Source organism: Pseudomonas sp. Pse79, from assembly GCF_024519615.1.
GTDB classification, from domain to species: domain Bacteria; phylum Pseudomonadota; class Gammaproteobacteria; order Pseudomonadales; family Pseudomonadaceae; genus Aquipseudomonas; species Aquipseudomonas veronii.
Genome location: NZ_JALJRR010000028.1, coordinates 1 through 56,449, shown reverse-complemented (window position 1 = coordinate 56,449; position 56,449 = coordinate 1). Strand labels below are relative to the sequence as shown.

The 56,449-nt window shown below is 62.5% G+C and carries 52 protein-coding genes (1 of these 52 cut by a window edge); 20 read left to right on the top strand and 32 right to left on the bottom strand.

What is annotated here, in order from left to right; genetic code table 11:
- From NR164_RS26020 to NR164_RS25975, 10 genes are all read left to right on the top strand, one after another.
- A protein-coding gene (locus tag NR164_RS26020) for an FtsX-like permease family protein (protein ID WP_256823469.1) crosses the window boundary here: on the top strand, positions 1–1,969 show its 3' portion. 494 nt of this gene lie to the left of the window's left edge; the window shows 1,969 of its 2,463 coding nt (coding positions 495–2,463); its start codon lies off the left edge, out of view; its stop codon occupies positions 1,967–1,969.
- Positions 1,959–3,023, top strand: a complete 1,065-nt coding sequence (locus NR164_RS26015; protein WP_256823468.1) for a lipocalin-like domain-containing protein — start codon at positions 1,959–1,961, stop codon at positions 3,021–3,023. The genes NR164_RS26020 and NR164_RS26015 overlap by 11 nt, the downstream gene beginning before the upstream one ends.
- A gap of 136 nt (positions 3,024–3,159) precedes the next feature.
- On the top strand, positions 3,160–4,155 hold the full coding sequence (locus NR164_RS26010; protein WP_256823467.1) for a hypothetical protein: 996 nt from the start codon (positions 3,160–3,162) through the stop codon (positions 4,153–4,155).
- Between the two features lie 2 nt (positions 4,156–4,157).
- Positions 4,158–4,520, top strand: coding sequence for a hypothetical protein (locus NR164_RS26005; RefSeq protein WP_108525009.1), 363 nt, complete (start codon positions 4,158–4,160; stop codon positions 4,518–4,520).
- Between the two features lie 248 nt (positions 4,521–4,768).
- Positions 4,769–5,146 (top strand): hypothetical protein, encoded by a 378-nt coding sequence (locus NR164_RS26000; protein ID WP_104902814.1) that lies wholly within the window; start codon positions 4,769–4,771, stop codon positions 5,144–5,146.
- Between the two features lie 20 nt (positions 5,147–5,166).
- Entirely contained in the window at positions 5,167–5,523 is a 357-nt protein-coding gene (locus tag NR164_RS25995) for a hypothetical protein (protein ID WP_256823466.1), read from the top strand.
- A 32-nt stretch (positions 5,524–5,555) separates the two neighbouring features.
- Positions 5,556–5,789 carry a hypothetical protein gene (locus tag NR164_RS25990; protein ID WP_256823465.1) on the top strand — a complete coding sequence of 78 codons (234 nt, stop codon included), beginning with the start codon at positions 5,556–5,558 and terminating at the stop codon, positions 5,787–5,789.
- Between the two features lie 2 nt (positions 5,790–5,791).
- The gene (locus NR164_RS25985) at positions 5,792–6,154 is read left to right on the top strand and encodes a hypothetical protein (RefSeq protein WP_017847525.1); all 363 of its coding nucleotides are present in this window, start codon (positions 5,792–5,794) and stop codon (positions 6,152–6,154) included.
- A gap of 288 nt (positions 6,155–6,442) precedes the next feature.
- The gene (locus NR164_RS25980) at positions 6,443–6,778 is read left to right on the top strand and encodes a hypothetical protein (RefSeq protein ID WP_256823464.1); all 336 of its coding nucleotides are present in this window, start codon (positions 6,443–6,445) and stop codon (positions 6,776–6,778) included.
- Positions 6,779–6,894: 116 nt separating this feature from the next.
- Positions 6,895–8,406 (top strand): hypothetical protein, encoded by a 1,512-nt coding sequence (locus NR164_RS25975; RefSeq protein WP_256823463.1) that lies wholly within the window; start codon positions 6,895–6,897, stop codon positions 8,404–8,406.
- A 176-nt stretch (positions 8,407–8,582) separates the two neighbouring features.
- Here NR164_RS25975 and NR164_RS25970 read toward each other — a convergent pair whose 3' ends face one another.
- The 13 genes from NR164_RS25970 to NR164_RS25910 all read right to left on the bottom strand — a co-directional run bounded on the left by NR164_RS25970 (position 8,583) and on the right by NR164_RS25910 (position 24,281).
- Positions 8,583–9,446, bottom strand: a complete 864-nt coding sequence (locus NR164_RS25970; RefSeq protein WP_017847522.1) for a LysR family transcriptional regulator — start codon at positions 9,444–9,446, stop codon at positions 8,583–8,585.
- Between the two features lie 152 nt (positions 9,447–9,598).
- Entirely contained in the window at positions 9,599–11,005 is a 1,407-nt protein-coding gene (locus tag NR164_RS25965; protein ID WP_256823462.1) for an amidase, read from the bottom strand.
- Positions 11,002–12,270: a Zn-dependent hydrolase gene (locus NR164_RS25960; protein WP_177032235.1), complete on the bottom strand. Its 1,269-nt coding sequence runs from the start codon at positions 12,268–12,270 to the stop codon at positions 11,002–11,004. The genes NR164_RS25965 and NR164_RS25960 overlap by 4 nt, the downstream gene beginning before the upstream one ends.
- Before the next feature lie 13 nt (positions 12,271–12,283).
- On the bottom strand, positions 12,284–12,979 hold the full coding sequence (locus tag NR164_RS25955) for an ABC transporter ATP-binding protein (protein ID WP_017847519.1): 696 nt from the start codon (positions 12,977–12,979) through the stop codon (positions 12,284–12,286).
- Complete coding sequence (locus tag NR164_RS25950) at positions 12,979–13,728, bottom strand: ABC transporter ATP-binding protein (protein WP_177032238.1); 750 nt, start codon at positions 13,726–13,728, stop codon at positions 12,979–12,981. The genes NR164_RS25955 and NR164_RS25950 overlap by 1 nt, the downstream gene beginning before the upstream one ends.
- A complete protein-coding gene (locus tag NR164_RS25945; protein WP_046382792.1) occupies positions 13,725–14,735 on the bottom strand; it encodes a branched-chain amino acid ABC transporter permease in 1,011 nt (336 codons plus the stop codon). Before NR164_RS25945 ends, NR164_RS25950 begins: the two co-directional genes overlap by 4 nt.
- A gap of 1 nt (position 14,736) precedes the next feature.
- Positions 14,737–15,597, bottom strand: coding sequence for a branched-chain amino acid ABC transporter permease (locus tag NR164_RS25940; protein ID WP_046382793.1), 861 nt, complete (start codon positions 15,595–15,597; stop codon positions 14,737–14,739).
- 58 nt (positions 15,598–15,655) lie between these two features.
- Positions 15,656–16,858: an ABC transporter substrate-binding protein gene (locus tag NR164_RS25935; RefSeq protein WP_046382794.1), complete on the bottom strand. Its 1,203-nt coding sequence runs from the start codon at positions 16,856–16,858 to the stop codon at positions 15,656–15,658.
- 241 nt (positions 16,859–17,099) lie between these two features.
- Positions 17,100–17,867, bottom strand: coding sequence for a FadR/GntR family transcriptional regulator (locus tag NR164_RS25930; protein ID WP_046382795.1), 768 nt, complete (start codon positions 17,865–17,867; stop codon positions 17,100–17,102).
- A 107-nt stretch (positions 17,868–17,974) separates the two neighbouring features.
- Positions 17,975–19,594 carry an alpha/beta fold hydrolase gene (locus NR164_RS25925; protein ID WP_256823461.1) on the bottom strand — a complete coding sequence of 540 codons (1,620 nt, stop codon included), beginning with the start codon at positions 19,592–19,594 and terminating at the stop codon, positions 17,975–17,977.
- 136 nt (positions 19,595–19,730) lie between these two features.
- Positions 19,731–21,146 (bottom strand): efflux transporter outer membrane subunit, encoded by a 1,416-nt coding sequence (locus tag NR164_RS25920; protein WP_108525017.1) that lies wholly within the window; start codon positions 21,144–21,146, stop codon positions 19,731–19,733.
- Positions 21,139–23,109, bottom strand: a complete 1,971-nt coding sequence (locus tag NR164_RS25915) for a MacB family efflux pump subunit (protein WP_256823460.1) — start codon at positions 23,107–23,109, stop codon at positions 21,139–21,141. The genes NR164_RS25920 and NR164_RS25915 overlap by 8 nt, the downstream gene beginning before the upstream one ends.
- Positions 23,106–24,281: an efflux RND transporter periplasmic adaptor subunit gene (locus NR164_RS25910; protein WP_017847510.1), complete on the bottom strand. Its 1,176-nt coding sequence runs from the start codon at positions 24,279–24,281 to the stop codon at positions 23,106–23,108. The genes NR164_RS25915 and NR164_RS25910 overlap by 4 nt, the downstream gene beginning before the upstream one ends.
- A gap of 255 nt (positions 24,282–24,536) precedes the next feature.
- Here NR164_RS25910 and NR164_RS25905 point away from each other — a divergent pair, with 255 nt between their 5' ends.
- Together NR164_RS25905 and NR164_RS25900 are read left to right on the top strand one after the other, a co-directional pair.
- Positions 24,537–25,019 carry a sigma-70 family RNA polymerase sigma factor gene (locus NR164_RS25905; protein ID WP_017847509.1) on the top strand — a complete coding sequence of 161 codons (483 nt, stop codon included), beginning with the start codon at positions 24,537–24,539 and terminating at the stop codon, positions 25,017–25,019.
- 119 nt (positions 25,020–25,138) lie between these two features.
- Positions 25,139–26,476: a lysine N(6)-hydroxylase/L-ornithine N(5)-oxygenase family protein gene (locus NR164_RS25900; RefSeq protein ID WP_108525021.1), complete on the top strand. Its 1,338-nt coding sequence runs from the start codon at positions 25,139–25,141 to the stop codon at positions 26,474–26,476.
- Between the two features lie 509 nt (positions 26,477–26,985).
- On the opposite strand, the gene NR164_RS25895 is transcribed toward NR164_RS25900, so the two are convergent.
- From NR164_RS25895 to ctlX, 7 genes are all read right to left on the bottom strand, one after another.
- Positions 26,986–27,483 carry an Lrp/AsnC family transcriptional regulator gene (locus tag NR164_RS25895; protein ID WP_029296543.1) on the bottom strand — a complete coding sequence of 166 codons (498 nt, stop codon included), beginning with the start codon at positions 27,481–27,483 and terminating at the stop codon, positions 26,986–26,988.
- Positions 27,484–27,488: 5 nt separating this feature from the next.
- On the bottom strand, positions 27,489–28,328 hold the full coding sequence (locus tag NR164_RS25890; protein WP_218173175.1) for an ABC transporter ATP-binding protein: 840 nt from the start codon (positions 28,326–28,328) through the stop codon (positions 27,489–27,491).
- A 3-nt stretch (positions 28,329–28,331) separates the two neighbouring features.
- Entirely contained in the window at positions 28,332–29,045 is a 714-nt protein-coding gene (locus tag NR164_RS25885) for an ABC transporter permease (RefSeq protein WP_046382798.1), read from the bottom strand.
- Positions 29,042–29,743, bottom strand: a complete 702-nt coding sequence (locus NR164_RS25880; protein WP_057005601.1) for an ABC transporter permease — start codon at positions 29,741–29,743, stop codon at positions 29,042–29,044. Before NR164_RS25880 ends, NR164_RS25885 begins: the two co-directional genes overlap by 4 nt.
- Before the next feature lie 106 nt (positions 29,744–29,849).
- Entirely contained in the window at positions 29,850–30,629 is a 780-nt protein-coding gene (locus tag NR164_RS25875; protein WP_046382800.1) for an ABC transporter substrate-binding protein, read from the bottom strand.
- A gap of 254 nt (positions 30,630–30,883) precedes the next feature.
- On the bottom strand, positions 30,884–31,930 hold the full coding sequence (locus tag NR164_RS25870; protein ID WP_046382801.1) for an ornithine cyclodeaminase: 1,047 nt from the start codon (positions 31,928–31,930) through the stop codon (positions 30,884–30,886).
- Positions 31,931–31,946: 16 nt separating this feature from the next.
- Positions 31,947–32,873 carry a citrulline utilization hydrolase CtlX gene (gene ctlX, locus NR164_RS25865; RefSeq protein WP_193040724.1) on the bottom strand — a complete coding sequence of 309 codons (927 nt, stop codon included), beginning with the start codon at positions 32,871–32,873 and terminating at the stop codon, positions 31,947–31,949.
- Positions 32,874–33,124: 251 nt separating this feature from the next.
- Here ctlX and NR164_RS25860 point away from each other — a divergent pair, with 251 nt between their 5' ends.
- Positions 33,125–34,018 carry a GNAT family acetyltransferase gene (locus NR164_RS25860; protein WP_017847504.1) on the top strand — a complete coding sequence of 298 codons (894 nt, stop codon included), beginning with the start codon at positions 33,125–33,127 and terminating at the stop codon, positions 34,016–34,018.
- Positions 34,019–34,147: 129 nt separating this feature from the next.
- Here NR164_RS25860 and NR164_RS25855 read toward each other — a convergent pair whose 3' ends face one another.
- From NR164_RS25855 to NR164_RS25835, 5 genes are all read right to left on the bottom strand, one after another.
- Positions 34,148–35,167, bottom strand: coding sequence for a branched-chain amino acid aminotransferase (locus NR164_RS25855; protein WP_017847503.1), 1,020 nt, complete (start codon positions 35,165–35,167; stop codon positions 34,148–34,150).
- A gap of 193 nt (positions 35,168–35,360) precedes the next feature.
- On the bottom strand, positions 35,361–36,740 hold the full coding sequence (gene lpdA / locus NR164_RS25850) for a dihydrolipoyl dehydrogenase (RefSeq protein WP_046487274.1): 1,380 nt from the start codon (positions 36,738–36,740) through the stop codon (positions 35,361–35,363).
- A gap of 4 nt (positions 36,741–36,744) precedes the next feature.
- Positions 36,745–38,013 (bottom strand): dihydrolipoamide acetyltransferase family protein, encoded by a 1,269-nt coding sequence (locus NR164_RS25845; RefSeq protein ID WP_046487273.1) that lies wholly within the window; start codon positions 38,011–38,013, stop codon positions 36,745–36,747.
- Positions 38,014–39,072: an alpha-ketoacid dehydrogenase subunit beta gene (locus NR164_RS25840; RefSeq protein WP_017847500.1), complete on the bottom strand. Its 1,059-nt coding sequence runs from the start codon at positions 39,070–39,072 to the stop codon at positions 38,014–38,016.
- A 1-nt stretch (position 39,073) separates the two neighbouring features.
- Positions 39,074–40,309: a 3-methyl-2-oxobutanoate dehydrogenase (2-methylpropanoyl-transferring) subunit alpha gene (locus NR164_RS25835; protein ID WP_256823459.1), complete on the bottom strand. Its 1,236-nt coding sequence runs from the start codon at positions 40,307–40,309 to the stop codon at positions 39,074–39,076.
- Between the two features lie 195 nt (positions 40,310–40,504).
- Between NR164_RS25835 and NR164_RS25830 the strand changes: the two genes are divergently transcribed.
- Positions 40,505–40,987 (top strand): Lrp/AsnC family transcriptional regulator, encoded by a 483-nt coding sequence (locus tag NR164_RS25830; RefSeq protein ID WP_017847498.1) that lies wholly within the window; start codon positions 40,505–40,507, stop codon positions 40,985–40,987.
- 415 nt (positions 40,988–41,402) lie between these two features.
- Positions 41,403–43,028, top strand: a complete 1,626-nt coding sequence (locus NR164_RS25825) for a methyl-accepting chemotaxis protein (RefSeq protein ID WP_256823458.1) — start codon at positions 41,403–41,405, stop codon at positions 43,026–43,028.
- A gap of 31 nt (positions 43,029–43,059) precedes the next feature.
- Here NR164_RS25825 and NR164_RS25820 read toward each other — a convergent pair whose 3' ends face one another.
- Positions 43,060–43,923, bottom strand: a complete 864-nt coding sequence (locus tag NR164_RS25820) for an MBL fold metallo-hydrolase (protein WP_046382806.1) — start codon at positions 43,921–43,923, stop codon at positions 43,060–43,062.
- Between the two features lie 319 nt (positions 43,924–44,242).
- Here NR164_RS25820 and NR164_RS25815 point away from each other — a divergent pair, with 319 nt between their 5' ends.
- From NR164_RS25815 to NR164_RS25805, 3 genes are all read left to right on the top strand, one after another.
- Positions 44,243–45,418 carry a porin gene (locus NR164_RS25815; protein WP_017847495.1) on the top strand — a complete coding sequence of 392 codons (1,176 nt, stop codon included), beginning with the start codon at positions 44,243–44,245 and terminating at the stop codon, positions 45,416–45,418.
- 344 nt (positions 45,419–45,762) lie between these two features.
- On the top strand, positions 45,763–46,920 hold the full coding sequence (nosP, locus tag NR164_RS25810; RefSeq protein ID WP_079444259.1) for a nitric oxide-sensing protein NosP: 1,158 nt from the start codon (positions 45,763–45,765) through the stop codon (positions 46,918–46,920).
- Positions 46,850–48,814, top strand: a complete 1,965-nt coding sequence (locus NR164_RS25805; protein WP_079444258.1) for a PAS domain-containing hybrid sensor histidine kinase/response regulator — start codon at positions 46,850–46,852, stop codon at positions 48,812–48,814. The genes nosP and NR164_RS25805 overlap by 71 nt, the downstream gene beginning before the upstream one ends.
- Before the next feature lie 236 nt (positions 48,815–49,050).
- Here NR164_RS25805 and NR164_RS25800 read toward each other — a convergent pair whose 3' ends face one another.
- The 6 genes from NR164_RS25800 to NR164_RS25775 all read right to left on the bottom strand — a co-directional run bounded on the left by NR164_RS25800 (position 49,051) and on the right by NR164_RS25775 (position 54,092).
- On the bottom strand, positions 49,051–49,716 hold the full coding sequence (locus NR164_RS25800; RefSeq protein WP_017847492.1) for a response regulator transcription factor: 666 nt from the start codon (positions 49,714–49,716) through the stop codon (positions 49,051–49,053).
- 24 nt (positions 49,717–49,740) lie between these two features.
- A complete protein-coding gene (locus NR164_RS25795; protein WP_046382809.1) occupies positions 49,741–50,280 on the bottom strand; it encodes a PQQ-dependent catabolism-associated CXXCW motif protein in 540 nt (179 codons plus the stop codon).
- Between the two features lie 108 nt (positions 50,281–50,388).
- A complete protein-coding gene (locus NR164_RS25790) occupies positions 50,389–51,180 on the bottom strand; it encodes an ABC transporter permease (RefSeq protein ID WP_017847490.1) in 792 nt (263 codons plus the stop codon).
- Positions 51,177–51,917 (bottom strand): ABC transporter ATP-binding protein, encoded by a 741-nt coding sequence (locus NR164_RS25785; protein ID WP_017847489.1) that lies wholly within the window; start codon positions 51,915–51,917, stop codon positions 51,177–51,179. Before NR164_RS25785 ends, NR164_RS25790 begins: the two co-directional genes overlap by 4 nt.
- Positions 51,914–52,873, bottom strand: coding sequence for a YVTN family beta-propeller repeat protein (locus tag NR164_RS25780; RefSeq protein ID WP_017847488.1), 960 nt, complete (start codon positions 52,871–52,873; stop codon positions 51,914–51,916). The genes NR164_RS25785 and NR164_RS25780 overlap by 4 nt, the downstream gene beginning before the upstream one ends.
- A 34-nt stretch (positions 52,874–52,907) precedes the next feature.
- Positions 52,908–54,092, bottom strand: coding sequence for an ABC transporter substrate-binding protein (locus NR164_RS25775; protein WP_079444257.1), 1,185 nt, complete (start codon positions 54,090–54,092; stop codon positions 52,908–52,910).
- A gap of 279 nt (positions 54,093–54,371) precedes the next feature.
- On the opposite strand from NR164_RS25775, the gene NR164_RS25770 reads away from it, so the two are divergent.
- Both NR164_RS25770 and NR164_RS25765 read left to right on the top strand, forming a co-directional pair.
- Entirely contained in the window at positions 54,372–55,634 is a 1,263-nt protein-coding gene (locus NR164_RS25770; protein ID WP_017847485.1) for a histidine kinase, read from the top strand.
- On the top strand, positions 55,631–56,257 hold the full coding sequence (locus tag NR164_RS25765) for a response regulator transcription factor (protein ID WP_017847484.1): 627 nt from the start codon (positions 55,631–55,633) through the stop codon (positions 56,255–56,257). The genes NR164_RS25770 and NR164_RS25765 overlap by 4 nt, the downstream gene beginning before the upstream one ends.
- The last annotated feature ends 192 nt before the right edge of the window (positions 56,258–56,449 follow it).

The window sequence follows — 56,449 nt, the reverse complement described above, 5'->3', positions numbered from 1 at the left end:
GCAAGCCTTGCCGCCGTTGCAGGTTCAAGCGGACATGGCCCCCGGCCTGTTGCTGACCGACATCGGTTTTGCCCAACCGTTGCTGGACATGCCGGGGCGCCTGTCGCGGTTGTTGCTCGACACATCGTTCGCCGCCACCCATCCCACGCCGCCGGCCGGACTGCAACTCAAACAGGCGCAGGACAATAACCTCGCGCGCCTCACCGAAAGCTTTCACCTGAACCTGGATGCGCTGGGTTTTTTATCCTTTGTGGTCGGGCTGTTTATCGTCCATGCCGCCATCGGCCTGGCCCTGGAACAGCGGCGCGGGCTGCTGCGCACCTTGCGTGCTTGCGGGGTCAGCGGGCGGATGTTGCTCCTCGGCCTGGGTATGGAACTGGGCGCCCTGGCCCTGCTTGGCGGTGTGCTCGGTGTCGCCAGCGGCTATGTGCTCGCCAGTGTCTTGCTGCCGGATGTGGCCGCCAGCCTGCGCGGCCTGTACGGTGCTGAAGTGCCGGGGCAGTTGAGCCTCAGCCCGTGGTGGTGGCTCGCCGGGTTGGGCCTGAGCCTGCTCGGGGCGTTGCTCGCCGGGGCCGGCAGTGTGTGGCGCGCGGCGCGCTTGCCGTTGCTGGCGCTGGCCAACCCCCAGGCCTGGCATGAGGCCCATGGGCGCTGGTTGCGGCGTCAGGGCCGGGTGGCGAGTGCGGCGTTGCTGATCGCACTGTTGGCGCTATGGTGGGGCAACAGTCTGGCTGCCGGATTTGTGCTGATGGCGGCCTTGCTGCTCGGTGCCGCGTTGGGGCTGCCGGTGCTGCTCAATGCGCTGTTGAAAGCGCTGCTGGGACGCAGCCGCTCGGTGCTCGGGCAGTGGTTTCTCGCCGACTGCCGCCAACAGTTGCCGGCCTTGAGCCTGGCGCTGATGGCGTTGCTGTTGGCGCTGGCGGCCAACATCGGCGCGGGTTCCATGACCTCGGGTTTTCGCCTGACCTTCAGCAATTGGCTGGAACAACGCCTCACCGCCGAGCTGTACCTCAACCCAAGCACCCCGGCCCAGGCCGACCGGTTGAATACCTGGCTCACGCAACAACCGCTTGTGCAGGCGGTGCTGCCCACCTGGCAGGTCGCCGTGCAATTACAGGGCTGGCCGGCGGATGTGTTTGGCGTGGTCGACGCGCCGACCTATCGCCAGCATTGGCCGTTGCTCGAAGCCGTGAGCGCGCCGTGGGACCAGTTGCTGCGCAGTGACACGCTGATGCTCAGCGAGCAACTGGCGCGGCGCTTGAATGTGCAAGTGGGCGACGCCGTCAACATCCCCACGCCCGACGGTGTGTGGTCGCCCCAGGTGGTGGGGATCTACGCCGACTATGGCAACCCCAAGGGCCACGTGCTGGTCAATGCACAGCACCTGTTGGCGCATTGGCCGACGCTGTCGCCGGCGCGCTTCAACCTGCGCGTACTGCCGCAAAACGTGGCGCCGCTGGTGCATGAGGTGCAGCGCGAGTTCACCCTGGACGACAGCCGTATCGTTGACCAACAGACCCTCAAGGGCTGGTCAAGCCAAGTGTTCGAACGCACCTTTGCCGCCACCGCCGCCTTGAACAGCCTGACGCTGGGCGTGGCGGGCGTGGCGCTGTTCATCAGCCTGCTGACCCAGAGCCAAAGCCGCCTCGGCCAACTCGCCCCGCTGTGGGCATTGGGCGTGACGCGCCGACAATTGATGCTGCTCAACCTGGGGCAGACCTGGCTGCTCGCGGTGCTGACGCTGCTGCTGGCGTTGCCCTTGGGGTTGCTGTTGGCGTGGTGCCTGGATGCGGTGATCAATGTGCAGGCGTTTGGCTGGCGCCTGCCGTTGCATATTTTTCCCTGGCAGCTGGCGCAACTGCTGGGGCTGGCGTTGCTGGCCACGTTGCTGGCGTCGGCGTGGCCGCTGTGGCAGTTGTACCGCAGTCGCCCGGCGGATTTGCTGAGGACGTTTGCCCATGAAGATTAAGGCGCTGCTGTGCCTCGCTCTGGTGCTGGTGAGCGGCTGTGACAAAGCCCCTGCGCCCGAGGAAAGTTTCGCCGGCCTGGGCAGTGATGCGGCGGATTTTGCCCAGGTGGTGCCCGGCAAGGTCTTCGCTTTTCCCGAGGACCACGGCCCTCACGCCGGTTTTCGCATCGAGTGGTGGTACGTCACCGCCAACCTGCAAGACGCCCAGGGCCATGTGTTCGGCGTGCAATGGACCTTGTTTCGCAATGCCCTCAAGGCCGGGCCGACGCAACCGGGCTGGCACGACTCAACGATCTGGCTCGGCCACGCCGCCGTCACCTCGGCCACCCGGCACTACGCCGCCGAGCGCTACGCCCGTGGCGGCGTCGGCCAGGCCGGGGCCCAGGCCGCGCCGTTCAGCGCGTGGATCGATGACTGGAGCTTCGCCACCCGCCCAGGCGCCGCCGGCCCTTTGGCGGACATGCAACTCAAGGCCAGCGGTCCGCAATTCGCCTACGACTTGCAACTGACGTCCAGTCGCCCGTTGGTGCTGCAAGGTGACAACGGCTACAGCCGCAAGTCCGACCAAGGCCAGGCCTCGTACTACTACAGCCAGCCGTTTTTCACCGCCAACGGCAGCGTCAGCCTCGACGGCAAGGTCTACCAAGTCACGGGCCCGGCCTGGCTCGACCGCGAGTGGAGCAGCCAACCCCTGGCCGCCAGCCAGACCGGCTGGGACTGGTTTTCCCTGCACCTGGACCGTGGCGATCAGTTGATGCTGTTTCGCGTAAGGCAAAAGGACGGCACGGGTTATCTCACCGGCACCTGGATCGACCGCGAGGGCCATACCCAAACCCTGCACGATGCCGATATCCAGCTTACGCCACTGGCCAGCACTGACATCGACGGGCGACGTATCCCCACACGCTGGTCGCTGAAAATTCCCGGCAAGCAGCTGGATATCACCACCGATGCCGTCAACCCGAAGGCCTGGATGAACCTGAATATTCCGTACTGGGAAGGACCGGTGCAGTTTGAGGGTGGGGTTGGGTATCTGGAGATGACCGGGTATTAGCACTTTTCTGTAGGTGCTGATCCTCTTCTGCGTAGGCAACTTCCCAAATGTGATTTAGCCCCCTCGGACTTGTGCCGGGGCGGTGTTTGCTTGCTTATATTTCGACGCCAACTTCATCGCATCAAGGATGTAAGGCATGGCGCGGGGATACATCAACGACAAGCCAATCAGCTACAGCAGTTTGAAAACCTGGCTGATGGGCCACGGCATGAGCCGCCAGCACTCTGACCATTTTGATGTGTTGAATCATCACCTGCGCCGCGGGTGGGTGACGCCGGGGCGGATGGTGATTGTTCCAGACACGGAGAGCGTCAGTTGCTCCTGGAACGAATCCTGGTGGGTGCGTTATGCCGAGGAAATTGATCGCAATCTGGCGCTGGATGCTGCGGCTGCACAGACGATGATCGATAACTACGACCTGCTGCAGAGCCTTCTGACGTATGGCTCGATAGGTATCGGCAGTGCGACATCGGCGTGGTCGCGGCACCTGGATGAAGTCGTGAATACGTTGGAGGAAATCGAACGTCTGCATCAACGCCTGAAAGCCGGCGGGTTGGATCGCCAGGCGTTTATCCGCCAGCGCCAAGTGCTGCTGGCGCTGCTGGGCACGCAACTGCGTGGTGCCGCACGATTTGGCACGGGATTGCGCGGCAATCAATCGCTGAAGAGGGTGCTGGGGATTTCAACCAAAAGCTATCTGAATAAGGGCGAGATCGCCGGGTATGCACAGCGCTTGAAGGCGATTTCGCAGACGTCGAAGTGGTTGGGCAAGGGCACTTATGTTGGGCTGGCGCTGGATGTGGGCGCAGCGGGTTTGGAGATCAAGGAGGCGTGTATGGTGGGGCGGGAGGCGCAGTGTCGGCGGGCGAAGTATGTGGAGATGGGGAGGTTGGCGGGTGGGGTGGCAGGAGCATCCTGGCTCACTGCGGCGGGTGCTGTTGCTACGCGTCGCGCCTGTACGATTTTTTTGGGTATTGCAACTAAAGGCCCCGGAGCACTGACGTGTGGAATTATCGGCGGCGCCGGGGGAGGGTATATAGGAGGAAATGCAGGGGGGGATACCGGTGCATTTCTGGGCGGCAAGATTATAGAGATCGATGGTGTTTTTATCTTTCAACCCGAGGGGGCCTGACTATGGATCTTTTTCTCGTCTTTAGTATTTTACTGTTTATAGGCGCTCTGGTTGGCGTGGGACTTATGTTATACGCAGAGTGCAAAAAGCTCGAAGTGTTGGAAAGCTACTTCAGTGAAAACAAGCTGGTTTGCGATAACAAACGTTTTTGGGGAAGAAATATGCGGATCGACAGGTTTCAGCGCATGCTCCTGATCAATCAATTGTTAGGAATGCCCAAACTGCATGTAAAGAGGGGCGATGTGACTGAGGCAGAACTGGCTTCAATCCCGATATCCCTCAAGCGTTGGGCACTTTGGCCGTATCGTCTTTCTTTTATTTGGCTGATCGCATCAGTCGTTTGGGGAATTTGGTACCGATGGTAGCTCACCTGTCCTCACCGCCACCTGGATGAACCTGAGTATTCCGTACTGGAAAGGCCGGTGAGGTTTAAGGGGCTCTGGAGATGACCAGGTATTAGCACTTTTCTGTAGGCGCCGATCTTCTTCTGTGTAGGCAACTTCCTAAATGTGATTGAGCCCCCTAGGGCTTGTGTCCGGACAGTATTCGCTTGCCTATATTTCGACGCCAACTTCATAGGTGATTTGATATTCCAGCCAGAGGGGGCTTAACCATGGATTTTTTTCTCGTTTATTCCATTGTGTTGTTTGTTGGGATGTCTGTCGTCTTGGGACTGCTGCTATTTGCCGAATATACAAAACTCGACGAGTTGGAAAGTTACTTCAGTGAAAACGAAGAAGTTCGCAACAACAAGCGCTTTTGGCGACGAAACCAGTGGATCGACAGACAATATCGCATGATGCTGATTTTTGAATACCTTGCAGACTCTAAACGCCATGTGAAAGCCGGTCTTGTGACCGAAGCCGAACTCGCGTCTATTCCTTTAGCGCTCAAACGTTGGGTGTTGTGGCCCTATTACCTTGCGTTCATTTGGGCTATCGCAACGGTCGTTTGGTCGGTTTGGCGCAGGTGGTGCAACATTCCAATTTGAACGAGGGAGGGAGTTTAACGATGTCGTTTTTTCCTGCTTACACCCTTGTAATGTCTATTGGGACGTTCGTCGTCCTGGGACTGATGCTTTTTGCCAAACGTACAAAACTCGACGAGCTGGAAAGTTACTTCAGTGAAAACGCAGAGGTTCGTAAACGTAAGCAACTCTGGGGGCCAAACCCACGGTTCGGCGGATTTCATCGCATGGGCCTGATGATTGATATCCTGCTAATGTCAAAACACTACGTGAAAGAAGGTCTTGTGACTGAGGAAGAGTTGGCCTGCGTTCCGTTATCACTTAAGCGTTGGGCCGTGTGGCCATATCGCCTTGCGATGATTTTGGCTATTAGCTGGGGCTATTGGTGCACTTGGCTCTAGTGGTCGCTCGTTTTCCTACACCTGAGCAGTTGATGCTGTTTCGCGTAAGGAAAAAGGACAGTACGGGTTACTTCACCGGCACCTGGAACGAGCGCGAAGGTCAACCCAAACCCTGCACAACGCCGCTGTCCATAACTGAAGCTGTCAACTCGAAGGCCTGGATATTCCGTACTGGCAAGGGCCGGTGCAGTTTGAAGGTGGGGTTTCTAGGCGGCAAGATCATAGAGATCGATGGTGATTTGATCTTTCAACCAGAGGGGGCCTGACTATGGATTTTTTTCTTGTCTATACCATTGTGCTGTTTGTTGGGATGTCTATCCTCTTGGGACTGATGCTATTTGCCGAATATAAAAAACTCGATGAGTTGGAAAGCTACTTCAGTGAGAACGAAAAGGTTCGTTACCATAAGCGATTTTGGAAAAGAAATCAGCGGATCGACAGATTTCATCGGATGGGCCTGATGATTGATTTTCTATCAAACCCAAAACCCTTTTTGAAAGCAGGTCTTGTGACCGAGGCCGAGCTGGCGTCTGTTCCTATAGCACTCAAGCGTTGGGCACTTTGGCCGTATCGTCTTTCTTTTATTTGGCTGATCGCATCAGTCGTTTGGGGAATTTGGTACCGATGGTAGCTCACCTATCCTCACCGGTATCCGGATGAACCTGAGTATTCCGTACTGGAAAGGCCGGTGAGGTTTAAGGGACTCTGGAAATGACCAGGTATTAGCACTTTCTGTAGGCGCCGATCTTCTTCTGTGTAGGCAACTTCCTAAATATGATTGAGCCCCCTGGGGCTTGTGTCCGGACAGTATTCGATTGCCTATATTTCGACGCCAACTTCATTGGTGATTTGATATTCCAGCCAGAGGGGGCTTAACCATGGATTTTTTCTCGCCTATACCATTGTTTGGTTTTTTGGAATGTTTGTCATCTTGGGACTTATGCTATTTGCCGAATATACAAAACTCGACGAGTTGGAAAGTTACTTCAGTGAAAACGAAGAAGTTCGCAACAACAAGCGCTTTTGGCGACGAAACCAGTGGATCGACAGACAATATCGCATGATGCTGATTTTTGAATACCTTGCAGACTCTAAACGCCATGTGAAAGCCGGTCTTGTGACCGAAGCCGAACTGGCGTCTATTCCTTTAGCGCTCAAACGTTGGGTGTTGTGGCCCTATTACCTTGCGTTCATTTGGGCCATCGCAACGGTGGTTTGGTCGGTTTGGCGCAGGTGGTGCAACGTCATCATCTGAAAGGCACTGCATTCCTTTCAAAAAATACTGTACATACATACAGTAATATCCTACAGTCCATCCCAGGTGACCGGATGTCACCTGACCTTCAGTTTTTAACTATGGATGGATAAAAAATGAAATCGAAAAAAAACCTTATGCTGGGTGCAGCCATGGCGGCCTCCTGCTTCGTTTCGGCCTTCGCCCTGGCCGAGCAATACCCTCACCTGGCTGCGCAAGCGCTTCAACCCAACGTCAAACAGGCGTTGAAATCCGGTGCAAAAATCGCCGCCAACAAGGCTCCCACTGCGCTGAAACAGCAACTGCGGGCAGGCGCTCAGTCGAAGAAAGCGGTATTCGTCGCGAAGGCCGAGGCCGATTCGGTGGTGGAAGACAACACCGCGCCGGCCCCCGTCACCCAAGTACAGAAAGCCACTGCCAAACAGGCTGCTGCAGTGCAGGCGGCGCTGGTTCAGGGCTGTGAAACCACGCTGGATGTCAACGCGCTCTATACGATCACCGGCGTGCAAACCGGCGACCTGCTGTGCTACCACTTCAACCTGCCGAAGAAGGCCCGGATCAACGCTCTGCTGGTCAGCCAGACGGCGGGCACCGACATGTCGTTGACCTTGTTCCAGGACGACGGCCAGGGCAATCCGCTGCCCTTGGGCACCTCCAATAACCCGGGCACCGCTGATGAGAGCCTTGGCGGCGTGGTGCCGGCCGGTGATTACTATTGGTTCATGGAAGCCAACGCGGCGGTCCAGGGGTCGGGCTTTCAGTTCGGTGTGGCGGTCGATACCAACCTCGACGCCTTCGAACCCAATGACACGCCGGACACCGCCTTCAAACTGCCTGACACGCTGAACTACATCAGTGGCAATGCCGACAGTCTCGATGACGTTGATTACTTCGACTTCACCGCAGTACGTGGCCAGAGCGTGGGGATCGCATTGACTGCCGACGCCGCCAGCGGCAGCGCGCGGGGCAAATGGATACTGGAGCGTTTCGATGGCGCGCAGTGGGTCACCGTGGGCGCGAATGTGCTATCGACCTCGATCCCGAGCCCTGGCGTCGGAGGGGTGGTCAAGGTGCGCGTGCGTCCGAACCAGCACCCGAACGAACCGTGGAGCGCGACGGGCAAATACAACCTGTCGCTGGGTTCCAGCCCGCGGGTGAACAGCCCTGATGTAAAAGGCGAGGCGAACGTGTTGCGCATCCCGTTCTCCGCTTCCAATGTGGGCTATGGCTACATGACCACCCAAGCCTATCGCGACCTGACTTGGACCATGGGCCTGTCGGACAGCACCGGTGCGCCGCTGGTAGGGCTGCATCCGATTGTGTATCTCGATCAGCATATCAACCCGGACACCGGCAATATCGTCTACAAGGCCTACTCGGCAGCCACCGACAGCTCGGGTCAAGCCAGCGGCACGATCAACGTGGGCACGTGCTCCGGTGATTTCCAGACCACTTTTGTCGATTATGCCCAGGGCTACAAAAACACCTGGCGCAGCGACTTTAACTACGGCGCGTGGCGCATGGAAGTACTGGAGTATCCGGGCATCGGTGTCGGTGGTGACAATGTCGAGTACGTCAGCTTCGGCCACTTGTGCAAACAGACGCTGCTCAGCAGCACCAAGAGCTGATGCAGTAAACCGGTAGTACCCAGGGCATACAGGCCGAGCGCCTGTATGCCCTTTTTGCATTATGGCGTCAGCGCCAGTTTCAACGGCACGCGTGCCATGCTCTCGGGCGGTGGCGAATGTGCGAGTTTTTGCTCCAATAGGCGAACCCGCGCTAGGACGGGCTCAGGCGTGAACATTCAAATCAGCGGGTCCCAGCGTTGCGACCAGTCGCTTTCCGCCTTGACCACACCGCGCAGCAACTCCAGCGCCTGCTGCAACACGGCCGAATCCCGCGCCCGTGAGTACACCAGGAACGTCGGGAAGCTGAACTCCGGCGCCTTGGGCGCGCGTTGCATCACGCCGCTGTCGAGGTAGCTTTGCACCACTCGGGTACGGAAATACCCGGCACCGCCGTTCTCCAGAATGTACTGCAGCGCCAAGGGCCCGAGGTTGAAACTCAGCGCGGCGCGGGCCTTGTCGGGCAGCGCGGCGTCATGCTGCTGGCGAAACCCCGGGCCCCAGTCGATATACACATACGGGCCCGGCTTGCTCACCAGTTGCACCAGGATCAGCTTTTCTTCCAGCACCTGCTCCACCTGCAAACCCGGCCAGTACTGCGGCTGGAACACCAGCGCGGCGTCGAGCACACCCAGTTCCAATTGGCGCAGCAGGTATTCGCCCTCACGGATTTCCGTGCGCAGCGCATAGCCTGGGATATGTTCGCGCAAGGCCTGGGCCCAGCCGAGCATCAACGGGTTACACAGGCTGACCTCACCGCCGATATGCAGCACATTGCGATAGCCCTCGGGCAATGGCAGGTCGCGGCGCGCGGCTTCCCAGGTTTGCAGCAACTGGTTGGCGTACACCACAAAGGCCTCACCGTCGGCGGTCAGCCGCGCACCGGCGCGGTTGCGCACAAACAGCGTGCTGTCCAGCTGGCTTTCGAGGTTCTTCACGCGTGCGGTGATGGCGGTCTGGGTGACGTGCAGTTTCTCGGCCGCCGCGGCCAGGCTGCCGCAGCGGGTGATTTCGAGGAAAGTGCGTGCCAGTTCGATGTCCATGAAGCCCCCGGGGATGATTGGGGGCCTATTGTAGTGGAATGCGCTCAAGAACTGTGGGAGGGGGCTTGCTCCCGATGGGGGTGTGCCAGAACCCGATCAGTCAACTGACACACTGCAATCGGGAGCAAGCCCCTCGCACCGTTGGGTTGGATCTACGCTGTTCCGGTGATCGGGGCTGGCAGGGGGGCGGTAGGGAATGCCTTTGCATATGCCTGGCAAACCCGCAACACCGTCTCATCGGCAAACCGCGCCGCCACCACGTGCAACCCCACCGGCAAGCCATTCGCCGCCAACCCGCACGGCACCGACGCTGCCGGTTGCTGGGTCAGGTTGAAGGGGTAGGTGAACGGTGTCCACTCCATCCATTCCTGCATCCCGGAGCCTGGCGGCACGTTGTGTCCGGCCTCGAACGCGGTGATCGGCATCATCGGCGACACCAGCACATCGTAGTGTTCATGGAATGCCGCCATCCGCGCCACCAGGGCTGCCCGTGCTTCCAGGGCCGCGCTGAAATCGTCCAGGCTCAGGCCCTCACCGCGTTGCGCGATACGCAGCAGGCCGGGGTCGAGCAGCTGTTTTTGCGCCGCGCTCATCGGGCCGGTCAGGCGGGCCGCGCCGGCCGCCCACAAGGTGTTGAACACCTCCTGCGGGTCGCTGAAACCCGGGTCGATCTGTTCGACATGGGCGCCCAACTGCACCAGGCCCGCCACAGCCCGGGCGACCACTTTGGCCACCTGCGGGTCGACATCGACGTAGCCGAAGGTGGGGCTGTAGGCAATGCGCAGGCCCTTCAAATCCACGGTCTCCGACAACCAGGGCGTGGTCCGTGGCGCGCCGATCAAGCCGTCTCGCGCATCCGGTTGTGCGACGGTTTGCAGCATCAAGACGCTGTCTTCCACGGTGCGGGTCATCGGCCCCAGGTGCGACAGGATCGTCATCGAACTGGCCGGCCACTGCGGCACATAGCCGAAGGTCGGCTTGATCCCGAAGGTGCCGGTAAACGCACAGGGAATGCGGATCGAGCCGCCGGCATCGCTGCCTTGGTGCAACACCCCCAGGTTCAGCGCAGCCGCCGCGCCCGCGCCGCCGGAGGAACCGCCGGTGGTCATGCGCGTGTCCCACGGGTTGCGGGTGATGCCGTACAGCGGGTTGTCGGTGACGCCTTTCCAGCCGAATTCCGGGGTGGTGGTCTTGCCCAGCAGCACCGCACCGGCCTTGCGCATAAACGCCGGGAAGGGCGCGTCCACGTCCCACGGGCCCTCGGCCGAGGTGGTGCGCGAGCCCTTGCGCGTGGGCATGCCGAGGGTCAGCGTGAGGTCCTTGATCGACGCCGGTACGCCATCCAGTGCGCCGCAGGGTGCGCCTTTCAACCAGCGCGCTTGCGAGGCGCGTGCGGCGTTGAGTGCGCCCTCGGCATCGACATGGCAATAGGCATTGACCAGCGGGTTATAGCGCTCGATGCGCAACAGCGCGTCTTCGGTGACTTCCACCGGCGACAAGCTCTTGTCACGAAAATGCTGCAGCAGTTGCACCGCCGTCAGTTGGCCGATCTCACTCATGGCTGATCCCCCTGTGCCGCATTGACCATGGCGCGCAGCAACACCGCGCAACCTGCCGCCAGATCATCTGGTGCGGCGTTTTCGATTTCGTTGTGGCTGATGCCGCCTTCGCATGGCACAAAAATCATCCCGGCCGGGCCCAGTTCGGCGACGAAAATCGCGTCGTGCCCGGCGCCGCTGACGATGTCCATATGGCTCAGGCCCAAGGCGTCGGCGGCGTCGCGCACGGCATTGACGCAGGCCGGGTGGAAGTCCAGCGGCGGGAAGTCGGCGGTGGCGGTCAACTCGAACGTCAGGCCGTGGCGTGCAGCGCTGGCTTCGATCACGCCGCGCACTTCATCGACCATGGCCTGCAGCTTGTCGGCATGCAGATGGCGCAGGTCGATGGTCATCTGGACCTGGCCCGGAATCACATTGCGCGAGCCGGGGCGCAGGCTCAGGCAGCCGACCGTGCCGCAGGCGTGGGGTTGCTGTTGATGTGCGATGCGGTTGACCGCGCTGACCACCTCGGCGGCGCCGACCAGGGCGTCCTTGCGCAGGTGCATCGGCGTCGGGCCGGCGTGGGCTTCGACGCCGGTGAGGGTCAGGTCGAACCACTTCTGGCCCAGGCAGCCCATCACCACGCCGATGGTGGTGGCGCGGTCTTCCAGCACCGGGCCTTGTTCGATATGCGCCTCGAAATACGCACCGACCGGATGGCCGAGCACCGCACGCGAACCGGCGTAACCGATGCGCCGCAATTCGGCGCCCACCGACAGGCCCTGGTCGTCCTGCTTGTCCAAGGTGTCCTGCAAGTCGAACTTCCCGGCGAACACTCCAGAACCCATCATGCACGGCGGGAAGCGCGAGCCTTCTTCATTGGTCCATACCACCACCTCGATCGGCGCTTCGGTTTCGATCTTCAAATCATTGAGGGTGCGGATCACTTCCAGGCCGGCCATCACCCCGAAGCAACCGTCGAACTTGCCGCCGGTGGGCTGAGTGTCGATGTGGCTGCCGGTCATCACCGGCGGCAGGGCTGGATTGCGCCCTGGGCGCCGGGCAAAAATATTGCCGATGGCGTCGATGCTGACGCTGCACCCGGCCGCCTCGCACCACTGCACGAACAGGTCGCGGGCCTGGCGGTCGAGGTCGGTGAGGGCCAGGCGGCACACGCCGCCTTTGACGGTGGCGCCGAGTCGGGCCAGGTCCATCAGCGATTGCCACAGGCGGTCGCGGTTGATCAGTGGGGCGTTGCTCTGGAGCGGTTGTGCAAAGCTATTCATCTTCGAACTCCGGTCAGGCACTCAGGGCCAGGTAGCGGTTCTTGATCGTCGGGTCGGCGCGGAAGGCTTGCGCGCTGCCCTCGTACACCACGCGGCCCTGTTCGAGCACGTAATGGCGGTCGGCGAGCTTGTCGCAGACCATCAGGTTCTGTTCCACCAGCAGCACCGGCAGGCCGTCGTCCTTGACCTTGCGCAGGATCTTCACCAACTCGTCGACGATCACCGGGGCCAGGCCTTCGGTGGGTTCGTCGAGGATCAGCAGCTTGGGATCGTTGAGCAGGGCGCGGGCGATGGCGAGCATCTGTTGCTCGCCGCCGGAGAGCGCGTGGCCGGCGTTTTTGCGTCGCTCCTTGAGGCGCGGGAACATGCCGTAGACGTCTTCGAGTTGCCAGCGGCTGCTCTTGCGCGCGGCGATGCGCAGGTTTTCCTCGACGGTGAGCAGGCGGAAGATCCCGCGGTTCTCCGGCACCAACGCCAACCCCTGGCGTGCGATTTCAAAGATCTTCTGGCCCACCAGCGCCTGGCCGTTGAAGTGGATCTGGCCCTGGCGCGGGCAGATGATGCCGAGGATGCTGCGCAGCGTGGTGGTCTTGCCGGCGCCGTTGCGGCCGAGCAGGGTCACCAGTTCGCCGGGGTTGACGGTCAGCGACACGCCTTCGAGCACGTGGCTCTTGTCATAGTAGGAATGGATATTCTCGACGATCAGCATCAGGCAGCCTCCCCAAGATAAGCCGTTCGCACACGTTCATCGGCGCGCACGAACTCCGGCGTGCCTTCCACCAGGATCTGGCCGTGGCTCATCACCGTGATGCGCTGGCTGATGGACATGACGATGCTCATGTTGTGTTCGATCAACAGCACCGTGTGGTCGCGGCCCAGGTCGCTGATCAGTTGAGTCATGATCGGGATGTCGTCGATGCCCATGCCCGAGGTGGGCTCGTCGAGCATCAACAGTTTCGGCTTGGAACAGATCGACATGCCCACCTCCAGCACCCGTTGCTGGCCATGGGACAACTCGCCGGCCAGGGTCGCGGCGCGGGCCGTGAGTTGCAGGCGTTCGAGCACCTGGTCGGCCATCTCCAGGTGTTCGCGCTTGCTCTCGACCCGACGCCAGAAATTCAAGGCACGCGCACCGTCGCGACCTTGGGCGGCCAGGCGCAGGTTTTCGCGCACGCTGAGGTTCTGGAACAGGCTGGTGAGCTGGAACGAACGCGCCATACCGAGGCCGACGCGGGCGTGGGCCGGTTTGCGCATCAGTGGCTGGCCGTCGAAATGGATCGCCCCGGCGGTGGCCTGGCGTTCGCCGGTCAGGCAGTGGAACAGGCTGGTCTTGCCCGCGCCGTTGGGGCCGATGATGGTGTGGATGGTGCCGGCCGCGACCTTCAGGTTGACGCCGTTGACCGCTTGGAACGCGCCATAGGCCAGCTCCAGGTTGTTGGTTTCCAACAGGATGCTCATAGCCCTTGCTCCTTGGCGACGACGACGGCCTTGCGGCGGCCGCGCACTTTCTCGAACAGCGACGCCAGGCCGCCCCACAAACCACCGCGCATGAAGATCACCACCAGGATCAGGATCACCCCCAGCAGCATCAGCCAGCGCGGCCACAGGTCGGAGAGGAAATCCCCCAGCAGCACGATGGAACCGGCGCCCAGCAACGAACCGAACAGCGAGCCTGTGCCGCCGACGATGGTCATGATCAGGATGTTCTCGGACATCGCCAGGTCGATATTCGACAGCGGCACAAAGTGCAGCAACATGGCGTACAGCGCCCCGGCAATCCCGGTGACCGCGCCGGACAGCACGAACACCAGGATCTTGAAGTGGCGCGTGTCATAGCCGATGGCCGAGGCACGGGTTTCGTTTTCGCGGATCGCCATCAGCGTGCTGCCGAATGGCGAGGCGATGACGCGGCGTGCGCCGATAAAGATCAGCAGGAACAGCACCGCGACAAAACCGTAGAACGCGCGGGCGTCGGCCAACGACAGCAACACGCTGTCGCCGATGCGGATCTCCGGGCGCGGCACGCTGAGCAGGCCGTTGTCGCCGCCGGTCCAGTCGCTCAGGGTGTAGGCGACGAAATACGCCATCTGGCTGAACGCGAGCGTCAGCATGACGAAGTAGATGCCGGTGCGGCGGATCGCCAGGGCACCCACCAGCAGCGCCAGAAAGCCGCCGGCCACGGCAGCGCCGAGCAGCGCGCTGAACAGACCCAGTTGCAGGTGAATCATCAGCAGCGCCGCGCAGTACGCACCGGCCCCAAAGAAGATGCCTTGGCCGAACGACAACAGCCCGGTGTAGCCGAGCAACAGGTTGCAGGCCAGGGCGGCCATGGCAAAGATCAGGATCTCGCTGGCCAGGGTCGCCGAGGGCAGGACCAGCGGCAGGCCGATCAGCACTGCCAGCACCCACAGCAACATCGCTTTGGATTGGGTCTTGGCGAACGGTAGGGGATTTTTCTCGCTCATGTCAGGCTCTCCCGAACAGGCCGTAGGGGCGGACCAGAATCACCACGGCCATCGCGCCGTAGATCATCAGGCTCGCACCCTGGGGCCAGAGTGTGGTCATCAGGCTTTGCACCACGCCCACCAGCAAACCGCCGACCAGCGCGCCGCTGAACGAGCCCATGCCGCCGATGACGACAACCACGAAGGCGATCCCGAGAATTTCCGGGCCGACAAAGGGCTGGGCACCGCGCAACGGCGCGAACAGTACGCCGGCCATGCCGGCCAGGCCGACGCCGAGGGCAAAAGTCATGGAGAACAGGCGGAAGATATTCGTGCCCAGCAGCGACACGGTTTCGGTGCTCTCGCTGCCGGCGCGCACCAGTGCGCCGAAGCGCGTGCGTTCCAGCAGCAGCCACAGGCCCAGGCCCACCAGCCCGGAAAATACGATGAGGAACAGGCGGTAATAGGGATAGACGAAATCGCCCAGCACCAGCACCCCGCGCAGCAGTTCCGGCACGGCGACGCTTTTGCCCACCGGGCCCCAGATCATCACGCTGGCTTCCTGGATGATCAGCGCGATCCCCAGCGTCACCAGGATCTGGAACATGTGCGGCAAGTGATAAATCCGCTGGATCAGCAAGCGCTCGATCACCCACGCCAGCGCGGCCACCACCAGCGGTGCCAGCAGCAGCGCCAGCCAGAAGCTGCCGGTGAGGCTCACGGCGGTGTAGCAGATGTAGGCGCCCAGCAGGAAGAACGCGCCGTGGGCGAAGTTGACGAAGTTGAGCAGGCCGAAAATGATCGTCAGCCCGACCGCGATCAGGAAGTAGATCATCCCTAGGCCAAGGCCATTGAGTATCTGGAACAGGTAAAGATTGAGCATGCAGGAACCCTCGGCAGGAAGCCGCTCGCGCGGCCCTGCGGTGCAAGTAGTCAGGGGGTCAGCCGAGCGTGCAACCCGTGGCCTCGACCGGCGGGAATGACTGGCCGGCGCTGAGCACCTTGGCCAGATCGTCCTTGTCGGCCATGTCGGCGGCGGCCTTGCCGATCAGCAGGTAGTAATCCTTGATCACCTGGTGGTCGCCGGCACGGATCGACTCCTTGCCGGTGGGGCCCTCGAAACTCAGGCCCTGCATGGCCTTGGCCACGGTCGGCCCGTCGAAGCTGCCGGTGGCGATGATGGTGTCCAGCATGACCTTGGTGCTGATGTAGTCGGCGGCCAGCGGGTAAGTGGGGTTGATGCCGTACTTGGCCTGGGTCAGCTTGACCAGTTCGCGGTTGAGCGGGCTGTCGACCTGGTGCCAGTACTGCGCGCCGAGGTACACGCCTTCGAGCACATCGCTGCCCAGTTCCTGGAACTGGTCGAGGCCGGCAGACCACACCAGCAGCACTTTCATGCGCTCCTTGATGCCGAAGTTGACCGCCTGGCGCAGGGTGTTGGACGACTGGCTGCCGAAGTTGAGCAGCACCAGCACGTCGGGCTTGGTGGCGATGGCGTTGGTCAGGTAGCCGGAGAATTCCTGCTCCTGCAGCGAGTGGTAGCTGTTGCCGACGTGTTCCAGGCCATGTTCCTTGAGCACGTTTTTGGCGCCTTCGAGCAAGGCTTCGCCGAACACGTATTGCGGGGTGATGGTGTACCAGCGCTTGGCGTCCGGCAGCAGCTTGATCAGCGGCACCAGGGTTTCGCGGATCGCGCCGTAGGTCGGCACCGACCAGCGGAAGGTCGCGTGGTTGCAGTCTTTGCCGGTGACTTCATCGGCGCCCACCGGGGTCATGAACACGCCGCCGGCCTTGTCGACTTCCTTGGCCACTGCCAGCGCCGACGACGACAGGGTGCAGCCCTGGAAGAACCGCGCGCCGTCCTGCGCAATCGCTTCCTGTACCTTGCGCACCGCCTTGCCCGCGTTGCCTTCGGTGTCGATGACCTTGTAGTTCAGCGGGCGCCCAAGAATCTCGGGGTGCTGCGCCACCGCCAGGCGCGAACCCATGTCGGCGAACTTGCCATAACTGGCAAAGGCGCCAGACATGGACTTGAGGCCGTAAAAGGTAAAAGGCTCGGCGGCGAATGCCGAGCGCACGCTCAGCGGCAGGCTGAGGGCGGAGGCGAGGGTGAGGCTGGCTTTCAATAACGTACGACGCTGCATGGGGTGACTCCCTGGTTTAGTTATTGGCAGGAGCGGCAAGGGCGATACGGTGGAGCAGGGCCTGTGGGCAGGCATTTTTTTATTGGGGTAACGCAGTGTGCGGGTTGGAATGCAGTCAACTGTGGGAGGGGCGGTGCGACGATTTGACTTGCTCCCGATAGCGGTGTGTCAGTCGATATAACGGTGACTGTGCCGGCCTCATCGGGAGCAAGCTCCCTCCCACATTGGAGCTGGGGTGTTCTTAAGAGTGATCGAACTCCAGTAGAAAATGCGGGCTGACCTGGCCTTCGAGCGCGGTCATATGGTGTTCGGCGTCGCACATGTGTTCATGCATCAGGCTGCGCACCGCGCTTTCATCGCCGGCGCGAAAGGCGCTCAACAGTTGCTTGTGATAGTCGAGGTTGGCCGCGTCGAACTGCTTGCGCTTGGGCTTGTAGGCTTTTTTCAGCACCACCAGGTCGCGCAGCAGGTCGTTGAGAAATTGCGCCGTAAAGCTCAGCAGCGGGTTGGGGCAGGCCTTGGCGAGCAGGTTGTGGAACTCCAGTTCCGCCAGGCGTTGTTCGCGCTGGCCGGCCTCGCTGTCTTCCGGCGCGCTGCAAAAATCCACGTTGGCCTGCAGGGCCTGGTAGTCGTCTTCGCTCAGGCGCCCGAGCACCGACACCGCCAGTTCCACTTCGATGACCTTGCGCAACTGGTATACCTGCTCGCCATCCAGGTGCTGGAAGTGCAGGTAGTTGCGCAGCGCGCGGCTGGCCGGTTCGGTGCCGGCCTGGTTCAGGTAGGCTCCGCCACTCGGGCCGGTGCGCGTGCTGACCAGGCCTTCGACTTCCAGGGCCTTGAGCGCTTCGCGGGCCGAGCCCTTGGAGCACTGGAAGCTTTCCATCAACTCGCGCTCGGTGGGCAGGCGGTCGCCGGGCTTCAAGGCGTCGGTGACGATGGAGCGCTTGACCGACTCGACAATCACGTCGGACAGCTTCTGGCGTTTGCGTCGTAGCGGGCGAGTGAGCATGGGGTCTATTTATCGTATTAATGCGGATAAATAGCACTTAATAACGATTGGGCCGTAGCGTCAACGCAGGGTGTCGTTTCTGGTGTGGAAAGGTCGCAAACGGAGACTCATTGCACAGTGGCATCCGTACACACCGTCGAGCGCGGCGGTTTGTTCCCATGCATCAGATAATCGCCCACCCACTGGTTCACACAGGCACTCACGCCGCTGAACGAAACCCCGTGGGCATAGGCGTTCTTCAGTTGTACGCGGCTCGCCGGGAAGGTGCGCTCGAAGGCCCAGGCGGCGCCGGTGGACGGGGTTTGGTCGTCGAATTCGGCCTGGACCATCAGCAGACTGTCGAGCCGGGCGAGTTCCTTGTACGGCAAGCCCCGGCTGTGTTTTTGCGGCCAGGTGGTGCATTGGCGCGCCTCGAGGGCGCTGCCGGCGACCGGGTACTTGGCGAGCGATTCGGTTTCTTTCTGCTGCCAGAGGTCTTCGTTGGAGTAGGTCGAGTCATTGCACAGGATCGCGGTTTTGACCGAGTCGGCGGCCGACATGCGCAACGGCCCGGGCTTGGGCACGTTGGCCTGCAAGGGTTCGCGCACGCGCTGCAGCAGCAGGCTGAACATCGACTTGGCGCGCTCTTCGATCACCGGGTCGGGGCTGAAGCGGTGTGCGCGGGCACGCATTTCCAGCGCCAGGTCGTCGCCGTCGGGAGTGTCCCGCAGCCAGCGGCTGAGCACGTGGGCGCCCATCAGGCCGGCGGGGTCGCTGTAGAAACGGTTGCTGGAACGCAGCGCGGTACGCACGCTGGGCAGCAGTTCCATGAACACACGGCGCACGGCGGCCGGCGTGTCGCCCAGCTGATACACCCCAGGGTCGAGGGCGGCGGCCTGGGCCACGAAGCGCTCGAAAATCTTCTCCTTTTCGCTGGCGACGATCACGCTGGCGTGCTCGAACGTTGAGGTCCAGTTGATGTTCGAGTCGAGCACCATGCGCCCCACGTTCGCCGGAAACAGGCCGCCGTACCAGGCGCCGAGCCAGGTGCCGTAGGCGTTGCCCAGGTAGTTGAACTGCAACTCGCCCAATTGCTTGCGCACAAATTCCAGGTCGCGGGCGGTTTGCTCGGTGGTGATGTAAGGCGTCAGCGGGTGGCTGGCGCAGGCTTGGGCGATCAACCGCGCATTCTGGCGCGCGGCGGCGAGGTTGGCGGCGCTGCGGTCTTCGCTGACGTCCGCTTGCGGCACGATCCGCGCGTCGGAGCGGCATTCCAGGCGTGAGCCCGGCAGCCGGCCCAGGCCCCGCGGGGTGACTTCGATCACATCATAGGTATCGGCCAACTGGCGGTAAGTGTCGCCCCAGTCGGGTTGTCGGGCGTAGTGCTTCCAGACGGTGGCCAGGTGTACGGCGAAGGCGCCGCCGGCGTCGAGCCCGGGGCCCCCCGGGTTGGCGAATATCGCGCCCTGGCGTGACAGCGGCAGTTTGGCGCCGACGCGGGTGATGTCGAAGCTGATGCGACCACGCTCTGGCGCCCCATGGTCCAGGGGCGCGGTGACGATGCCGCATTGGGTGCGTTCGATGACTTCCGGGTCCAGGCGTTCGAGCGCCGGCTGCGGGCAGTCCAGGAACCATTCGATGCCGAACGGCGAGCGCGGCGTTTCAGCGTAAGCGCCGGTGGGCGCCAGGGCTGCGACCAGCACCAGGCAACGGTAGGTGATTGCGCTTGCAGCTGGAAGGGGGTTCATCAGCGATCCTGGCCTGTCGTGTGAGAAAAAGAAGCCACTGTTGTGGCTGCTCATTCGGGACGACTTTTTTACCAAGGACCGTGGGGGGAAAAATGTAGGAGGACAAAACGGCGAGTGTACGAAAGGCGACTTTCGTTTATCGGATGTCGGATTCCCAGCCGCCGCCCAAGGCTTTGTACAAGGCGATACTGGCTTGCAGGCGCGACAAGCGCAGTTGCACATTCAGGTCCTGGGCCGTGTACAGGGTGCGCTGGCTGTCCAGCACGCTCAGCCAGTCTTCGGCGCCCGCCTGGTAGCGGCTTTCGGCGATGCGCAAGGCGTTCTGCGCCGCCTGCAGCTCTTGCGTTTGCCATTGGCGCTGCTGGTCCAGGCGCGTGATGTTGCTGAGGGCTTTTTCCACATCGGCGAAACCGTTGATGATCGCTCCGCGATAGGTCTGCAGCAGCTCGTCCTGGCGCGCGCGGGCCTTGTCCCGTTCGGCGGTTAAACGGCCGTTGTTGAAGATCGGTGCGACCAGGCCGCCCGTCAGCGTGTAATACGGGCTGCGCAGGATCTCCACGGCTTTGCCGGCGTCGGAGCCGAAGGTCGCGCCGAGCGTCACCGCAGGCAGCATGGCCGCGCGGGCGACGCGAACATCCGCTTGTGCCGCCGCCAGTTCGGCCTCGGCCTTGGCCAGGTCGGGGCGCCGGCTCAGCAGTTGGCTGGGCACGCCCGGGCCGATGCGCGGCCAGGTGAGGGCCTGGAAGGGCTCGGTGCCCAGGTCCAACGCCTGGACCGGCTGGCCGAGGAGGGCGGCGAGGGTGATCCGCGACTCTTGCGCCAGTTGTTGAATCAGCGGCAATTGCCGTTGCTGGCTGGCGACCAGGCTTTGCTGCTGGGCCAGTTCCAGGGCCGTGGCGGAACCGGCGTCGTAGCGGGTCTGCACCAGTTCCAGCACATTGCGTGCATTCGCCAGGTTCAACTCGGCGATCTGCTCGCGCTGGCGTGCGGCGAGGGTTTGCGCGTAGCGGTCGGCGACGTTGCTGAGCAGGGTCAGTTCCACGGTGGCCTGGTCCGACGCGCTGGCCCGCAGGCTGTGCAGGGCGCTGTCTCGCGCGGCCGCGCGGCCGCCCCAGAAATCCACTTCATAACTGGCGCTGAGGTTGGCGCCGAAGCTGTTGACCGTGTCATTGCTTTGCGTCGCGTCCAGGTCCGGCCCGCCCTGGCCGCGCAGTAACTTCTGATGGCTGGTGGACAGGTTGAACTTCACTTCCGGCAACAGCGGTGCGCCGGCGATCACTGCCGTGGCTTGGGCCTGGCGCACCCGTGCGACGGCGGCCGCCACGTCAAAACTGTCACGGCGCGCCTGTTCGATCAGGCGGTTCAGTTGCGGGCTGCCGAATTGCGTCCACCAGCGCTGGTTGTTGAGTTGGGCGGCGTCACGCTCGGCGTACTGCCAGGCGGTCGGTGCTGCCACGCCGCTGTCGACGGCGGGCAGGCTGGCGGCGCAGGCATTGAGCAGCAGGCACAGGCCGAGTACGCACACAGGGGGGGCGGGGGATCGTTTATTCACTGGTCAACGCCTTAACCGGATCGAGCCGGGCAGCTTTACGGGCCGGCATAAAGCCGAATACGACGCCGGTGACCAGTGCGCAGCCAAACGCGCCGAGCACCGCCACCAGGGAAAACTGCACCGCGACCTTGGCCAGCATCAGCACGCCGCCGACCAGCAGCGCCAGGCCGATACCGCACAGGCCGCCAACCACCGAGAGCATCAGCGCCTCGGTCAGGAACTGGCGCAGGATGTCGCGCTGGCGCGCGCCGGTGGCCATGCGGATACCGATTTCGCGGGTGCGTTCGCGCACGGTCATCAACATGATGTTCATCACCCCGATGCCGCCCACCAGCAGCGAAATCGCGGCGATCGAACCGAGCATCAGCGACAGCGTGTTTTGCGTGCGCGCCTCGGCCTGGATCATTGCCGCGTTGTTGGTCAGTTGGTAGTCACGCTTGCCGTTATGCAGGCGCAGCATCAGTTGGTCGATGGCGTGTTCGGCTTCCCGCACCTTGCGCGCATCGGCGGCGGCAATCACCACGTATTCGGGGTTGTACGTGCCGAACAGGCGCACGCTGGCGGCGGTGTAGGGAATGGCCACGCGGTCGTCGCTGTCTTTGTTACCGGAGCTGGAGCCCTTTTCCGCGAGCACGCCGATCACCTGGAAAGGCACGTTTTCGATGAGGATGTATTGGCCGATCGGGCTGACCTGCTTGAACAGTTTCTCGCGGATGCGGTGGCCGATCACCGCGACCGTGGCACCGGCGCGCTCGTCGGCTTCGGTGAAGTAACTGCCCTCGACCACCGGCCAGTTGAAGATCTGCGGAAAGTTGACGTCGTTGCCGCCCACATAGGCCAGGTAATCCAGGTTGCCGTAACGGATGCCGGCGTCGCTGCCGTTGACCGGCATGATCCGCTTGATCTGCGGCAGCGTCGCCAATGCCGCGACATCGTTGAGAGTCACGATGCCCAGCGGCGTGCGCGGGTTGGGCGAAGAGCCGCTGAGGTAGAGGATGTTGGAGCCGAATGCGCCCATCTGTGCCATGACCTGGCGCTTGCTGCCTTCACCCACCGCCAGCATCACCACCACCGAGGCCACGCCGATGATGATCCCGAGCAGGGTCAGGGCGGTGCGGAAGCGGTTGATCCACATCACGCGCCAGGCGGCCTGCACTGCGTCGAGCAGTTCGGCCTTCCACGCGCCGTTGTGCTCGGTGCCTTCGGCCAGGCGCTGGCGCAGGTCGACGGCTTGCAGCGCCGCGCTGTCGGCGCTGGCCGGGCGGTGGCGGGTGCTGTCCGCCGAGTCGCTGATGATCAGGCCGTCGCGAATTTCGATGATGCGGTTGGCCCGCGCCGCCACGTCGCGGTCGTGGGTGATCAGGATCACCACGTGGCCCTGGCTGGCCAGTTCGTCGAGCAGGCGCATCACCTCGGCGCCGCTGTGGCTGTCGAGGGCGCCGGTGGGCTCGTCGGCGAGGATGATATGCCCGCCGTTCATCAGCGCGCGGGCGATGGAGACCCGTTGCTGCTGGCCGCCGGACAGTTGATGCGGACGGTTGCCGGTGCGGTCGGCCAGGCCCAGGCGCGTGAGCAGGGCCCTGGCGCGGGCGTGGCGTTCGGCGGCGCTGATGCCGGCGTAGATCGCCGGCATTTCGACGTTTTCCTGGGCCGACGCCGACGGGATCAAGTGGTAGCCCTGGAACACAAAGCCGAAGGCTTCGCGGCGCAGCCAGGCCAGTGCGTCGCTGTCCAGGTGCGCGACGTTTTCGCCGGCGAACAGGTAGTCGCCGGCGGTGGGGCGGTCGAGGCAGCCGAGGATGTTCATCAGCGTGGATTTGCCGGAACCCGAGGCGCCGACGATGGCGACGAATTCCCCGGCATGGATCGACAGGTCGACGCCGCGCAATACGTCGACCTGCGGGCTGTCGCCGCCGCCGTAGGATTTGCGGATGTGCTTGAGTTCGATCAGGGGCGTGCTCAATTCAACCCCCCGCTGCCGTCGCCCGGCCCGATCAGCAGGTGATCGCCTTCGCTGAGGCCTTCCAACACTTCGACGCGCAGGCGGTCGCTGATGCCCAGGCGCACGACGCGCTCTTCGATGCGGCCGTTTTCCGCGACCACGCGGGCGGTCTGCCGGTCGGCGCTGGTGCTGTCTTGCAGGGCGGCGACCGGCGCGGTGAGCGCATCCTTGACCTGGCCGGCGACGAAAAACACCTGGGTGGTCATTTCGGCCATCAAGGCGTTGTCGCTGTTGTCCACGTCCAGCAGCACGGTGTACAGCACCACGCGGCCGCTGCCGCTCTTGTTCGAACTGCTGGGGCTGCCGCTGCCCTGGGTTTCGTTCAGCGGCTTGGGCGGGATCGGCAGGATCTGCCGCACGCTGCTGGTCCAGCGGCGGTTGCCGCCGCTGAGGGTGGTGAAATAGGCGGTCATACCGGGTTTGACGTGGCCGATATCGGCTTCCGAGACCTCGGCCCACACGGTCATCGGTGACAACTTGGCGATGCGCAGGATCAGCGGCGTTTGCTGCTGGGCATTGAGGGTCTGGCCGACCCGTGCGTCCACCGCCACCACGGTGCCGGTCATCGGCGCATAGATGCGCGTATAGCCCAATTCCGCCTCGTCCCTGCGCAGGCTGGCCTGGGCCTGGAGAATCTGCGCCTGGAACATGTCGACCCGCGCCTGGGTGGCGCTCAGTTCGGACTTGGCGGTTTGCACGTCCTCTTCGCGGGTCGCGTTGCCGGCGGCCAGGCGCTGCTGGCGCTGGTACTTCTGGCGCGCCAGTGCGTGCTGGGCTTTCTGCTCCTGCAATTGGGCCTTGAGGTTTTCGATGGCGTAGCGGCTGGCGTCGAGCTTGGCTTTTTGCGTCGAGGGGTCGATCTCTACCAGCAACTGGCCTTCCTGCACCTGATCGCCGGCTTCGACATGGATCTTGCGGATCTGCCCGGACGCCTGGGCGCCCACATCCACATAGCGTCGCGGTTGCAGAGTGCCCAGGGCGGTGACGCTGTTTTCAATGTTGCCGCGGGTCACGGTAACGGTGGCCAGGCTGTCGCGCCCCGGCGGCTGCAATTGCCAGGCGGCGATGCCGATAACAGGGATCAGGCACGCCACAACCAGCAGGGCGTGTCGGGCAGGTCGAGGGCGTTTCATGGGTTGGTTCCAGCCAGGAAAGTTCGGACCGCAGTTGCGGGGGGCTGACAGTTAAACGAGAGCATGGCCCGAAGATTTAGGCTGTTTCACAAGTAGTTACAGTGCTGGCGAGTAAAAAAATTGCCCGCTGAAGCAAGTCTTCTTTAAAAGTAGATGAGAATTACTATAAATTGCACTTACCCAAACTGCCATCACTCATGGGCTGTCTTTTTAAGCATTCAAGGACCTAATACCGCCGTCAGGTGGTCGGGAGTCATGTTGGAAAACTACTATCGCGAGCTGGTGTGTTTCCTCAACGCCAAGCTGGGCAACCGCCAGGTGGCCGAAGATGTGGTGCATGACGCTTATGTGCGGGTGCTGGAACGCGCCAGTGACACCCCCATCGACCAGCCCCGCGCCTTTTTGTACCGTACCGCGCTGAACCTGGTGATCGACGGCCATCGACGCAACGCCTTGCGTCAGGTCGAGCCGCTGGAGGTGCTGGACGCCGAAGAGCGCTTCGCCAACGCTTCGCCCCACGCTACCCACGATCACACTCAGCGCCTGCAGATGCTCGAACGCGCCTTGGCCGAGTTGCCGGCGGTCTGCCGCGACAGCTTCCTGCTGCGCAAGCTCGACGGCCTGTCCCACGCGCAGATTGCCGAGCGCCTGGGGATTTCCCGCAGCCTGGTGGAAAAACACATCGTCAATGCGATGAAGCACTGCCGGGTGCGGATGCGCGAGTGGGACGCACCCTGAGCGTCAAGTGGTTAAATTTTAATTCATCGTCCTCGTTTCCTATCAACACATGACCTGTTGTGCAGGTCGTGAAGGTATTCCCGCCCCACCGCCAAGGGGCTTATCCAGAGGACACTGGAATGACACAGGCAATTGCTTCGCCCGCGGTTCACGACTTGATCGGTATCGGTTTCGGCCCTTCGAACCTGGCGCTGGCCATCGCCCTGCAGGAGCGCGAAAAGACCCAGGGCAAACTGGACGTGCTGTTTCTCGACAAGCAGGCCGACTACCGTTGGCACGGCAATACCCTGGTGACCCAGAGCGAACTGCAGATTTCGTTCCTCAAGGACTTGGTGACCCTGCGCAACCCCACCAGCCCATATTCCTTCGTCAACTACCTGAAAGCCCACAACCGTCTGGTCGATTTCATCAACCTCGGCACGTTCTATCCGTGCCGCATGGAGTTCAACGACTACCTGCGCTGGGTCGCCGGGCAGTTCCAGGCCCAGAGCCGCTACGGCGAGGAAGTGCTGGCCATCGAACCGATCCTGCATCAGCAGCAGGTTGAAGCACTGCGCGTGATTTCCCGCGATGCGTTGGGTGAACAGCATGTCCGCACCACCCGTTCGGTGGTGGTCAGCGCCGGCGGCACGCCGCGCGTGCCCGACGTGTTCAAGGCGTTCAGGGATGACCCCCGCGTGTTCCACCATTCCCAGTACCTGGCGCGCATGGCCCAGCAGCCTTGCGTGCAGGGCAAGGCGATGCGTATCGCGGTGATCGGCGGCGGCCAGAGCGCGGCCGAAGCGTTCATCGATTTGAACGACGGCTTCCCGGCGGTACAAGTCGATATGATCCTCCGCGGCTCGGCGCTGAAACCGGCGGATGACAGCCCGTTCGTCAACGAAGTGTTTTCGCCGGCCTTTACCGACCTGGTGTTCCAGCAGGTCGGCGCCGAGCGTGAGCGGCTGATCGCCGAGTACCAGAACACCAACTATTCGGTGGTCGACCTGGAGTTGATCGAGCGCATCTATGGCATCTTCTATCGCCAGAAAGTCTCCGGCACCGCGCGCCAGGCCTTCCGCACCATGACCGTGGTCGAGAACGTCAGCGCTGGCCCGTTGGGCATCGAGTTGACCCTGCGCAATAACGCCAACGGCGAAACCAGCGTCAGCCATTACGACGCGGTGATCCTGGCCACCGGCTACGAGCGCCAGATGCACCGCGAGTTGCTGGCGCCGCTGCAGGCCTACATGAGCGACTTCGAAGTCAGCCGCGACTATCGCATCGTGACGGATGAGCGGTGCAAGGCCGGCATCTACATCCAGGGTTTCAGCCAGGCCAGCCATGGGTTGAGCGATACCTTGCTGTCGGTGCTGCCGATCCGGGCGGATGAGATTGCCGCATCGTTGTACGCGCATGATCGCCACCGTGGGCAGGGGCGTTCGGTGCAGGATTTGCTGCTTGCTACGGCGAGCTGATGAACGCTTGTAGCGACTTTTGGAGGCGGGGTAGAAAATGTGGGAGGGGGCTTGCCCCCGATGGCGGTGTATCAGTCAACTAATTTGTAGCTGACAGATTGCAATCGGGGGCAAGCCCCCTCCCACACTCTTGACCGTATTCGACTTCCAGGATGTGGTCGGCTATAAGGCCGCGCCCAAGAGCAGAATGAGCCCTATCTGATCCACGGAGATCCAAATGTGGGAGGGGGCTTGCCCCCGATGGCGGTGTATCAGTCAACTAATTTGTAGCTGACAGATCGCAATCGGGGGCAAGCCCCCTCCCACACTCTCGACCGCGTTCGGCTTCCAGGATGTGGTCGGCTATAAGGCCGCGGCCAAGAGCAGAATGAGCCCTATCTGATCCACGGAGATCCAAATGTGGGAGGGGGCTTGCCCCCGATGGCGGTGTATCAGTCAACTAATTTGTAGCTGACAAATTGCAATCGGGGGCAAGCCCCCTCCCACATTTGATCTTCGGTGTCTGGGGATCAGGCCAGTTCGGTGGCGGTGTTTTTGACTACCGCGAGTTCGGGGTGGGCCACCAATTTGTCGATGTGCAACTCATCGTTGTTCAACCAGGTCTCCGTCAGCACTCGGTAATGTTCCATATCCCGGCAACGCATGCGCAGGCTGTAGTCGAACGGCCCGCTGATCAACTGGCATTCGAACACCTGCGGGCAGGCTTTGACGCAGGCTTCGAAGGCCTTTTGCGCCGAGCGCCCGCTCTGGTTGGACAAGGCCACCAGCACCAGCAGCGACAGCCCCGGTGAGACCATCTGCACGTCGATGATCGCCCCGTACCCGCGGATCACCCCGCGCCGTTCGAGCTTGCGCACCCGTTCCAGACACGGCCTGGGGGTCAGATGCACCAGCGACGAGAGCTTCTCGTAGGTGATACGCCCCTGATGCCGCAGCACGTCGATGATCGCCTCATCGATGCGATCCAGCGCAGGGGAGGAATGGGGTCCGTTGGCCTTGGTATCCATGGGTTTCACTTCAAGCGGTTGGAAAGAAATTGCTGCAAGCGTTCGCTGTTGGGATGGTCGAGAATTTCGGCACCGCCTTGTTCTTCGACGCGGCCCTGGTGCAAAAACAGCACTTGGCTGGACACCTGGCGGGCAAAGCCCATTTCGTGGGTGACCATCAACATGGTACGACCTTCCTCAGCCAACGTCTGTATGACTTTGAGGACTTCTCCTACAAGCTCAGGGTCCAAGGCGGAGGTCGGTTCGTCGAACAGAATGATTTCCGGTTCCATCGCCAAGGCGCGGGCGATGGCGACGCGCTGCTGCTGGCCGCCGGACAGGAACGCCGGGTATTGATCCGCCACCCGGCCCGGCAAGCCGACCTTGTCCAGGTACAGCCGCGCACGTCGTTCCGCCTCGGCCGCACTCACGCCCAACACCCGGCGCGGGGCCATGGTGATGTTTTCCAGCACGGTCATGTGGCTCCACAGGTTGAAATGCTGGAACACCATGGCCAGGCGTGTGCGCAGGTTCTGCAGTTGCGCCTGGTGCGGTGCGCGGGTGCCGGCGCGGCCCTGGCGCATTTCGATGCTGATGCCGTCCAGGGTGATGACCCCGGCGTCCGGCTGTTCGAGAAAGTTGATGCAGCGCAGCATCGTGCTTTTGCCCGAGCCGCTGGCGCCGATCAGGCTGATCACATCGCCGTTGCGTGCGTTGAGGGAAACGCCCTTGAGCACTTCATGTTCGCCGTAGCGTTTGTGGATGCCTTCGACTTGCAGTTTGACCGCCGCCGTCGCCGCCTTGGCGATAGGGGCTGCGAGTGTATCGACGGGATAAGTGGCCAGGGCCTGCGCGGACTGATTCATGGGTTAGCCTCGGGTAGGAACAAGAAAACGCATCCAGCGACGTTCGGCCAGTCGAAACAGGCCTACCAGTGCAAAGGACAGCAGCATGTAGAGCAGCGCGGCGATACCGAAGGCCTGGAACGTCAGGAACGTCTCGGCATTCGCATCGCGGGCCACCTTGAGGATGTCGGCGACGGTGGCGGTAAACGCCAGCGACGTGGCGTGCAGCATCAGGATCATTTCATTGCTGTAGGCCGGCAGCGCACGGCGCAGCGCGGCGGGCACCACCACAAACAGATTCAGTCGCCAGCCGTGCAGGCCATATGCGCGTGCCGCTTCGATTTCGCCATGGGGAATGTTGCGGATCGCCCCGGCGAAGATTTCCACGGTGTAGGCACAGGTGTTGAGGACGAACGCCAGCAGCGTGCAGTTCAACGCGTTGCGAAAGAACTGGTTGAGCAGGGCGTTGTCCTGCACCACCTCCAGGCTGTACAGCCCGGTGTAGCAAATCAACAGTTGGATATACAGCGGCGTGCCGCGAAACAGGTAGGTGTACACCTCCACCGGCCAGCGCAGCCAGGCGTGTTCCGAGACGCGGGCGATCGCCAGGGGGATCGACAGGAAAAAACCGAACAGCACCGAGATGATGAACAACCACAGGGTCATCGCCACCCCGGACACACCCGCGCCGTCGCTGTACAGGTAGGCCAGGCCGTATTGCTGGAACAGTTCGATCATCGCGCCATCCCCTTGATGCCGAGGTTGTAGCGCCGTTCGAGGCGCTTGAAGATGCGGTTGGAGAGGGTGGTGATCACCAGGTACACCAGGCCCGCGAGGATCAGGAAGTACAGCGGCTCGTTGGTGGTCTTGCCGGCGTTCTGTGCGGCTTTGACCAGGTCGGACAGGCCGATGATCGACACCAGCGCCGTGGACTTGAGCAACACCAGCCAGTTATTGCCCAGCCCCGGCAGGGCGAAGCGCATCAACTGCGGGAACAGCACCAGGCGAAAGCGCTGCCAGCGGCTCAGGCCATAGGCGGTCGCGGCTTCCAGTTGACCGGCCGGCACGCTGAGGATCGCGCCGCGAAAGTTTTCGGTGAAATAGGCGCCGTAGATAAACCCCAGGGTGACCACCCCGGCGGTAAACGGGTCGATTTCAAAGTAGTTCCAGCCGAAGGCTTCGGTCAGGTCGTTCAGCCACAGTTGCAGGCTGTAGAAAATCAGCAGGATCAGCACCAGGTCCGGCACGCTGCGAATCAGCGTGGTGTAGAGCGTGGCCGGCACCCGCAGCAGTTTGACGCTGGAGAGTTTGGCGCCAGCGGCGATCAGGCCCAGGCCAAGGCTCAGGGCCAGTGCGAGGAACGCCAGCTTGACCGTCATCCAGGCGCCCTGGGCGAGCATCGGGCCGTAGCCCTGCAGGTTGAGGAATTCGTTCATGGGGAGATCTCTAAAGGGCGCAGACAGACCCCTGGGGGAGCGGGCTTTTGGGGGAGGGGGATTGCCCCCTCCCACACAAGTCTTCTCTCACAGGGGCGGTGTTGGCTTACTCGTTGTAGATGTCTTGATCGCCGAAGTATTTCTTCTGGATCTGGGCGTAGGTGCCATCGGCCTGTACGGCGGCGATGCCCTTGTTGATCAGCGCGCGCAGTTCCTGGTCGTTCTTGCGCAGGCCCATGGCGATGTCCAGGGGCAGCGTCGGGTCCTTGAAGGCCGGGCCGGTCTTGAAGTCGGCGCCTTCGGGCTTGGACAGGAAGTTGAGCTGGGCTTCGAGTTTGTCGGTCAGGGTGGCGTCGAGGCGGCCGTTTTGCAGGTCGGCGTAGTTCTGGTCCTGGGACTGGTACGCCTTGATCTGGGCGCCGAGCTTGGCCAGGTGCGCGCGGGCGTAGGCTTCCTGCAACGAGCCCTGCAGCACGCCGACTTGTTTACCCTTGAGGGATTCCGGCGTGTCGCCGAAGTCGGCGTTCTTGCGGGTGATCACCGAGGTGGGGCTGAGGAACAGGCGGTCGGTGAAGTCGATCTGTTTTTCCCGCGCCGGGGTCACGGCCATGGAGGACATGATCGCGTCGAACTTGCGCGCGCGCAGGGCGGGGATCATGCCGTCGAATTCGTTATGCACCCAGGTGCATTTGACTTCGAGCTTGGCGCAGATCGCGTTGCCCAGCTCAATATCGAAGCCTTGCAGGCTGCCATCGGCGGCGACGGACTCGAAGGGTGGGTATTCGGGGAATACGCCGAAGCGGATTTCTTTCCAGTCTTGGGCGTGGGCGGCGCTGGCGCACAGCGGCAATAGCAACGCAGCGAACAATGAGCGGAGTGGCGTCATGTGGAGTCCCTATATTTTGTAATTGATGTCAGGGCAGTCAAAGGAGCAGCGCGCATTCATTTGCTGACTCTTCGGTCGCGCTCAGAATGCTTCAAGGTGGTGCGTTTTTTGTGTCGTTTACCCCGTGCTCAAAGCGCGAATTGCGCTGTTAAAACAGGCAATGCAGCGGAATCGGCTGCGGCACCCGCTGAATCGGCTTTTGATCGTCGCGGTTCTGGCCTGCCCTCGGCGCAAAGCGGCAGGCCAGAGCGGTTTCAGGCGCGCTTTTTGTGCTGTACGCGCGGAGGTTGGGCCAGGCGTGCGAACAGGTCTTTCGGGTCGGCCAGGTCGGGCACCAGTTCCAGTTCGCTGCCGACGTCCAGCGCCTTGGCCACGTCCAGCACGTAGCGCAGCGCCGAATAGTCTTCGATGGCAAAACCCACCGAGTCGAACAGGGTGACCTGGCGCGCATTCTCGCGGCCGGGCGCCTGGCCGTTGATCACTTGCCACAGTTCGGTGACCGGCGAATCGGCCGGCATGTGCTGGATTTCACCTTCGATGCGGCTCTGCGGTTCGTATTCGACGATCACCCGCGCACGCTCGACGATGCGTCGGTCGAGTTCGGTCTTGCCCGGGCAATCGCCGCCCACGGCGTTGAGGTGCATGCCGGGTTCGATCATCTCGTCGGTGAGGATGGTCGCGTAGGCCTTGTCGGCGGTGACGGTGGTGACGATGTCCGCGCCTTTCACCGCTTCGGCCACGCTGGCGGCCAGGATCACCTTGATTGCCGGGAACGCCTTGAGGTTGGCCGCCAGCTTGGCGGTGGCCCTGGCGTCGATGTCGAACAGGCGGATTTCATTGATGCCCAGCAGGGTGTGGAAGGCCAGGGCCTGGAATTCGCTTTGCGAACCGTTGCCGATCAGCGCCATGCTGCGGCTGTTGTCCCGGGCCAGGTAGCGTGCGACCAGGGCCGAGGTGGCGGCGGTGCGAATCGCGGTGGTCAGGGTCATTTCCGCCAGCAGCAGCGGCCGGCCGGTGTCCACATCGCCCAAGGCGCCGAAGGCCATCACGGTGAGCATGCCGGCCAGGGTGTTTTTCGGGTGGCCGTTGACGTATTTGAAGGCATACAGCGACGCGTCGGACACCGGCATCAGTTCGATCACGCCCTCCGGCGAGTGGTTGGCCAGGCGCGCACATTTCTCGAAGTCCTGCCAGCGCAGGTAGTCGGCGCGGATGTACTCGGCCATCTCGGTGATGCAGGTTTGCAGGCCTTTTTGCGAGACCAGGTAGCTGAGGTCGTTGACGTCGATATAGCGGGTCATGGAGTGGCTCCTGTCGTTATTGGAAGGTGGCGCGGGCGGGCAGATGCACCTCCGCGAGCATGCAGCGGGCACTGCCGCCGCCGATGCGTTCGATGTTGTCGATGTTCACCACCACCGGCCGCGTGTGGCGTTCCACATGCCGGCGCTGCGCGGGTTGCAGGGCGTTCCAGGCGCTGGCGGACATCACCAGCAGCGGCTGGCCGTCGCGGTCGTGGACTTCGAGCATGTTGCCGGCGAAGGCTTCCAACTGGTCGAAATCGAGGGCGAGGATGTCCTTGCCGGTGTCGCGCAGGGAATGCTCCAGGGCCTGGCGTTCGTCGGCGTCCGGCAGGGCTTGCAGGCACACCACCGAGAGGTTGCGGCCGACGCTCATCATCACGTTGCTGTGGTAGATCGGCGCGTGGTGGCGGTCGACGGCGTGGAACACGCAGAGCTGGTAGTCGAGGCGTTCGGCGAACTGGCGCAGGGCGTCGTGGTGGGTGCGCCCGGAGTGGCAGGCGTAGCTGATCCGGTGCTGGCGGTCGAGCACCATGCTGCCGGTACCTTCGAGGAAGATGTTCTGTTGTTCGAGATGGCTGAGGTCAATGGTGTCCTTGATTGCAAAACGCTGTTCGAGGACGTGCAGCACGCCCTTGTTGCGCTCCAATCGGCGGTTCTGGCCTTCCATCGGGTAGAGCACCAGGCTGCCGTCGGCATGGCTGCTCCACCAGTTGTTGGGGAAGATTGAGTCGGGGGTGTGCGGTGCCGGGGTGTCCTGCACGACCAGGACTTCGACGCCATGCCGGCGCAGGGTGTCGACATAGCCGTCGAACTCTTCCAGCGCTTTGTGCTGTGCGTCGATTGGGTCGAGGGGCTGGCGTTGGAAACGGTTGTTGATCGCGGTGTCCGGGTTGAAGGCAAAGCGCGCCGGGCGAATCATCAGGACGGTGTTGGTGGTTTGCATGGGGGCACGAATCCATGGGTTGAGCAGTGGAGCTATTTTGTGCGGGCTGGCGGAGGAATCCCGGCTGAAACCGAGGCGGTGCTCAGCCGGGAAAGCTGAAAAGTGGGGTGTGGCAGCCGAATCGGCTGTAAGGGGTTGGAATGCGATCAAGCGGTGGCGGATAGGTTGGCTGACGGAGCGCTATCGCAGGCAAGCCAGCTCCCACATTAGTATGGGGGTGGTTGTGGTATCCGAGTCAGGAAGGAGAGTGCATGTCTATCGCCGTTCGTATTGCCCAGGCCGCCGATGCAGATGGGATCAGCCGGGTCATCCTCGCCGCCTTGCACAGCAGCAATGCGCGGGATTACCCGGCGGATGTGATCGCCCGGGTGGCGGGCAACTTCACACCCGATGCGGTGCTTGAACTGCTCCGGCGCCGGTCGGTGCTGGTGGCGGTTCAGGACGAAGTGATCGTCGCCACCGCTTCTCTTGACGGTAATGTGGTGCGCTCGGTGTTCGTCAACCCGGCGCTGCAAGGGCAGGGCATCGGTCGGCTGCTGATGATCGAAATCGAATTGCGCGCCCGCGAGGCTGGGGTGACGGTGTTGAACGTGCCGTCTTCGCTGAGCGCCGAGTCGTTCTATACCAAACTGGGCTTTCACACCGTGCGCGACGTCTACCATGGCAACGAGCGCACGTTGGTGATGGAGAAAGCGCTGTCGTCGCGCCACCCTATCGGCGTCTACCGCGACCGTCTGCACCGGGCGCAGGTGGTTACGTTGTGGCAGGACGCTTTTGGTTATGACACCGCGCACAACCTGCCGACCCTGGCGATCGATAAGAAGCTGGCGGTCAATGACGGGCTGTTCTTCGTGGCGACGGATAAGAACGTCGTGATCGGTACTGTTCTGGCGGGGTACGACGGGCATCGTGGTTGGTTGTATTCGGTGGCGGTGCGCGCCGACTATCGCCGGCAAGGGCTGGGTGCGTCGCTGGTGCGGCATGCGGAGCAGGCCTTGAGCGCCTTGGGGTGTATGAAGATCAACCTGCAGATCACCGGCGGCAATGACACGGTGGTGGGGTTCTACGAGGCGTTGGGGTACGGGGTGGAGCCGAGGATCAGCATGGGCAAGAAGATGGTGGAAAATATCCCGACTCAATCCTGAGAATGATCGCAGATCAAATGTGGGAGGGGGCTTGCCCCCGATGACGGTGGGTCAGTCGATACCTCCCGTGACTGACACTCCGCTATCGGGGGCAAGCCCCCTCCTACAGGGTATTGCGGTGTGGCGGGGTTAGACCTTGACGATCCAGCCTTCTGGCGCTTCGACGTCGCCAGATTGCACGCCGGTCAGCTCTTTATAGAGCTTCTGGGTGATCGGGCCGACTTCGGTCTCGCTGTAGAACACGTGCAGTTTGCCCTGGTACTCGATGCCGCCGATCGGCGAGATCACGGCAGCCGTCCCGCAGGCACCGGCTTCCTGGAAGATATCCAGTTGGTCGATGAACACTTCGCCTTCGACCACTTCCAGGCCCAGGCGGGTCTTGGCCAGTTCGATCAGCGACATGCGGGTGATGCCTGGCAGTACCGAAGGCGACTTCGGCGTGATGAACTTGTTGTCTCGGGTGATCCCGAAGAAGTTGGCCGAACCGACTTCCTCGATCTTCGAGTGCGTGGCCGGGTCCAGGTAGATGCTGTCGGCGAAGCCGGCTTTTTTCGCTTCGGAACCTGGCAGCAGGCTGGCGGCGTAGTTGCCACCGACCTTGGCGGCGCCGGTGCCGTGTGGCGCGGCGCGGTCGTAGCCGGAGATCTGGAAGTTGTGCGGCACCAGGCCGCCCTTGAAGTAGGCGCCGACCGGGATCGCGAACACCGAGAAGATGAACTCCGGCGCGGTACGCACGCCGATGTTGTCACCGGTGCCGATCACGAACGGGCGCAGGTACAGCGCGCCGCCGCTGCCATACGGCGGGATGAACCGCTCGTTGGCACGAACCACTTGCTTGCAGGCGTCGATGAAGGCTTCGGTCGGCACTTGCGGCATCAACAGGCGACCGCAACTGCGCTGCATGCGCGCGGCGTTCTGGTCCGGGCGGAACAGGTTGATCGAGCCGTCCTTGCAGCGATAGGCCTTGAGGCCTTCAAAGCACTGTTGGCCGTAGTGCAGGGCGGTGGAGCCCTCGCTGATGTGCAGCACGTTGTCTTCGGTCAGGGTGCCCGCTTGCCACTCGCCGTTTTTCCAGGTCTGGATAAACCGCTTGTCGGTCTTGATGTAGTCAAAACCCAGCTTGTCCCAATTGATGCTTTCGTTACCCATGACACCCTCTATCTCTGGTCAAGTCGGTTTTTTTCTGAATGAGCGCAACAATACTGCATTCTTGCTTCATGTGGGAGCGGGCTTTTGTGGGAGGGGGCTTGCCCCGATGAGGGCGCGCCAGTTGGCACATGCGTTGACTGGCCCACCGCTATCGGGGGCAAGCCCCCTCCCACAAAAGCCCGCGGGGCGTTTTTTACAGGTGGAGGGGGTGACCCAACGCCCTTAGGGCGGCTTCCTGGACGGCTTCGCCTAGGGTCGGGTGGGCGTGGATGGTGCCGGCCACGTCTTCCAGGCGTGCGCCCATTTCCAGGCTCAGCCCAAAGGCGGTGGACAGCTCGGACACGCCGACGCCAACCGCCTGCCAGCCGACAATCAGATGATTGTCACGCCGCGCCACCACCCGCACGAAGCCGCTTTTCGACTCCAGGGTCATGGCCCGGCCATTGGCCGCGAACGGGAAGCTCGACACGATGCAGTCCAGCCCCGCCGCCTTGGCCTCGTCGGGCGACTTGCCGACCACCACCAACTCCGGGTCGGTAAAGCACACGGCCGGGATCGCCGCCGGGTTGAATTCGCGGTGTTGACCGCTGATCAGTTCGGCGACCATTTCGCCCTGGGCCATGGCCCGGTGCGCGAGCATCGGCTCGCCGCTGAGGTCGCCGATGGCCCACACATTGCGCATGCTGGTCTGGCAGCGGTGGTCGATCCTGACCGCCGCGCCGTGCATCTCCAGGTCCAGCGCTTCGAGGTTCCAGCCCCGGGTGTTGGGGGTGCGACCGACGGCGACCAGCACCTGATCGGTCTCCAGCGACACGGTGTCGCCCTTCGGGTCGCGCACTTGCAGGCGGTTGTGCTCAAAGCCGGTGACGCTGTGCTTGAGGTACAGCTTCACACCCAATTGCTTGAGCGACTCGGCCACCGGCTGGGTCAGCTCGGCGTCGTAGGCCGGCAGGATACGCTCCTGCGCTTCGACCACGCTGACTTCGGCGCCCAGCTTGCGGTAGGCAATCCCCAGTTCCAGGCCGATATAACCGCCACCCACCACAATCAGGCGCTTGGGCACGCGGGTCGGCGCCAGGGCTTCGGTGGACGAGATGATCGGCCCGCCGATCGGCAGCATCGGCAGGTTGACGCTTTTCGAGCCGGTGGCCAGCAGCAGGTGTTCGCACTGGATACGCTGGCCGTCGACGTCGACGGTCTTGCCGTCCACCACCTGGGCCCACCCGTGGATGACCTGCACCTTGTGTTTCTTCAGCAGCGCGGCAACCCCGCTGGTCAGGCGGTCGACGATGGCGTCTTTCCAAGCCACGCTTTTGCGGATGTCCAGGGTCGGCACATCCACTTCGATGCCCAGTTGGGAGCCCTGGCTGTGGTGTACGGTCTGCTGGAACTGTTCGGCCACGTGGATCAAGGCCTTGGACGGGATGCAGCCGATATTCAGGCAGGTGCCGCCCAGCGCCTGGCCTTCCACGAGGATGGTCGGGATGCCCAACTGGCCGGCGCGGATCGCCGCCACATAACCGCCAGGGCCGCCGCCGATGATCAGCAGGGTGGTGTGCAATGTCTGAGTCATGCCCTTACTCCAGGAACAGGCTGGCGGGTTGTTCGAGCAGGCCGCGAATGGCCTGGATGAATTGCGCCGCGTCCATGCCGTCGACCACGCGGTGATCGAACGAGCTGGAGAGGTTCATCATCTTGCGGATCACGATCTGGCCCTTGATCACCATCGGCCGCTCGACGATGCGGTTGACGCCGACGATGGCCACTTCCGGCAGGTTCAGCACCGGCGTGCTGACGATGCCGCCCAAGGCGCCGAGGCTGGTCAGGGTGATGGTCGACCCCGACAGTTCGTCGCGGTTGGCCTTGCCAGTGCGCGCGGCGTTGGCCAAACGCGCGATTTCCTCGGCATTGCCCCACAGGCTGCGTGCTTCGGCGTGGCGCACCACCGGCACCATCAGGCCCACATCGCTCTGGGTGGCGACGCCCACATGCACCGCACCGAGGCGGGTGATGACCTGGGCTTCGTCGTCGTAACGCGCATTGATCTGTGGGAAATCGCGCAACGCCACGACCATGGCGCGCACGATGAACGGCAGCAGCGTCAGCTTGCCGCGTGTCGCACCGTGTTTTTCATTGAGGTGTACGCGCAGTTCGTCGAGGGCGGTGACGTCGATCTCTTCCACATAGCTGAAATGCGCGGCGCGCCGGGTGGCGTCCTGCATGCGCTGGGCGATTTTGCGGCGCATGCCGATCACCGGGATCTGTTCTTCGTCGTTGCGTTCGGCGTAGGGGTTGGCGGCCGTAGTTTTTTTCGCCGGACTCTGGAGCAAGTAAGCGTCCAAATCTTCGTGCAGAATCCGGCCCGCCGGACCGGACCCCTGCACCAGGCGCAGGGAAATGCCTGCATCCAGCGCATGCTTGCGCACGGCGGGGGAGGCCAGCGGACGCTCGTTGGCATCGCGGGCCACGGGGGCCTGGGGCGCGACGGACGGTTTGAGTGCCAGTGTGCTTTCTACCGCTGGGGCCGGCTTGCTTTGCGCTACCGGCGCAGGCGCCGCCTTGGCCGGTTCAGCCGTCATCGGCACGTCTTTGGTATTGCCCGCGCCTTCCACTTCGATGCTGATCAGCACACTGCCCACGGCCATGACTTCACCCGGCTCGCCGCCGAGGGCAAGTACCTTGCCGTGGACCGGCGAGGGAATGTCCACCATCGCCTTGTCGGTCATCACATCCGCCAGCACCTGGTCTTCGACGACCAGGTCGCCGACCTTCACATGCCAGGCCGAAAGTTCAACTTCTGCGATGCCTTCGCCAATGTCCGGCATCTTGATAACGTGCGTGCCCATTCAGACCTCCATGACCCGTTTCAACGCCGCGCCCACACGGGACGGCCCTGGGAAATACGCCCATTCCTGCGCGTGCGGGTAGGGGGTGTCCCAACCGGTGACGCGTTCGATCGGCGCTTCCAGGTGGTGGAAGCAATGTTCCTGCACCAGCGCCACCAGCTCGGCGCCAAAGCCGCAGGTGCGGGTGGCTTCATGCACCACCACGCAACGGCCGGTCTTTTTCACCGAGTTGACGATGGTTTCCAGGTCCAGCGGCCACAGGCTGCGCAGGTCGATGACCTCGGCGTCGATACCGGTTTCTTCGGCGGCGACTTGCGACACGTACACGGTGGTGCCGTAGGTCAGCACGGTGACGGCCGAACCCGGACGCACGATCGCGGCCACGTCCAGCGGCACGCTGTAGTAACCGTCCGGCACTTGCGCCTGCGGGTGTTTCGACCACGGCGTTACCGGGCGGTCGTGGTGGCCGTCGAACGGGCCGTTGTACAGGCGCTTGGGTTCGAGGAAGATCACCGGGTCGTCGTTTTCGATCGAGGCGATCAACAGGCCCTTGGCGTCATAGGGGTTGGACGGCATCACCGTGCGCAGGCCGCAGACCTGGGTGAACACCGCTTCGATACTCTGGCTGTGGGTCTGGCCGCCGTAGATGCCGCCGCCGCAGGGCATGCGCAGGGTCAACGGCGCGGTGAACTGGCCGGCCGAGCGATAACGCAGGCGTGCCGCTTCGGAGATGATCTGGTCGCTGGCTGGGTAGACGTAGTCGGCGAACTGGATTTCCGCCACCGGGCGCAGGCCGTAGGCGCCCATGCCCACCGCCACGCCGACGATGCCGCTTTCGGAGATCGGCGCGTCAAACACCCGCGAACTGCCGTACTTGTTCTGCAAGCCTTCGGTGCAACGGAATACGCCGCCGAAATAGCCGACGTCCTGGCCGAACACCACCACGTTGTCGTCACGCTCAAGCATCACGTCCATGGCCGAGCGAAGGGCCTGGATCATGGTCATGGTGGTGGTGGTCATGGCGGTTTCCAATTCGATGCTGTTGTTGTGATCGTTCATGTCAGACCCCCAACTCTTGACGCTGGCGCTTCAAGTGCTCCGGCATCTCTTTGTAGACGTCTTCGAACATGGTCGCGGCGCTTGGAATCTGGCCGCCGGCGAGGGTGCCGTACTGTTCGGCTGCTTTCTGCGCCTTGACCACTTCGGCCTCCAGTTCGGCACTGACCGTCGCGTGTTCCTCTTCGGACCACTGGCCGATCTTGATCAGGTGCTGCTTGAGGCGCGCAATCGGGTCGCCCAGGGGGAAGTGGCTCCAGTCGTCGGCGGGGCGGTACTTGGACGGATCATCCGACGTGGAGTGCGGGCCGGCGCGGTAGGTGACCCATTCGATCAGGGTCGGGCCGAGGTTGCGGCGCGCGCGTTCGGCGGCCCAGGCGGAAGCGGCGTACACCGCGATGAAGTCGTTGCCGTCCACGCGCAGGGAGGCGATGCCGCACCCGACGCCGCGTCCGGCGAAGGTGGTGGCTTCACCGCCGGCGATGGCCTGGAAGGTGGAGATGGCCCACTGGTTGTTGACCACGTTGAGAATCACCGGCGCGCGGTAGACGTGGGCGAAGGTGAGGGCGGTGTGGAAGTCCGATTCGGCAGTGGCGCCGTCGCCGATCCAGGCCGAGGCGATCTTGGTATCGCCCTTGATCGCCGAGGCCATGCCCCAGCCCACGGCTTGTACGAATTGGGTGGCAAGGTTGCCGGAAATGGTGAAGAAGCCAGCGTCTTTCACCGAATACATGATCGGCAGTTGCCGGCCCTTGAGCGGGTCGCGCTCGTTGGACAGCAGTTGGCAGATCAGGTCCACCAGCGGCACGTCGCGGGCCATCAGGATGCTTTGCTGACGATAGGTGGGGAAGCACATGTCGTCGATGTTCAAGGCCAGGGCCTGGGCGCTGCCGATGGCTTCTTCGCCGAGGCTCTGCATATAGAACGACATTTTTTTCTGACGTTGGGCGACCACCATGCGGTTATCGAAGATCCGCGTCTTGAGCATGGCACGCATGCCCCGGCGCAGGATCTCGACAGGCACGTCTTCAGCCCACGGACCGAGGGCCTGGCCCTGGTCGTCGAGCACGCGGATCAGGCCCTTGGCCAAATCGGCGGTGTCGGCGGGTTCTACGTCGATGCTGGGTTTGCGCACCAGGCCGGCGTCGGTCAGACGCAGGTAGGTAAAGTCAGTCTTGCAGCCTGGACGGCCCGAGGGTTCGGGAACGTGCAGGCGCAGTGGTGCATACGGCTGGTTCATGGCTTTCTACGCTCGATCTTGTGAATTTCTTGTAGTGGGCGCGCTAGCTGACCGTCATCCTCCGGGTAGGAGAAATCTTGTCCTACAACAATCATAGGCGGGGCGTAGAAGAATATTTATCTGTGTTTCGTTGCGCTCGGGCTCATTTGCGGATAAAAAAACTGCATAAACATAATAAACAGGTGATTTTGTCTCATGCGCAAACTGGACCGTACCGATATCGGCATTCTCAACGCCCTGCAGGAGAATGCGCGCATCACCAACGCCGACCTCGCCCGCTCGGTCAACCTGTCGCCCACGCCGTGTTTCAATCGGGTCAAGGCGATGGAAGAACTGGGCCTGATTCGCGACCAGGTAACCTTGCTCGATGCCGACCTGCTGGGGCTGCACGTCAACGTGTTTATCCATGTCAGCCTGGAAAAGCAGAACGAACTGGCCTTGCAGCAATTCGAAGGGGCGATTTCCGACCGGCCCGAGGTGATGGAGTGCTACTTGATGGCCGGCGACCCGGACTATTTGATCCGTGTGTTGGTGCCGACGATCCAGTCGCTGGAGCGTTTCATGATGGACTTTCTGACCAAAGTGCCAGGTGTTGCCAATATCCGCTCCAGCTTCGCTCTTAAACAAGTGCGCTATAAGACTGCGTTGCCACTGCCGCCGGATGGATTGATGGTCTGAGACAAGGTTCGCGGCGCAACGCAACTCATGCATTGCTCTTTATTGGCGCGCGCGCTTTTTAGTATTGACACCTGTCAATGTATGTTTTACCTGAGCGCTCTATTGTGTCGGCTACGTTCCCCATTCAAGTGGCCGGACAAGGCATGGAGAATCAGCCGCCAAGGTGCCGTGTACCCTACGACTTTAATCTGACTTCGCATTCTAAATATTGCCGCCTGGGCCGATTGACTTCCAACGCGCTTTGGGCTTCAGGCTGGATGAGTTTTGTTGTTTAGCTAAGTAATTAAAAAGAACGGGGTTTTTTTCTTGCATCATAAAAATTTCCTTGATCGCTCACGAATTTTTCACGCGTTATTAAACAAATTAGTTGCTATAAGCCACCTAACTAACAAGTCCACGTAAAAGGTGAATCGAGATGTCTATGAGATCCCTGAAATTGAATCTACGTACCACCCTTTGTTTCGGAGTGGTTTGCATTCTGCTGTTAATACAAGGGGGCATGACGCTGGTAAAAGTCGATTCCGTCTATTCTTCAACCGTTGAGATTGAAAACAACTGGCTGCCCAGTATTCGCCTGGCCGGAAGAATCGATTCAGCCCTGTTTAAGTTGCGTCTGGAGTTGCGCCGTTTTGCCATGGACAGTGCCCGGCAGGATCAAAGTTCACGGGATAGCCTTCAAAGTATCCGATCGGAGTTGATGAAGATCGCCCAGAGCTACGCTTCCATGGTGTCGAGCCCCGAGGAACAGGCCAAATATGACGAAGTCATGAGCAGTATTGGCACTTACAACCAGAAGATCGACGAGTTTCTGACACTCTCTACCACAGGCTCCTCCGCGCAGATCGCCGCTTATCTGAGCGACGTGCAAGCCCCCGTCGCCCTCAAGGCGCAGGACTCGATCAACGACCTGATCACCCTGAACGGGCGCGGCTCCAATGAGGCGGTGCGGATCGCCTCCAGCGAATACAACGCGACTCGTCTGTTTACCTGGGTGCTGATGGGCGCTTCAGTGCTGTTGACCGTGGTCGTCGCGAGCCTGTTTACCCGCAGTATCATTACCCCAGTGCGTGAGTTGCTGGTGTCGACCTCCAAGATCGCCGACGGTGATCTGCGCGTGGCCATCGCCGTCAACGGCAAGGATGAGCTGACGGAGCTGCAACAATCGACTGCCGCGATGCAGATGAACCTCAAAACCACTTTGCAGCACATCTCCGAAGCCTCCGGGCAGTTGGCCTCGGCTGCCGAAGAGATGAGTTCGATTACCCGTGAGTCCAGCGCCGGTATCGAGCGCCAGAGCATGGAAACCGACCAGGCCGCCACGGCGGTCAATGAGATGACTGCGGCGGTGGAAGAAGTCGCGCGCAATGCCGTCTCGGCCTCCCAGTCGACCCAGGACTCCCAACGCTCGGCCCAAATCGGCCAGGAGCGTGTGACCCAGACCATCGCGTCGATTGAAAAACTCAGCGCCACCGTGCAGCAGACCGGTATGGAAGTCGAAGGCCTGGCCAAGCAGGCCCAGGACATCGCACGGGTGGTGGAAGTGATCCGCTCGATTGCCGAACAGACCAACCTGCTGGCGCTGAACGCCGCCATCGAAGCGGCGCGGGCCGGCGAGCAAGGCCGAGGGTTTGCGGTGGTGGCCGATGAAGTGCGGGCGCTGGCTCACCGGACCCAGACCTCGACCCAGGAAATCGAGCAGATGATCGCGAAGATCCAGGTCTGTTCCAACGAGGCGGTGTCGTCGATGACCATGAACCGCAGCGAAGCGGTGGACTCGCTGAAAATCGCCCACGAAGCAGGCCAGGCCATCACCCAGATCACCGAAGCGATTGCCGACATCAACGACCGGAACCAGTTGATCGCGACGGCCTCCGAAGAACAGGCGCATGTGGCGCGCTCCGTCGACCAGAACCTGATCAGCATTCGCGACCTGTCGATCCAGAGTTCGTCGGCCGCCGGGCAAACGTCGATTGCCAGCCACGAACTGTCGAAGCTGGCGATGGATCTCAAGCAGATTGTGGCTCAGTTCTCCATCGCGTGAACCCGCGACGCAGGTGGCCGGTTGAGCGCGTTCAGAGCTGATTGAGCGGGATCTTCAGGTACACCACCCCATTCTCTTCGGGCGGCGGCAGATTCCCCGCCCGCACATTCACCTGGATCGCCGGCAGCAGCAGTGTCGGCATCCCCAGCCCGGCATCGCGCTGGGTCCGCATCTGCACAAACGCCGCTTCATCCACCCCGTCATGCACATGGATATTGCCCGCGCGCTGCTCGGCCACGGTGGTCTGGCACCGGGCCTCACGGCCTTGTGGCGGGTAGTCGTGGCATACGTACAGTCGCGTCTGCGGCGGGAAGGCCAGGAGCTTGCGCATCGACGCATACAGCTGGTGTGCATCGCCACCGGGGAAGTCGCAGCGGGCGGTGCCGACGTCGGGCATGAACAGGGTGTCGCCGACCAGGATCAGTTGATCGTCGATCAGGTAGGCCATGTCCGCCGGGGTGTGGCCGGGCACGTGCAAGGCCTGGGCCTTCAAGTTGCCGATAGGGAAGATTTCATCCGGGGCGAACAGGTGGTCGAACTGCGAACCGTCGACGCGAAATTCCGGCTCCAGGTTGAACAGGTGCTTGAACACGTGCTGCACCTTGCTGATGGCCTGGCCAATGGCGATCTTGCCGCCCAACGTCCGGCGCAGGTAAGGCGCGGCGGACAAATGGTCGGCATGGGCGTGGGTTTCCAGCAGCCATTGCACCTGCAAGCGATGTTCGCGCACGTAGGCGATCACCTTGTCGGCCTGGCGTGTGTCGGTGCGCCCGGAGGCCGGGTCGTAATTGAGCACCGAGTCGACGATGGCGCAGGGGCCATCGTCGGCCTCATGCACCACATAGGTGTAGGTCGACGATGCCTCGTCCAGAAAAGCCTGAATCAACGCGGGCATGGGCGGCGGTCCTTGGTGGCGGGCTGCGGGTTACATTCGCAATGTGTCCCACATGGACTTGGCAGATTAAGGGAAAAAAACGCTGCGAGGCAAAGGGTCGACCTGTAACAGGACATGATACGGTCTTTCGGCATGTTGTTCAGGGTCGGTCTTACACCCTAAGTGCCGCGTCTGTGAACGGGCCGGTCTTACACCGAATTTGCCGAGCCCCCGCTGCCCGTCCAAAGCACCCTGAAATTGGCGCCAAGGCAGCGTAGGCCGTGGCCTGGCAGCTTTCGATAATCGCCTCCGACATCATGTCCCCGTTGCGGAGCGCACCATGCATAACAATAAGAAACTCCCCCTGCGTCTGTTGCCTGTGTTTCTCGTCGGCCTGGGCCTGAGCCCGTTCGCCAGCGCCGAAATCATGCTGTACGACAAAGACGAAACCACCTTCTCCACCGATGGCTACATCAACGCCTTCTACGTCAACAGCAACGTAGACCGCGCCGGTGACCAATACGACCGCCGCCAGGCCCGGGTGAAGATGGGCTTTTTGCCCAACTACCTGGGCTTCAACATGACCAAGCAGGCCGACGACCTCAAGCTCGGCGCCCGTGCCTCGTTCTGGGTGACCATCAACGACAGCCAGACCAACGGCACCGACACTGCCATCGATGTGCGCCAGTTCTACGGCACAGTGGCCAACCCGGAGTGGGGCGAAGTGCTGATCGGCAAGGACTTCGGCCTGTTCGCCCGCTCCAACATCCTGCTCGACGAATTGCTCGCGGGCTACGGCCAGGTCAGCGACAGCCTCGGCCTGGTCGACGGCGGCGGGGTTTCGTTCGGCAATATCGGCAGCGGCTATCCATACCCGTTCCCGACCTCGCAGATCACCTACCGCACCCCGGTGATGGACGGCCTGCGTGTTGCCGTCGGCATCCTCGACCCGGTCGATACCAACGACAGCAGCCCCCAAGGCAAGGCCTACCAGAAAAACCCGCGTACCGAGAGCGAGATCACCTACCAGTTCGACCTGGGCGGGGCGAAGATCTACAGCTGGCTCAACGGCAGCTACCAGACCTCGGACAACACCGATTCCAACGTCGACAGCGTCACCTCCAAAGGCGTGGGCTACGGCGTGCAGGCGAAAATGGGCGGCCTGTCCCTGACCGGCTCGGGCTTCCAGGCCAAGGGCATCAACCCGTTCTTCACCAACAATGCCGGCGAAGCGACCCTGCGCAATGTCGACAGCAACGGCTACCTGCTGCAAGGCTCCTACAAGCTGGGCAAGAACCGCCTGGCGCTATCGTATGGCAAGACCAAGGACGACGGCAACGGCGTGGTGGGCAGCGGCGCCGACTATGACACCCGTGGCATTGCGCTGTTTCACGACGTGAACGACAACCTGAAGCTGGTCGCTGAATACAACCAGTTCCAGATCAAGGGGCATGACACCAGCGCACAAAATGAAGACACCGACACCTTCGCCGTCGGTGCCGTACTCACCTGGTAAAACCTGAAACGCCATCCAAGTGTGGGAGAGGGCCTGTGGTGTTGTTTACACCCCGAACGGATCCATCAACTTCCTCTGCTTAGTGGCCAATGCATTGAAGACCTGCCCTGGTCTTTAAGTGGTACGCGGTCAAAATGTGGGAGGGGGCTTGCCCCCGATGGCGGTGGTTCAGTTGGCTCATTTGTAGCTGATCCACCGCCATCGGGAGCAAGCTCCCTCCCACATTTGATTACCTGCACCTCGAGCGTCTCATCCCATCGCATCCCCCCACCCAGTACCCAAGTAGCATAGGTTCCGCCCCCCCCAGCCTTCGTACACTCATGCCTCAGAGCGGAGAGTCGACGATGCACAACCATGAAGGCGTAGTCAGTGCCATGTCTCTGGCCACCGATGCCGGGCAGGCCGCCGAAGAATTGGCCGAGCAACTGCTGCATCCGTACCTGGGCTTCGTGCTGTTTTTCTGCTCGGCTTCCTACGACCTGCAGGCGCTCGGCCAAGCCCTGCAACGTTGTTTCGGCAATGTGCGCCTCGTCGGTTGCACCAGCGCCGGCGAGATCACACCCCAAGGCTACGGGCGCAATTGCGTGACGGCGATGGGCTTTAACCACGCGCATTTTTCGATTGCCACCGAACTGATCGACCAGGTGGAACACTTCAGCCTGATCGACGCCCAGCACATGGTCGAACGCCTGGTGGGCGGCTGTCGCAGCAACACCCTGGCGCCGATCAAGGGCAACACCTTCGCCCTGACCTTGCTCGACGGCCTGTCCAGCCGTGAAGAAATGGTGCTCGCGGCCCTCAGCGCGGCGCTCGGCGATATCCCGCATTTCGGCGGCTCGGCCGGCGACGACAATTACCTCACGCACACCCACGTGTATTTCAACGGTGTGTTCCACAGCGGCGCGGCCGTGGTGGTGCTGGTCAATACCTGGCTGGACTTCGAGGTGTTCACCACCCACCACATTCTGCCGCGTGCGGAAAAACTCGTGGTGACCGGCGCCGACAGCCCGTCGCGGCGAGTGTTCGAGCTCAACGCCGAGCCCGCCGCGGAGGAGTACGCGCGGCACATCGGCGTGGCCGTGGCCGATCTCGACCACCGCGTCTTCGCCGCGCACCCGCTGGCGGTACGTATCCACGACCAGTACTACGTCAGGGCGATCCAGCAGGTGCATGACGACCTGAGCCTGAGTTTCTACTGCGCCGTGGAAAACGGCATCGTCCTCACGGTGATGACACCCGGGCCGATCCTGCCGAACCTGGTAACCCTGTTCGACGGCCTGCAATCGCGCCTCGGCGAGCTGCTGCTGACCATTGGCTGCGACTGCTTCCTGCGCCGCCTGGAGCTGGAAGACAGCGGCACCCTGGAGCAGATCGGCGGCTTCCTGCGCGACCAGCGGGTGATGGGGTTCAACACCTACGGAGAACAGTTCAATGGCATGCATATCAACCAGACCTTCACCGGCGTCGCCATTGCCCGAGGGCGAGCCCCAGGATCGCAATGAACTGTTGGCCGAGCTGGCGCGGCTACGCCTGGACAACTACAAGCTGACGCGGATCAACGCGGCGCTGATCGAGCGCATCGAGTCCGGGGTGACCCAGGGCAACGACCCCTACACCACGTTCCAGCACTCGGTGGTGCTCGCCGAACAAGTGCGCGAGCGCACCGACGCGCTGAACCAGGCGATGGCCGAACTGCGCGCCAGCAACCACTTGCTGATCAACGCCCGCCTGCGCGCCGAAACCCTGCGCCGCGAGCAGGCCGCGGCGCAAAAGGCGCAGGAGAGCGAGCGCTGGATTCGCCTGATCACCGACCATGTGCCGGCGCTGATCGGCTACCTGAATGCCGACCTGGTGTATGAGTTCACCAACAAGGTCTATGAAGAATGGTACTGCTGGCCGCGGGGCATGATGCTCGGCCAGAGCCTGCGCGAAGTCCACAGCGAACAACACTGTCAGCGCCTGGATGCCTACGTCTCGCGGGCGCTGGCGGGGGAGAGCGTGACCTTCGAATTCGCCGAAACCAACATCAACAACCAGGAGCGCTACATGCTGCGCTCCTACGTGCCCAACCGCCTGGCCAGTGGCGAAGTGGTGGGGATCTTTGTGCTGATCCGCGACATCACCGAGCGCCGGCGCACCGCCGAAGCCTTGCACCAGGCCTATCAGAACCTGGAGCTGCGCGTCGCCCAGCGCACCTCGGAACTGACCTCGCTGAACGACCAGTTGCTGCGCGAAATCGACGAGCGCCGCCGCGTGGAATCGCGCCTGCGCGAAGCCAAGCTCGAAGCCGAGCAGGCCAACCTGTCGAAAACCAAATTCCTCGCCGCCGTCAGCCACGACCTGTTGCAACCGCTGAACGCCGCGCGGCTGTTCACCGGCGCCTTGCTCGAACGCCGTGAACCCCAGGCCAATGAAACCCTGGTGCGCAACGTGAGCAACTCGTTGGAAGACGTGGAAAACCTGTTGGGCACCCTGGTTGATATTTCCAAGCTGGATGCTGGGGTGATCAAAGCCGATATCGCCCCGTTCGCCCTCAGCGAGCTGCTCGACAACCTCGCCGTCGAATTCACCCAACTGGCGCGCAGCGAAGGCCTGGAGTTGCACTTCGTCGGCTGCTCGGCGCTGGTGCGCAGCGATATCCAGCTGCTGGCGCGGATTCTGCGCAACCTGCTGAGCAATGCGATTCGCTACACCTACTCGGGACGCGTGGTGCTGGGCTGCCGCCGCCAGCACCAGCGCTTGTCGATCCAGGTCTGGGACAGCGGCATGGGCATTGCCGAAGATCGCCTGGAGGAAATTTTCCAGGAGTTCAAACGCGGCGATGTGCAGCGGCGCGACCAGGATCGCGGGTTGGGCCTGGGCCTGGCCATCGTGGAAAAAATCGCCGGCATCCTCGGCCATCGCATCACCGTCAAGTCGTGGCCGGGCAAGGGCTCGATGTTCGCGGTGGACGTGCCCTTGAGCGCCACCGCGCCCAAATCGCTGCCGCAGCCGTCCATGAGCGAACCGATGCTGGAGCGCCTGCAAGGCGCGCGGGTGTGGGTGCTGGATAACGACGCAGCGATCTGCGCCGGAATGCGGACCTTGCTGGAGGGGTGGGGCTGCCGGGTGGTCACCGCGTTATCGGAACAAGACCTGGCGCGGCAGGTGGACAACTATCACGCCGAGGCCGACCTGCTGATCGCCGATTACCACCTGGACGATGAGCAGAACGGCGTCGACGCCGTGGCACGCATCAACGCCCGGCGCGCCAGCCCGATCCCGGCCATGATGATCACCGCCAATTACAGCAACGAACTGAAGCTGCAGATCCGCGAACTGGGGCACACCTTGATGCACAAGCCGGTGCGGCCGATGAAGCTCAAGACCGCGATGAGCCACCTCTTAGGTAAATGACCACCGAACGCTCCTCAAACAGCGATCAAACAGAGGTCCAGAGATCCAGAGATCCAGAGATCCAGAGATCAAATGGAGATCCAATGTGGGAGGGGGCTTGCCCCCGATAGCTGACTGTCAGTCACTGCACCTATAACTGATCCACCGCTATCGGGGGCAAGCCCCCTCCCACACAAGCCCCACACAAGCCCCACACAAACCCCTTCCCACAAGCGTTCTATGCGCTTTCCGAAAGATCAGCGACGCAGATAAGAACCAAAATCAATATCCCCTGCGCTCAAAATCGCCTGCACCCGATTATGCACATTCAACTTGCGCAAAATCGCCGACACATGGGCCTTCACCGTGGTCTCGGCGATCTCCAGGGTGTAGGCAATCTGCTTGTTCGACTCGCCCTTGGTCATCCGCTCCAGCACCAGCAACTGCTTGCGGGTCAACGCCTGCAGCAATTCCGGAGCGAAGCCCGGGTTTTCGTTCAGGCGCCGGTGGGTGCCGGGTTTCTGGGTGCGGATGATATCCGGCGGCAGGTACACATTGCCGTTGAGAATCTGCTGGATCGCCTCGGTCATTTGCTGGCGCGGCGACGACTTGGTGATAAAACCGACGGCGCCATAGGTGATGGCCTGCAGCACGATTTGCTTGTCTTGCTCGGCGGACACGATCACCACCGGGATGGTCGGCGATTCGTTGCGCAGGTTGATCAGGCCATTGAGACCGTGCATGCCGGGCATGTTCAGGTCGAGCAGGATCAGATCGAGGTCGTCGTGTTCCTGGGTCAGCGCCAGGGCGCTGTCCAGGTCGGCGGTCTCCATCACTTCGCTGCCAGGGAAACCATCGCTGATGACGTTATGAATCGCTTCGCGAAACAGTGGGTGATCATCGGCAATCAGGATTTTGTACATGGCCGTTCACCTTTCTTATTGTGGTTATTCAAATGGCTCGGGTTGCGCCACCGACACCGGCAGCTTCGCCGCTTCCCAGGCATCCAGGCCATCGCGATACCAATACACAGAGGTATAGCCCAGGTTGGCGGCACGTTTTACCGCGTTCCAACTCAGCCAGCAATCGGAGCGGCAATAGAAGACCAATGGTCGTGCCAGGTTGCCGCCGCTGTAGGTGTACAGGTGGCGCACGAAATAGCTTTGCCACTCCGGCGTGAGGTCGCCGTCGCCGGTGTTGGCCAGCCAACGGCTGCCGGGCAGGTTGGCGTGGGGCTGGTCTTCGATGAAGCGGCCTTGCAGCCACTGGCGGCGATACGTATCGATCAGCACCGGGGCTGGGGTTTGGGTCAGCAGGGCTTGCAGGGCAGGGGTGTCGATGATCGTCGCGCCCTGCACATGATCGGGCGTGGGGCTGCGATACAGGCTGATGCGATAGCCGTCGGCGGAAAATAATGCGGTATCGGCCTGTACGTTGGCGGCAAACAGGCACAGCAGCGCCAACAAGGGCAGTCGGGCAGGCAGCATGGCAGGGCGATCCTTATCGTTATGCGCCCATTACACGTGAGTCCCGAGCCCTTGGGAATGCGACGATAGACAGGAAAACCAGTACTAAAGTAGTAGTTTTTGCCGCCCTCAGCCTTTTTTGCGCAACGCTGCATGCTGGGGGTTGAAGGTCAACACCGCCAACACCGCGAACAATACGGTCAAGCCCAGGCACACCGCGAGGGCCAGGCCGGCGAAGCGTTCATACAGGGCAAAGCGCACCAGCTCGACGGCGTGGGTGAAGGGGTTGATTGCGCACAGCCAATACAACCACTCGCTGGAGTCGCGCATCTTCCACAACGGGTACAGCGCCGACGATATGAAAAACAGCGGGAAGATCACGAAATTCATCACCCCGGCAAAGTTCTCCAGTTGGCGGATCGCGTTCGACAGCAGCAAACCCAGCGCGCTCAGCATCAAGGCCACCAGCAGCAAGGCCGGCAGGGCGATCAACAGCCCCATGGCCGGCGGTTGCACGCCGTAGACCCAGGCGATCGCCAGGAACCCGTACACCTGCAACAGTGAAATCAGCGCGGTGGCGAGCAACTTGCTGCACAGCAAAAACGTGCGCGGCAGCGGGCTGGTCAGCAGCACGCGCATGCTGCCCATCTCGCGGTCGTAGACCATCGACAGCGAACCCTGCATGCCGTTGAACAGCAGGATCATGCAAGCCAGCCCCGGGATGATGTAGACCTCATAGGGAATGTAGGTGTCGTAGGGTTCGATCACCGAGATACCCAGCGCGGCGCGGAACCCGGCGGCGAACACCAGCAGCCACAACAGCGGGCGCACCAGGGCGCTGAGAAACCGCGTGCGCTGCAATACAAAGCGCAGCCACTCGCGCAGCACGATGCCGCGCAAGCATTGCCAGTAAGCGTTCATGCCGGGGCTCCCGTCGTTGTGGGGCGGGTCAGGCGCGCAAAGACGCTGCCGAGGTCGCCACCCTGTTCGAGGATCAGCGCATCGACCTGCCCGCTGGCCACCAAGCGGCCCTGGTGCAGGATCATCAACGCATCGTCGGGTTGCACTTCATCGAGCAGGTGAGTGGTCCACAGCACACTGATGCCTTGCTCAAGGCACAGGTTGCGCACGTGCTGGTTCAGCGCCAGGCGGCTGGCGGGGTCGAGGCCGACGCTGGCTTCATCCAGCAGCAGCAAGCGCGGTTCATGCAACAACGCCCGGGCGATTTCCACGCGGCGCCGGTGCCCGCCGTTGAGTTCGCGGACTTTTTCGCGGCGCCGCTCGGTGAGGGCCTGGCGCGCCAGCTCGGCGGCGACGCGCACGTCGGTCTGGCGCCGCGACAAACCGTGCAGCGCGGCGTGATAACGCAGGTTCTGTTCGACGCTCAAGTCCAGGTCCAGGGTGCTTTGCTGGAACACCACCCCCAGTTGCGTGAGGGCTGCGCGCGGTGCATCGCGCAGGGAGTGGCCGCCGACGCGGATGTCGCCGCTTTGCAGGTCGTACAAGCGCGTGAGCAGGGCGATCAAGGTCGACTTGCCGGCGCCGTTGGGCCCCAGCAACGCGGCGAACCGCCCCGGTGCCAGGCTGAAACTCACCTCGTGCAAGGCCTGGCGCGCGCCATAGGCGAAGCTCAGGTCGCGCACCTCCAGGGCGTTCATGGCGTGACCACCACGCCCCATGGATAACGCCCGACCTTCACCGACTTGAGCACCTTGAGGCTGTCCACATCGATCACCGACACGTCGCCGCTGACGCCATTGGTGGCCAGCAACTGTTTTTCGTCCGGGGTAAATGCCATCTGCCACACGCGGCGGCCTACCAGCAGGTAGTCGAGGATCTCGAAGGTCTTGGCGTCGATCACTGCCACATGGTTGGCCGGGCCCAGGGCGACAAAGGCGTACTTGCCGTCGGAACTGAGCTTGATCCCCACCGGCTGCACCTTGTCCGGGTGGACGCCCTTGATCTTGAACGTCAGGGTTTTGAGGATCGCGCGGCTGGCCACATCGAGAATGGTCACGGTGCCGCCGATCTCCGCCGAGGCCCACAGCTGCGAGCCATCGTGGTTGAACTCGACGAAGCGCGGGCGCTGGTCCACCAGGGTGCTGTCGACCAGGGTCTGGGTGCTGGTGTCGATCCAGTGCAGCATGTTCGTGGTTTCGCTGGTGTTCACCGCCCACTTGCCGTCCGGGCTCACGGCCATGCCTTCGGGCTCTACGCCGACGTTGATCTGGCCTAGCACCTTGGAGGTCTCGGTGTCGATCACGGTGACCAGTGCATCGTCTTCGTTGGACACATACAGCCAGCGGTCATTGGGGTGCAGGGCGAACTGCTCGGGGTCTTTGCCGGAGGGCAGCTCCTTGATGATCTTGCGCGTGGCCACGTCCATCACCTGCACGCGGTCCGAGTCGCTGGCGCAGATGTACAGCAGCTTTTTGTCATGGGACAGCAGCAGGCCCCGCGGGCGCTGGCCGACCTTGAGCGTGTCGGTGACTTGCAGGGTCTGCATGTCGATCAGGCTGAGGGTGTTGTCTTTCTCGTTGGAGACCCAGGCGGTGCTGGCCACGGCGTGCCCGGCGGCAAGCAGCAGGGCGCATGAGAGCAGGGTGCGGCGCATGGCGGATTCCTTATTATTGTGAGTAGGGGAGCGATCAAGGGAAGCGGCAGGTCACCTCGGGTTTGTCGTAGCCCAGGCTGTCCATTTCGTTGAAAGGATGCAGGAAACCGTCCTGAGGCGAGGTGCTGACCAGGGCGCGGGGTTGCACGATGGGGATCGGTTGGCGCAGTTGGCCGTTCCACGGGCGATAGCTGAGCTTGCGGCCCTTGAAGCCGTCCAGCGGCAGTTGCTCGCTGATCTCCAGTTGGCGGATGGTCATCGGGTCGACCTGGCGCAGCTTGTTCACCGCACTGGCAACGCTGCGCACGGCCATCCAGGCGGCGAAGTCGCGGTCGTTCATCCAGCGCCCGGCCAGGGCCTCGAAGCGTTTTTGCAATTGCGCGGCGCCGTAGGTTTCGACGGTCTTGTGCCAGCCGGTGGGCGTCAGGCCCTGGGTGCCGGCGACGGGGCGCGGGTACCAGGTCTGGTAGGGCACGTACTCGCCGAAGTCGCCGCGCTCGTCCGCCACCAGCACCACGTCGTATTCGGCGGTCTGGGTGAACAGCGGCATGTCTGCCTGGGCGCTGCGGCGTTGGTCGTTATCGAAGCGCCAGGCTTTCTCCGCCACCAGATGCACGCCGAAGCGCTTGGCGGCGCGGCGCAGGGCGGCGGCGTAGGCCTGGTCATCCTCGGTGGGGCCGACGATCAGCAGCGCCTTCTGCCATTTGCGCACCACCAGAAATTGCGCCAAGGCATCGGCGAGCATGGCGCGGCTGGGCAGCGTGTGCAGCACGTTGCCCAGGCAGTCGGTGCTGCGCAGGCTGTCATCGGGGCTGCCGGCGTTGAACAGCAGGCTGTCGGGCAGGGCCGCGCTGAGCTGGCGCAGGCTGGCGGCGGGGGCGTTGACCACGAACAGGCGCAGGCCCTGATCGTGCTGGGCCTGGGCGGCGGCGAGCAGGGCGTCGGGGCTGTCCACCGTGGCGCTGGTCAGGCTGTAGCGTTGGTTGAGAAAGGCGCCGGTGCTGTTGCTGTCGATGATCGCCAGCTCCGCACCGCGTTGCCCGGCGTCGGTGGGCTCGGGGATCACATTCGACAGCAGCGGCCCAGGGTCGGGCCGATAGCCCAGGTAGCCGATCTGCACCGCCAACGGCGCCTCGGCGGCCTGGCTGGCAGTGGCCACCCCGGCGGCGCAGGCAATCGCCAGCAGGTAGAGCACGGCGTAGGGGGCGAGCTGGCGCATAAGGCACTCCATGTCAGGTAGCGCCAGCATAGGAAGCCTTATGTCTGCTGCAAATATGCAGAAAGTACCGCTGAGCCAGTACCAAGGTAGTAGCCCCGCGCAGGTGGCGCGGTCTTAGCATGGGTTACCCCCACCGTGTCCATCCGGGAGATGAACGATCATGCAAATCCTCAAGGCGCTGCTTTTGCCGTTCCTGCTGATCGTGAGCCTGATCGGCGTCGACAAGCTGCACGCACCACGCCCGGCGCTGAGCGTGCCCGCCGGCGTGGCGCACTAGGTATGTCGGCACTGTGGCGCATCAACCTGTGGGTGTGCGGTTTCTTCGCTTTGGTCACCTGCGCCTGCACCGCGCTGTTGCTGCATCAGGCCCTGACGGATGTGGAGCGTGAGCTGCAATCGGCCGAAGCGGTGGTGCATTACCTCAGCGCAACCGCCGAGCGCGACCCGGCCAGCCTGCAACCGCATCTCACCGCCAGCCTGCGCCATGTGCGCGTGCATTGGCTGGCCCCCGACGAGACCTTGCCGGCGCCGCTGCCGTCCGGCCTGGACGCCTGGCTCGGGCGCCTGCTGTTTGCCGAGGCGCGGCGCAGTGCCCAGGTGCTGGACCTGCCGGACGGCCGACGCGTGTCCATCGCCGTCGACCCGCGGGATGAGATCGATGAAGTCTGGGACTCCCTGCAACAACTGTTGAGCCTGTGCGCCCTGGCCCTGGCCCTGAGCCTGCTGACCATCCGCTGGGCGGTGCGCCGTGGCATGGGCGTACTCGACGAACTGCTGCGCGCCTTGCAACAGGTGTGCGCCGGCCAGCTCAATGTGCGCCTGCGCAGCGCAGGATCACCCGAAGCGCGGCAACTGGCGCTGCATTTCAACCGCATGACCGACGCCCTGGAGCAGGCGCACACCGACAATACCCAACTGACCCAGACCCTGATGGCGGTGCAAGAGCAGGAGCGCAACCACCTGGCCCAGACCCTGCACGATGACCTCGGCCAATACCTGGCCGGCATTCGCGCCCAGGCCTGCCTGTTGCGTCTGGTCACCGACCAACCGCAATTGCTCGCGCGCACGGTGGCGCAACTGGAGGATCACTGCGATCACTTGCAGCAAGGCTTTCGCGCACTGGTCCACGACCTGTACCCGGTGGCCCTGCAGCACCTGCCGCTGGCCGAGGCGTTCGCGATGCTGGTGACGCAGTGGCAGGCCAGCCATGGCATCGATTGCCGGCTGCGGGTCAGCGCGGACCTGCCGGCGTTGTCCGGGGCGAGCAAGACGCACCTCTATCGCCTGCTGCAGGAAGCCCTGACCAATATCGTGCGGCATGCCGATGCCAGCCAGGTGCGCGTGCGCCTGCATCGTCACGGTTCGCGCCTGCGCCTGTGGGTGCGCGATAACGGTTGCGGCGCACAAACGCCGCAGCGTCCCGGCGTCGGCCTGTATTCGATGTACGAACGCGCGCGCTGCCTGGGCGGCGAACTGACAATCCTCAGCCACCCCGGCGTCGGTTGGGCGCTGGCGTTGAACATGCCATTGGAGGCCTCATGAATATTCTGTTGGTGGACGACCATGCGGTGGTGCGCCAAGGCTATGCCAGCCTGTTGCGTGCACTGTTGCCGGCCATCGAAGTGCGCGAAGCGGCCAGCGGCGAAGAGGCCTTGAGCCGGGTCCAGGAAGCACTGCCGCATTTGGTGATCATGGACTTCGGCCTGCCCGGCATCAGCGGCCTGGAAACCACGCGCCGCCTGCGCCAGCGCCTGCCGCAACTGCGCGTGCTGTTCTTCAGCATGCACGACGAACTGCCGCTGGTGCGCCAGGCCCTGGAAGCCGGCGCCTCGGGCTACCTGACCAAAAGCTCGGCGCCCGAGGTGCTGATCGAAGCAGTGCGGCGCGTCCTCGACGGCCACGCCTATATCGAACAGTCCCTCGCCACCCAACTGGCCTACACGCCAAGCGACCAACGCTTGCAAGGCATGACCCCGCGTGAGCTGGAGATTTTCCTGATGCTGGCCAGAGGCACGCCGACCCGAGTGATTGCCGACCAGTTGAATATCAGCAGCAAGACCGTGTCCAACCACCTGACCCTGCTCAAGAGCAAATTGCAGGTCAGTTCCCATGCCGAACTGGTCCACCTGGGAATCGACCTCGGCGTGGTGCGCGTAGCGGGCTGATCCCCCCCGTGTACCCCTGTTACCACTGTAGGAGCGAGCTTGCTCGCGAAAATCGTCAACGATAACGCGAAAAACCAGACCCCCCGCGGCGCTCTCGGGTTTTTCGCGAGCAAGCTCGCTCCTACAAAAGTTACCGATCAGTACCCATGCCTAGCGCGGGCACCTAGACCCCACTGTAGGAGCGAGCTTGCT

Bases quoted from the DNA above. Each gene is read 5' to 3' on its own strand.
- NR164_RS25985 (WP_017847525.1), top strand. From the start codon at position 5,792: ATGGATTTTTTTCTTGTCTATACCATTGTGCTGTTTGTTGGGATGTCT.
- NR164_RS25990 (WP_256823465.1), top strand. From the start codon at position 5,556: ATGCTGTTTCGCGTAAGGAAAAAGGACAGTACGGGTTACTTCACCGGC.
- NR164_RS26005 (WP_108525009.1), top strand. From the start codon at position 4,158: ATGGATCTTTTTCTCGTCTTTAGTATTTTACTGTTTATAGGCGCTCTG.
- NR164_RS25795 (WP_046382809.1), bottom strand. From the start codon at position 50,280: ATGCTGCCTGCCCGACTGCCCTTGTTGGCGCTGCTGTGCCTGTTTGCC.
- NR164_RS25800 (WP_017847492.1), bottom strand. From the start codon at position 49,716: ATGTACAAAATCCTGATTGCCGATGATCACCCACTGTTTCGCGAAGCG.
- NR164_RS25885 (WP_046382798.1), bottom strand. From the start codon at position 29,045: ATGATCGAACTGTTCCAGCAATACGGCCTGGCCTACCTGTACAGCGAC.
- NR164_RS25870 (WP_046382801.1), bottom strand. From the start codon at position 31,930: ATGACCCGCTATATCGACGTCAACGACCTCAGCTACCTGGTCTCGCAA.
- lpdA (WP_046487274.1), bottom strand. From the start codon at position 36,740: ATGACTCAGACATTGCACACCACCCTGCTGATCATCGGCGGCGGCCCT.
- NR164_RS25845 (WP_046487273.1), bottom strand. From the start codon at position 38,013: ATGGGCACGCACGTTATCAAGATGCCGGACATTGGCGAAGGCATCGCA.
- NR164_RS26015 (WP_256823468.1), top strand. From the start codon at position 1,959: ATGAAGATTAAGGCGCTGCTGTGCCTCGCTCTGGTGCTGGTGAGCGGC.
- NR164_RS25805 (WP_079444258.1), top strand. From the start codon at position 46,850: ATGGCATGCATATCAACCAGACCTTCACCGGCGTCGCCATTGCCCGAG.
- NR164_RS25860 (WP_017847504.1), top strand. From the start codon at position 33,125: ATGTCTATCGCCGTTCGTATTGCCCAGGCCGCCGATGCAGATGGGATC.
- NR164_RS25830 (WP_017847498.1), top strand. From the start codon at position 40,505: ATGCGCAAACTGGACCGTACCGATATCGGCATTCTCAACGCCCTGCAG.
- NR164_RS25980 (WP_256823464.1), top strand. From the start codon at position 6,443: ATGTTTGTCATCTTGGGACTTATGCTATTTGCCGAATATACAAAACTC.
- NR164_RS25780 (WP_017847488.1), bottom strand. From the start codon at position 52,873: ATGCGCCGCACCCTGCTCTCATGCGCCCTGCTGCTTGCCGCCGGGCAC.
- NR164_RS25815 (WP_017847495.1), top strand. From the start codon at position 44,243: ATGCATAACAATAAGAAACTCCCCCTGCGTCTGTTGCCTGTGTTTCTC.
- NR164_RS25995 (WP_256823466.1), top strand. From the start codon at position 5,167: ATGTCGTTTTTTCCTGCTTACACCCTTGTAATGTCTATTGGGACGTTC.
- NR164_RS25895 (WP_029296543.1), bottom strand. From the start codon at position 27,483: ATGGATACCAAGGCCAACGGACCCCATTCCTCCCCTGCGCTGGATCGC.
- NR164_RS25765 (WP_017847484.1), top strand. From the start codon at position 55,631: ATGAATATTCTGTTGGTGGACGACCATGCGGTGGTGCGCCAAGGCTAT.
- ctlX (WP_193040724.1), bottom strand. From the start codon at position 32,873: ATGCAAACCACCAACACCGTCCTGATGATTCGCCCGGCGCGCTTTGCC.
- NR164_RS25905 (WP_017847509.1), top strand. From the start codon at position 24,537: ATGTTGGAAAACTACTATCGCGAGCTGGTGTGTTTCCTCAACGCCAAG.
- NR164_RS26010 (WP_256823467.1), top strand. From the start codon at position 3,160: ATGGCGCGGGGATACATCAACGACAAGCCAATCAGCTACAGCAGTTTG.
- NR164_RS25855 (WP_017847503.1), bottom strand. From the start codon at position 35,167: ATGGGTAACGAAAGCATCAATTGGGACAAGCTGGGTTTTGACTACATC.
- NR164_RS25965 (WP_256823462.1), bottom strand. From the start codon at position 11,005: ATGAGTGAGATCGGCCAACTGACGGCGGTGCAACTGCTGCAGCATTTT.
- NR164_RS25890 (WP_218173175.1), bottom strand. From the start codon at position 28,328: ATGAATCAGTCCGCGCAGGCCCTGGCCACTTATCCCGTCGATACACTC.
- NR164_RS25975 (WP_256823463.1), top strand. From the start codon at position 6,895: ATGAAATCGAAAAAAAACCTTATGCTGGGTGCAGCCATGGCGGCCTCC.
- NR164_RS25835 (WP_256823459.1), bottom strand. From the start codon at position 40,309: ATGAACCAGCCGTATGCACCACTGCGCCTGCACGTTCCCGAACCCTCG.
- NR164_RS25900 (WP_108525021.1), top strand. From the start codon at position 25,139: ATGACACAGGCAATTGCTTCGCCCGCGGTTCACGACTTGATCGGTATC.
- NR164_RS25790 (WP_017847490.1), bottom strand. From the start codon at position 51,180: ATGAACGCTTACTGGCAATGCTTGCGCGGCATCGTGCTGCGCGAGTGG.
- NR164_RS26000 (WP_104902814.1), top strand. From the start codon at position 4,769: ATGGATTTTTTTCTCGTTTATTCCATTGTGTTGTTTGTTGGGATGTCT.
- NR164_RS25880 (WP_057005601.1), bottom strand. From the start codon at position 29,743: ATGAACGAATTCCTCAACCTGCAGGGCTACGGCCCGATGCTCGCCCAG.
- NR164_RS25840 (WP_017847500.1), bottom strand. From the start codon at position 39,072: ATGAACGATCACAACAACAGCATCGAATTGGAAACCGCCATGACCACC.
- NR164_RS25875 (WP_046382800.1), bottom strand. From the start codon at position 30,629: ATGACGCCACTCCGCTCATTGTTCGCTGCGTTGCTATTGCCGCTGTGC.
- NR164_RS25825 (WP_256823458.1), top strand. From the start codon at position 41,403: ATGTCTATGAGATCCCTGAAATTGAATCTACGTACCACCCTTTGTTTC.
- NR164_RS25950 (WP_177032238.1), bottom strand. From the start codon at position 13,728: ATGAGCATCCTGTTGGAAACCAACAACCTGGAGCTGGCCTATGGCGCG.
- nosP (WP_079444259.1), top strand. From the start codon at position 45,763: ATGCACAACCATGAAGGCGTAGTCAGTGCCATGTCTCTGGCCACCGAT.
- NR164_RS25785 (WP_017847489.1), bottom strand. From the start codon at position 51,917: ATGAACGCCCTGGAGGTGCGCGACCTGAGCTTCGCCTATGGCGCGCGC.
- NR164_RS25930 (WP_046382795.1), bottom strand. From the start codon at position 17,867: ATGCTCACTCGCCCGCTACGACGCAAACGCCAGAAGCTGTCCGACGTG.
- NR164_RS25925 (WP_256823461.1), bottom strand. From the start codon at position 19,594: ATGAACCCCCTTCCAGCTGCAAGCGCAATCACCTACCGTTGCCTGGTG.
- NR164_RS25775 (WP_079444257.1), bottom strand. From the start codon at position 54,092: ATGCGCCAGCTCGCCCCCTACGCCGTGCTCTACCTGCTGGCGATTGCC.
- NR164_RS25820 (WP_046382806.1), bottom strand. From the start codon at position 43,923: ATGCCCGCGTTGATTCAGGCTTTTCTGGACGAGGCATCGTCGACCTAC.
- NR164_RS25940 (WP_046382793.1), bottom strand. From the start codon at position 15,597: ATGCTCAATCTTTACCTGTTCCAGATACTCAATGGCCTTGGCCTAGGG.
- NR164_RS25955 (WP_017847519.1), bottom strand. From the start codon at position 12,979: ATGCTGATCGTCGAGAATATCCATTCCTACTATGACAAGAGCCACGTG.
- NR164_RS25970 (WP_017847522.1), bottom strand. From the start codon at position 9,446: ATGGACATCGAACTGGCACGCACTTTCCTCGAAATCACCCGCTGCGGC.
- NR164_RS25935 (WP_046382794.1), bottom strand. From the start codon at position 16,858: ATGCAGCGTCGTACGTTATTGAAAGCCAGCCTCACCCTCGCCTCCGCC.
- NR164_RS25960 (WP_177032235.1), bottom strand. From the start codon at position 12,270: ATGAATAGCTTTGCACAACCGCTCCAGAGCAACGCCCCACTGATCAAC.
- NR164_RS25945 (WP_046382792.1), bottom strand. From the start codon at position 14,735: ATGAGCGAGAAAAATCCCCTACCGTTCGCCAAGACCCAATCCAAAGCG.
- NR164_RS25910 (WP_017847510.1), bottom strand. From the start codon at position 24,281: ATGAAACGCCCTCGACCTGCCCGACACGCCCTGCTGGTTGTGGCGTGC.
- NR164_RS25770 (WP_017847485.1), top strand. From the start codon at position 54,372: ATGTCGGCACTGTGGCGCATCAACCTGTGGGTGTGCGGTTTCTTCGCT.